The organism is Streptomyces sp. NBC_00083, from assembly GCF_026343295.1.
Classification (GTDB): domain Bacteria; phylum Actinomycetota; class Actinomycetes; order Streptomycetales; family Streptomycetaceae; genus Streptomyces.
The window spans coordinates 397787-455457 of the sequence record NZ_JAPELY010000003.1 but is presented as its reverse complement, the minus strand read 5'-3'; the positions used below and the strand labels follow the sequence as shown (position 1 = coordinate 455457).

General features: G+C 71.7%; 50 protein-coding genes (1 of these 50 cut by a window edge). 23 read left to right on the top strand and 27 right to left on the bottom strand.

Going from position 1 to position 57671, the window contains the following annotated elements; genetic code table 11:
* The 3 genes from OOJ98_RS25925 to OOJ98_RS25915 all read right to left on the bottom strand — a co-directional run.
* Positions 1-29: the 5' end (the start) of a WhiB family transcriptional regulator gene (locus tag OOJ98_RS25925; RefSeq protein WP_267057435.1), read on the bottom strand. 223 nt of this gene lie to the left of the window's left edge; 29 of the gene's 252 nt are visible here — the first part of the coding sequence; the start codon lies at positions 27-29; its stop codon lies off the left edge, out of view.
* Between the two features lie 133 nt (positions 30-162).
* On the bottom strand, positions 163-954 hold the full coding sequence (locus OOJ98_RS25920; RefSeq protein WP_267057434.1) for a VOC family protein: 792 nt from the start codon (positions 952-954) through the stop codon (positions 163-165).
* A gap of 156 nt (positions 955-1110) precedes the next feature.
* Complete coding sequence (locus OOJ98_RS25915; protein ID WP_267057433.1) at positions 1111-1878, bottom strand: GntR family transcriptional regulator; 768 nt, start codon at positions 1876-1878, stop codon at positions 1111-1113.
* Positions 1879-2132: 254 nt separating this feature from the next.
* On the opposite strand from OOJ98_RS25915, the gene OOJ98_RS25910 reads away from it, so the two are divergent.
* Both OOJ98_RS25910 and OOJ98_RS25905 read left to right on the top strand, forming a co-directional pair.
* Positions 2133-3473: a PTS transporter subunit EIIC gene (locus tag OOJ98_RS25910; protein WP_267057432.1), complete on the top strand. Its 1341-nt coding sequence runs from the start codon at positions 2133-2135 to the stop codon at positions 3471-3473.
* A 56-nt stretch (positions 3474-3529) separates the two neighbouring features.
* Positions 3530-4582 (top strand): SIS domain-containing protein, encoded by a 1053-nt coding sequence (locus OOJ98_RS25905; protein ID WP_267057431.1) that lies wholly within the window; start codon positions 3530-3532, stop codon positions 4580-4582.
* Between the two features lie 46 nt (positions 4583-4628).
* On the opposite strand, the gene ligD is transcribed toward OOJ98_RS25905, so the two are convergent.
* Positions 4629-5642 carry a non-homologous end-joining DNA ligase gene (ligD, locus tag OOJ98_RS25900; RefSeq protein WP_267057430.1) on the bottom strand — a complete coding sequence of 338 codons (1014 nt, stop codon included), beginning with the start codon at positions 5640-5642 and terminating at the stop codon, positions 4629-4631.
* Positions 5643-5697: 55 nt separating this feature from the next.
* Between ligD and OOJ98_RS25895 the strand changes: the two genes are divergently transcribed.
* Entirely contained in the window at positions 5698-6774 is a 1077-nt protein-coding gene (locus OOJ98_RS25895; RefSeq protein WP_267057429.1) for an ATP-dependent DNA ligase, read from the top strand.
* Positions 6775-6778: 4 nt separating this feature from the next.
* Here OOJ98_RS25895 and OOJ98_RS25890 read toward each other — a convergent pair whose 3' ends face one another.
* The 14 genes from OOJ98_RS25890 to OOJ98_RS25825 all read right to left on the bottom strand — a co-directional run bounded on the left by OOJ98_RS25890 (position 6779) and on the right by OOJ98_RS25825 (position 20470).
* Positions 6779-8029, bottom strand: a complete 1251-nt coding sequence (locus OOJ98_RS25890; RefSeq protein ID WP_267057428.1) for a lytic transglycosylase domain-containing protein — start codon at positions 8027-8029, stop codon at positions 6779-6781.
* On the bottom strand, positions 8026-8874 hold the full coding sequence (locus OOJ98_RS25885) for a hypothetical protein (RefSeq protein WP_267057427.1): 849 nt from the start codon (positions 8872-8874) through the stop codon (positions 8026-8028). Before OOJ98_RS25885 ends, OOJ98_RS25890 begins: the two co-directional genes overlap by 4 nt.
* A 29-nt stretch (positions 8875-8903) precedes the next feature.
* Positions 8904-9431 (bottom strand): nuclear transport factor 2 family protein, encoded by a 528-nt coding sequence (locus tag OOJ98_RS25880; protein ID WP_267057426.1) that lies wholly within the window; start codon positions 9429-9431, stop codon positions 8904-8906.
* Positions 9432-9483: 52 nt separating this feature from the next.
* Positions 9484-10314: a hypothetical protein gene (locus OOJ98_RS25875; protein ID WP_267057425.1), complete on the bottom strand. Its 831-nt coding sequence runs from the start codon at positions 10312-10314 to the stop codon at positions 9484-9486.
* 25 nt (positions 10315-10339) lie between these two features.
* Positions 10340-10846: a hypothetical protein gene (locus OOJ98_RS25870; protein ID WP_267057424.1), complete on the bottom strand. Its 507-nt coding sequence runs from the start codon at positions 10844-10846 to the stop codon at positions 10340-10342.
* Entirely contained in the window at positions 10843-12162 is a 1320-nt protein-coding gene (locus OOJ98_RS25865; RefSeq protein ID WP_267057423.1) for an MCE family protein, read from the bottom strand. Before OOJ98_RS25865 ends, OOJ98_RS25870 begins: the two co-directional genes overlap by 4 nt.
* Positions 12162-13328 carry an MCE family protein gene (locus tag OOJ98_RS25860; protein ID WP_267057422.1) on the bottom strand — a complete coding sequence of 389 codons (1167 nt, stop codon included), beginning with the start codon at positions 13326-13328 and terminating at the stop codon, positions 12162-12164. Before OOJ98_RS25860 ends, OOJ98_RS25865 begins: the two co-directional genes overlap by 1 nt.
* A complete protein-coding gene (locus OOJ98_RS25855) occupies positions 13325-14491 on the bottom strand; it encodes an MCE family protein (protein ID WP_267057421.1) in 1167 nt (388 codons plus the stop codon). The genes OOJ98_RS25860 and OOJ98_RS25855 overlap by 4 nt, the downstream gene beginning before the upstream one ends.
* A complete protein-coding gene (locus tag OOJ98_RS25850) occupies positions 14488-15492 on the bottom strand; it encodes an MCE family protein (protein WP_267058245.1) in 1005 nt (334 codons plus the stop codon). The genes OOJ98_RS25855 and OOJ98_RS25850 overlap by 4 nt, the downstream gene beginning before the upstream one ends.
* 74 nt (positions 15493-15566) lie before the next feature.
* On the bottom strand, positions 15567-16598 hold the full coding sequence (locus OOJ98_RS25845; RefSeq protein ID WP_267057420.1) for an MCE family protein: 1032 nt from the start codon (positions 16596-16598) through the stop codon (positions 15567-15569).
* Positions 16595-17848, bottom strand: a complete 1254-nt coding sequence (locus tag OOJ98_RS25840; RefSeq protein WP_267057419.1) for an MCE family protein — start codon at positions 17846-17848, stop codon at positions 16595-16597. The genes OOJ98_RS25845 and OOJ98_RS25840 overlap by 4 nt, the downstream gene beginning before the upstream one ends.
* Positions 17845-18648 (bottom strand): ABC transporter permease, encoded by an 804-nt coding sequence (locus OOJ98_RS25835; RefSeq protein WP_267057418.1) that lies wholly within the window; start codon positions 18646-18648, stop codon positions 17845-17847. The genes OOJ98_RS25840 and OOJ98_RS25835 overlap by 4 nt, the downstream gene beginning before the upstream one ends.
* A 2-nt stretch (positions 18649-18650) precedes the next feature.
* The gene (locus tag OOJ98_RS25830) at positions 18651-19484 is read right to left on the bottom strand and encodes an ABC transporter permease (protein ID WP_267058244.1); all 834 of its coding nucleotides are present in this window, start codon (positions 19482-19484) and stop codon (positions 18651-18653) included.
* 2 nt (positions 19485-19486) lie between these two features.
* The gene (locus tag OOJ98_RS25825; RefSeq protein WP_267057417.1) at positions 19487-20470 is read right to left on the bottom strand and encodes an ABC transporter ATP-binding protein; all 984 of its coding nucleotides are present in this window, start codon (positions 20468-20470) and stop codon (positions 19487-19489) included.
* 782 nt (positions 20471-21252) lie between these two features.
* Between OOJ98_RS25825 and OOJ98_RS25820 the strand changes: the two genes are divergently transcribed.
* The 8 genes from OOJ98_RS25820 to OOJ98_RS25785 all read left to right on the top strand — a co-directional run bounded on the left by OOJ98_RS25820 (position 21253) and on the right by OOJ98_RS25785 (position 35469).
* Complete coding sequence (locus tag OOJ98_RS25820; protein ID WP_267057416.1) at positions 21253-21882, top strand: hypothetical protein; 630 nt, start codon at positions 21253-21255, stop codon at positions 21880-21882.
* Positions 21883-22012: 130 nt separating this feature from the next.
* Positions 22013-23542: a DUF6801 domain-containing protein gene (locus OOJ98_RS25815; protein WP_267057415.1), complete on the top strand. Its 1530-nt coding sequence runs from the start codon at positions 22013-22015 to the stop codon at positions 23540-23542.
* A 296-nt stretch (positions 23543-23838) separates the two neighbouring features.
* On the top strand, positions 23839-24786 hold the full coding sequence (locus OOJ98_RS25810) for a hypothetical protein (RefSeq protein ID WP_267057414.1): 948 nt from the start codon (positions 23839-23841) through the stop codon (positions 24784-24786).
* A 226-nt stretch (positions 24787-25012) separates the two neighbouring features.
* On the top strand, positions 25013-26221 hold the full coding sequence (locus OOJ98_RS25805) for a helix-turn-helix domain-containing protein (protein WP_267057413.1): 1209 nt from the start codon (positions 25013-25015) through the stop codon (positions 26219-26221).
* Between the two features lie 165 nt (positions 26222-26386).
* Positions 26387-30331: a Pls/PosA family non-ribosomal peptide synthetase gene (locus OOJ98_RS25800; protein ID WP_267057412.1), complete on the top strand. Its 3945-nt coding sequence runs from the start codon at positions 26387-26389 to the stop codon at positions 30329-30331.
* Positions 30328-31749, top strand: coding sequence for a M1 family metallopeptidase (locus OOJ98_RS25795; protein WP_267057411.1), 1422 nt, complete (start codon positions 30328-30330; stop codon positions 31747-31749). Before OOJ98_RS25800 ends, OOJ98_RS25795 begins: the two co-directional genes overlap by 4 nt.
* 235 nt (positions 31750-31984) lie before the next feature.
* Positions 31985-32983: an urea transporter gene (locus tag OOJ98_RS25790; RefSeq protein ID WP_267058243.1), complete on the top strand. Its 999-nt coding sequence runs from the start codon at positions 31985-31987 to the stop codon at positions 32981-32983.
* A gap of 413 nt (positions 32984-33396) precedes the next feature.
* A complete protein-coding gene (locus tag OOJ98_RS25785) occupies positions 33397-35469 on the top strand; it encodes an MDR family MFS transporter (protein ID WP_267057410.1) in 2073 nt (690 codons plus the stop codon).
* 151 nt (positions 35470-35620) lie between these two features.
* Here the strand turns inward: OOJ98_RS25785 and OOJ98_RS25780 are convergent, their stop codons facing one another.
* A complete protein-coding gene (locus OOJ98_RS25780) occupies positions 35621-36031 on the bottom strand; it encodes a YchJ family protein (protein ID WP_267057409.1) in 411 nt (136 codons plus the stop codon).
* Between the two features lie 467 nt (positions 36032-36498).
* Here OOJ98_RS25780 and OOJ98_RS25775 point away from each other — a divergent pair, with 467 nt between their 5' ends.
* Together OOJ98_RS25775 and OOJ98_RS25770 are read left to right on the top strand one after the other, a co-directional pair.
* The gene (locus tag OOJ98_RS25775; RefSeq protein ID WP_267057408.1) at positions 36499-37107 is read left to right on the top strand and encodes a GPP34 family phosphoprotein; all 609 of its coding nucleotides are present in this window, start codon (positions 36499-36501) and stop codon (positions 37105-37107) included.
* A 153-nt stretch (positions 37108-37260) separates the two neighbouring features.
* Positions 37261-37920 carry a hypothetical protein gene (locus OOJ98_RS25770; RefSeq protein ID WP_267057407.1) on the top strand — a complete coding sequence of 220 codons (660 nt, stop codon included), beginning with the start codon at positions 37261-37263 and terminating at the stop codon, positions 37918-37920.
* 151 nt (positions 37921-38071) lie between these two features.
* Here the strand turns inward: OOJ98_RS25770 and OOJ98_RS25765 are convergent, their stop codons facing one another.
* From OOJ98_RS25765 to OOJ98_RS25755, 3 genes are all read right to left on the bottom strand, one after another.
* Complete coding sequence (locus OOJ98_RS25765; RefSeq protein ID WP_267057406.1) at positions 38072-38878, bottom strand: SAM-dependent methyltransferase; 807 nt, start codon at positions 38876-38878, stop codon at positions 38072-38074.
* Between the two features lie 92 nt (positions 38879-38970).
* Entirely contained in the window at positions 38971-39237 is a 267-nt protein-coding gene (locus OOJ98_RS25760) for a DUF397 domain-containing protein (protein WP_267057405.1), read from the bottom strand.
* Positions 39238-40098, bottom strand: coding sequence for a helix-turn-helix transcriptional regulator (locus OOJ98_RS25755; RefSeq protein WP_267057404.1), 861 nt, complete (start codon positions 40096-40098; stop codon positions 39238-39240).
* Between the two features lie 206 nt (positions 40099-40304).
* Here OOJ98_RS25755 and OOJ98_RS25750 point away from each other — a divergent pair, with 206 nt between their 5' ends.
* Both OOJ98_RS25750 and OOJ98_RS25745 read left to right on the top strand, forming a co-directional pair.
* Positions 40305-40778, top strand: coding sequence for an ATP-binding protein (locus tag OOJ98_RS25750; protein ID WP_267057403.1), 474 nt, complete (start codon positions 40305-40307; stop codon positions 40776-40778).
* A gap of 149 nt (positions 40779-40927) precedes the next feature.
* The gene (locus OOJ98_RS25745; RefSeq protein WP_267058242.1) at positions 40928-41254 is read left to right on the top strand and encodes a hypothetical protein; all 327 of its coding nucleotides are present in this window, start codon (positions 40928-40930) and stop codon (positions 41252-41254) included.
* A gap of 31 nt (positions 41255-41285) precedes the next feature.
* Here OOJ98_RS25745 and OOJ98_RS25740 read toward each other — a convergent pair whose 3' ends face one another.
* From OOJ98_RS25740 to OOJ98_RS25725, 4 genes are all read right to left on the bottom strand, one after another.
* Positions 41286-42200, bottom strand: coding sequence for a LysR family transcriptional regulator (locus tag OOJ98_RS25740; RefSeq protein WP_267057402.1), 915 nt, complete (start codon positions 42198-42200; stop codon positions 41286-41288).
* A 56-nt stretch (positions 42201-42256) separates the two neighbouring features.
* The gene (locus OOJ98_RS25735) at positions 42257-43438 is read right to left on the bottom strand and encodes a glycine C-acetyltransferase (protein WP_267057401.1); all 1182 of its coding nucleotides are present in this window, start codon (positions 43436-43438) and stop codon (positions 42257-42259) included.
* 113 nt (positions 43439-43551) lie between these two features.
* The gene (gene tdh, locus OOJ98_RS25730) at positions 43552-44580 is read right to left on the bottom strand and encodes an L-threonine 3-dehydrogenase (protein WP_267057400.1); all 1029 of its coding nucleotides are present in this window, start codon (positions 44578-44580) and stop codon (positions 43552-43554) included.
* A 310-nt stretch (positions 44581-44890) separates the two neighbouring features.
* Positions 44891-45658 (bottom strand): hypothetical protein, encoded by a 768-nt coding sequence (locus OOJ98_RS25725; protein ID WP_267057399.1) that lies wholly within the window; start codon positions 45656-45658, stop codon positions 44891-44893.
* A gap of 262 nt (positions 45659-45920) precedes the next feature.
* Here OOJ98_RS25725 and OOJ98_RS25720 point away from each other — a divergent pair, with 262 nt between their 5' ends.
* The 8 genes from OOJ98_RS25720 to metG all read left to right on the top strand — a co-directional run bounded on the left by OOJ98_RS25720 (position 45921) and on the right by metG (position 55356).
* The gene (locus OOJ98_RS25720; RefSeq protein ID WP_267057398.1) at positions 45921-46586 is read left to right on the top strand and encodes a helix-turn-helix transcriptional regulator; all 666 of its coding nucleotides are present in this window, start codon (positions 45921-45923) and stop codon (positions 46584-46586) included.
* Positions 46587-46817: 231 nt separating this feature from the next.
* On the top strand, positions 46818-47345 hold the full coding sequence (locus OOJ98_RS25715; protein WP_267058241.1) for a toxin-antitoxin system, toxin component: 528 nt from the start codon (positions 46818-46820) through the stop codon (positions 47343-47345).
* A gap of 3 nt (positions 47346-47348) precedes the next feature.
* Positions 47349-48536, top strand: a complete 1188-nt coding sequence (locus OOJ98_RS25710) for an MAB_1171c family putative transporter (RefSeq protein WP_267057397.1) — start codon at positions 47349-47351, stop codon at positions 48534-48536.
* Positions 48533-49954 (top strand): FAD-dependent monooxygenase, encoded by a 1422-nt coding sequence (locus OOJ98_RS25705; RefSeq protein ID WP_267057396.1) that lies wholly within the window; start codon positions 48533-48535, stop codon positions 49952-49954. The genes OOJ98_RS25710 and OOJ98_RS25705 overlap by 4 nt, the downstream gene beginning before the upstream one ends.
* 71 nt (positions 49955-50025) lie before the next feature.
* Entirely contained in the window at positions 50026-51312 is a 1287-nt protein-coding gene (locus OOJ98_RS25700) for a VWA domain-containing protein (RefSeq protein WP_267057395.1), read from the top strand.
* 35 nt (positions 51313-51347) lie between these two features.
* Complete coding sequence (locus tag OOJ98_RS25695; protein WP_267057394.1) at positions 51348-52136, top strand: hypothetical protein; 789 nt, start codon at positions 51348-51350, stop codon at positions 52134-52136.
* A gap of 364 nt (positions 52137-52500) precedes the next feature.
* Positions 52501-53382 carry an NAD(P)-dependent oxidoreductase gene (locus tag OOJ98_RS25690; RefSeq protein WP_267057393.1) on the top strand — a complete coding sequence of 294 codons (882 nt, stop codon included), beginning with the start codon at positions 52501-52503 and terminating at the stop codon, positions 53380-53382.
* A gap of 249 nt (positions 53383-53631) precedes the next feature.
* Complete coding sequence (gene metG / locus OOJ98_RS25685; protein ID WP_267057392.1) at positions 53632-55356, top strand: methionine--tRNA ligase; 1725 nt, start codon at positions 53632-53634, stop codon at positions 55354-55356.
* An 84-nt stretch (positions 55357-55440) separates the two neighbouring features.
* Here metG and OOJ98_RS25680 read toward each other — a convergent pair whose 3' ends face one another.
* Complete coding sequence (locus OOJ98_RS25680) at positions 55441-57504, bottom strand: phosphocholine-specific phospholipase C (protein ID WP_267057391.1); 2064 nt, start codon at positions 57502-57504, stop codon at positions 55441-55443.
* Positions 57505-57671 lie beyond the last annotated feature (167 nt).

Here is a 57671-nt window from a genome sequence, read left to right as displayed (position 1 = left end):
GCCCCACTGCTGATGGTGTTGTTCATCATGCCGTCAACGCTGCCGGGCGCTGATCAACGTCCCATCAACGAATCGTGAACGCCGACGTTGATCACGCCCGCGGGGCCCTCCTCCGCCGTACCTCCGAGGCCCGCGGCGGCCTGCGCGGCCTGCGCGGCTCGATTAGGACCCATCCATCGCGCTCGTGATGATGGCGATCCGCCCGCCGAACGGGTCGGCGATCCGGCCCAGGCGGCCCACGCCCTCCACGTCCATGGGCGCCATCCGGACCGTGCCGCCCAGCTCCCGCGCCCTGGCGGCCGTCGCGTCGGCGTCGGCCACCTCGATGTACGGCATCCAGTAGGGGCCTGCCTCGGCCTCCAGTGCGTCGCCGTCGATCGGGACGATGCCGCCGAACATCCCGTCGGGCCCGGCGGTGGCGGGGTTGACGGTCGTGTAGGTGCCGCCGGGGAAGGGCACGTCGGTGCTCTCCCATCCGAACACCGCGTGGTAGAAGCCGATGGCCGCCTTGACGTCCGGGGTGTAGAGCTCGACCCAGGCCAGCGTGTCCCGCTCACCGGCCGCTTCCATGCCGGCCATCTGCTGGGGCTGCCAGCCCGAGAAGCCGACGCCGGCCGTGTCCTGAAGGACGGCGCTGCGGCCCAGCTCCATGACGTCCATCGGCGGCATGACGACCTTGCCGCCCGCCTGCTCGACGGAGCGCGCCGTGGCTTCGATGTCCGGGGTCTGGAAGTACAGGTTCCATCCGGGCCGGCCCTGCTCGGGGGTGATCGCCATGCCGCCGGCGATGGTCTTGCCCGCGGCCTGGAACGTGCCGTATCCGCCGACCTCCGGCCCGCCGGGCTGATAGGTCCAGCCGAAGACGCCGGTGTAGAAGGCCGCCGCCGCGTCCATGTCCGGCGTGCCGAGATCGAACCAACTGGGAGAGCCCGTGACGTACCGGGTGCTGAGCATGGTGAACTCCTTGGTCGTACCCCGAGTCGTGCCCCGTCGTCCTGCTCCTCCGAGTCTTCCACCAGCCACTGACAATGCCGACCCGAGCGCCGGGCCGGGGGACGAACGGCCCCCGCTCTCCTATCCAACGCCCGCGGTCCGGGGCCGCGGCACCTGTCAGCGTGGTTGGAGTGTGGTGCGCAGGCGGTAGCGGTCCCCGCTGTATTCGACGGTCGACAGGAGCACCGGGCGCTGGTCCCGTGCGTAGATCGTCTGATCGAGGGCGAGCACGGGAGCGCCGGGTTCGATGCCGAGGTGTCCTGCGAGGGCCGCGTCCGCGCCGCGCGCCTCGATGGTGGTCTCGGAGCGGTCCAGCTCGACGCCGCGTGCGTGCAGTTCCTCGAAGAGCGAGGCACCGGTGAAGTCCACCGCGTCGAGGCCGGGCGCGAAGGAGGCCACCAGCAGGGTCCGGTCGACGGCGATGCGTACGTCATTGAGCAGCCGCACGCGCTCCAGGCGCAGCAGGGGCGCGCCGGCCGGTACGTCGAGGCGGTCGGCGTCGTCGAGGGTGGCGGGACGCACCTCCTGGTGCAGCACCAGCGAACTCGGCCGCATGTGCTTGCGGCGCGCCGTCGTCGTGAACGATTCCAGGTCGTTGGGCCATTCGCGGGGGGCGACCGGCTCCGCGACGAACCAGCCGCGGCCGTGCGAGGCCGTCACGAGGCCCTGCTCCACCAGGTGCGCCAGGGCTTTGCGCAGGGTCACCCGGGAGATGTCGAGGCGTTCGCCGAGTTCGCGCTCGGGGGGCAGCCGGGCGCCGGCGGTCAGTCCGCGGCGCTGGATCTCGTCCTGGATGAGATCGGCGGTCTGGGCCCACAGCGGGGCGGGGCCGCCGCCGCGTTCGGTGAAGCGCAGGGGGCGGGCGGGGGTGGCGTCGGCGCTCATCGGAAACCTCCAGCGGGATCCTCGGAGCGTACCACCGCATACCACTCACCCCTGGGCCGGACTCCGCGCAGGCCAGGGCCGATCGCCCCGGGCCCTTGGTCGGGTGGACGAGAAAATGAGCAGACCACTATTGACCACTCGAATACCACTGCATACCTTTGGGGTGCGGCACCCGGCAGGTCCGGCGGCCGACCGGTCCGACGGCCACCGCCCCCGGATGGCCACGGGACCGCTCGCGTGATGGAGGAAGACGGATGAGTACGGGCCCATCGAAGGCCGCCGCCAAGAAGAGCGGCGGCAGTGGCGTCATGGCGGTCATGCAGCGCATCGGGCGCAGCCTCATGCTCCCGGTCGCGACGCTGCCCGCGGCGGCGCTCCTGGTCCGCCTCGGCGGCACGGACCTGCTCGGCCGGGAGAACTTCCCCGAGCTGATCCGCAAGCTCGGCATGGTCCTGTCGGCCGGCGGCCAGACCGTCTTCGACAACCTGCCGCTGCTCTTCGCCATCGGCGTGGCCATCGGCTTCGCCAGGAAGTCGGACGGCTCGACCGCGCTCGCCGCCGCGGTCGGCTACCTCGTCTTCAAGGCGGTCCTGGCCAGCGACGCCTTCCCGAAGGGCGTCGACGGCAAGCCGCTGGACGCCAAGGTGCTCGGCGGCATCGTGATGGGTCTGGTGGCCGCGCTGCTCTATCAGCGCTTCAGCCGGACCAAACTCCCCGAATGGCTGGGCTTCTTCGGCGGCCGCAGGCTGGTGCCGATCCTCAGCGCCTTCGCGGGCGTCGGCATGGGCATCGTGTTCGGTGTCGTCTGGCCGACGGTCGGCGGCTGGTTCTACCACTTCGGCGAGTGGCTGGTGGGCACCGGCGCCTGGGGCGCGGGCATCTTCGGCGTGGTGGTGCGCGCGCTCATCCCGATCGGAATGCACCACTTCTTCACGTTCTTCCCCTGGTTCGACGCCGGTACGTTCGTCAACCCGCACACCGGCGCCGAGGTCCACGGCGACATCGCGCGCTTCCTTGCGGGCGACCCGAGCGCGGGCCAGTTCATGACCGGCGGCTTCCCGATCTACATGTTCGCGTTGCCGGCCGCGGCCATGGCCATCGCGCACACCGCGCGGCCCGAGAACCGCAAGATGGTCAAGGGCATGATGATCTCGGTCGCGCTCACCGCGTTCGTCACGGGTGTCACCGAGCCCATCGAGTTCAGCTTCATGTTCGTGGCGCCCCTTCTGTACGCCGTCCACGCGGTGCTCTTCGGCGTCTCGATGGCGGTCTGCTACGCCCTGGGCATCCGCGACGGCTTCGGCTTCTCCTCCGGCGCCATCGACTACGTCGTCAACTACGGCATCGCCACCAAGCCCTGGCTGCTGATCCCCATCGGCCTCGCGTTCGCCGCGCTCTACTACGTGATCTTCCGGTTCGCGATCGTGCGCTTCAACCTGCCGACACCCGGCCGGGAACCCGTGGAGGGCGACCCCGCCGAGGGCGAACCGGCCGACCCCGAACCCACCGACGCACCGGCGGACACACCCGTGCGCTCCCCGGACGCCATTCCCCCGGGCGCCGCCCTGGAGGACGATCCGGCCTCCAAGGCCTGACGCTCCACCCCCGCTCGCGCCGTCCGCATGCGGCGCAGCCCACGAAAGGAACCTTCATGCCCGGATCGCGTATCACCTTCCTCGACGGCCAGGCCGGCCAGCCGCAGGCGCTTGAGCGCGTGATCACCCATGTACGGCAGCAGCTCGACGGCCCCGACCTCGCCCGGCTGCGCGAGGCCCGCCGCCCGCTCCTGGCCGGGATCGGCGCCTCGTACGCGGCGCTCGCCGTCCCCGTCGAAGTGCTCCGCGGGCACGGCGTCCCGGCCCAGCGGGTGCTCTCCAGCGAGATCGAGGACGGCCTCCACGGCTTCGACACGGATCTGCTGATCGGCGTCTCGCAGGGCGGCCGCAGCTCGGAGACGATCGCGGCGTTCAAGGCGGCCGAGGGGCCCGCGACGCTCGCCGTGCTCAATGTGACCCCCTCCCCGCTCGGCGAACTCGCCGCGTTCACGGTCGACTTGGGCAATGAGCCCGACTCCTACGCCTCGACCGTCGGCTTCACCGCCACGGTCGTGGCCCTCGACCTGATCGCGGGTGCCATCGCCGGCCGCGCGGGCGACCCGTGGGCGGACATCGCCGAGCGGGCCGCGACGGTCCGTGCCCGCGCGGCCGAGGTGGTCTCCTGTCTGCGCTCCCGAGCGGCCCTGTGCGTGGCGGCTGACTGCGTCGCCTCCGGCGCCTCCCGGGTCAGCGCCGAAGAGGCGGCGCTGCTGCTGCGCGAGGTGCCCCGCATGCCGGCCGCGGCCTCCGTCACCCGCAACTACCTGCACGGCGAGATGGAGTCGGCGGGCAACACCCTGCACCTCGTCTTCGGCGACGGCCGCGAGGTGGAACTCGCCCGCTCCCTGTCGGCGGCCGGCCACCTCACGCTCCTGATCACCACGCAGGACGTCGACCCGGCGGACAGTCTCGGTGTCGTACGCCTGCCTGAGAGCGCTCCCAGCGCCCGGGTGGTCCTGGAGACCGTCGTGGTGCAGGAGCTGGTCGCGGCGCTCAGCGAGGAACGCGAGGTGCCCATCGAGTCGTTCGTGTTCGCCAACGACGACACCAAGGAGGGCGGCGTCGACGCGGCCGACTTCGAGCTGGCGTCGCCGGTCGCGGCGGCCTGACCCACGGCGCCGCCGACCGTCGCGGCGGCGCCGGACGCCCGCCCGGCTACTTCTGCTTGGCGCGGCTCGGCTGTACCCGCTTGGGCTCCCCCGGCATCTTGGGGTAGTCCGGCGGGTACGGCATGTCGCCGAGCGCGTGGTCGCGCTCGTCCCGCTCGGCGAGTTCGAGGAGCGGCTCGAGGCCGAAGGCGTGGTCGTCCATGTCCGCGTGCAGATCGCCGAGTTCGGCGTAGCGGGCGGGCATGGTCCGCAGGTCGAAGTCCTTGGGGTGGACGTCGTCGAGCTCGTCCCAGCGCAGCGGCGCCGAGACCGGGGCGTGCGGCTTGGGGCGCACCGAGTAGGCGGAGGCGATGGTGCGGTCGCGGGCGGTCTGGTTGTAGTCGACGAAGATGCGCTCGCCGCGCTCCTCCTTCCACCAGGCGGTGGTGACCTTGCCCGCCATGCGGCGCTCCAGCTCGCGGCCGATGGCGATGGCGCAGCGCCGCACCTCGGTGAACGTCCAGCGGGGCTCGATCGGGATGAAGACGTGGATGCCCCGGCCCCCCGACGTCTTGGGCCAGCCGGTGATCCCCAACTCTCCCAGAAGCGCCCGGAGTTCGTGGGCCACGGGCACGGCGTCGTCGAAGTCGGTGCCGGGCTGCGGATCAAGGTCGATGCGCAGCTCGTCCGGGTGGTCGGTGGCGTCGCGCCGTACCGGCCACGGATGGAAGGTCAGACAGCCGAGCTGCGCCGCCCACAGCACGGCGGCCGGCTCGGTGGGGCAGATCTCGTCGGCGTGCCGGCCGCTCGGGAACTCGATCCTCGCGGTCGGGATCCACTCCGGGACGTTCTTCGGGGCCCGCTTCTGGAAGAACGACTCGCCCTCGACGCCGTCGGGGTAGCGCTCCAGGGTGGTGGGGCGGTCGCGCAGGGCGCGGGTGATGCCGTCGGCGACGGCCAGGTAGTACCGCGCCACGTCCAGCTTGGTGTAGCCGGGTTCGGGGAAGTACACCTTGCCCGGGTTCGAGAGCCGCACGGTGCGCCCGCCGGCCTCCAGCTCGATCGCCTCGCCCTTGCCCATGCACGCCACGGTAGGCGGAGGGCGCCCATGCCGCATATCGGTAAGAATCGGTTGTATGGATCTCCCGGTGATGCCGCCAGTGAAGCCGATGCTCGCCAAGTCCGTGGCGAAGATTCCGCCCGGCATGCAGTACGAGGCGAAGTGGGACGGGTTCCGGGCGATCGTGCACCGCGACGGCGCCGAGGTGGTCATCGGCAGCCGCAACGGCAAGCCCCTGACCCGCTACTTCCCCGAGCTGGCGGCCGCCCTCGCGGAGCGGCTGCCCGAGCGGTGCGTGGTGGACGGCGAGATCGTCATCGCTCATGAGGGCCGCCTCGACTTCGACCGGCTGAGCGAGCGCATCCACCCCGCCGCGTCCCGGGTGAAGCTGCTCGCCGAACAGACGCCGTCGAGCTTCGTCGCCTTCGACCTGCTGGCGCTCGGCGACACCGCGCTCCTGGACACCCCGCTCGCGGAGCGGCGCTCGCTGCTGGCCGAGGCCTTGAGAGCGGTTTCACCCCCGGTCCACCTGGCCCCCGCCACGACCGACATCGACGTGGCCCGGCGCTGGTTCGAGCAGTACGAGGGCGCCGGGCTCGACGGCATCGTCGCCAAGCCGCTCGACCTGCCCTACCGGCCCGACGCCCGCCTCATGTACAAGATCAAGCACGAGCGCACGGCGGATGTGGTGATCGCCGGGTACCGCCACCACAAGAGCGGTCCCGTGGTCGGCTCCCTGCTGCTCGGCCTGTTCGACGCGCAGGGCGCACTGCAACACGTCGGTGTGTGCGCGGCGTTCCCGATGAAACGCCGCGCCGAACTGATCGAGGAGTTGGCGCCGCTGCTCATGAGCGATCCGGTGGCCGAGGGACACCCTTGGGCCGCCTGGGCCGAGGAGGCGGCGCACGAGGGTGCCCGGCTGCCGGGTGCGGTCAGCCGCTGGACCGGCAAGAAGGACCTGTCGTGGGTGGCGGTGCGGCCCGAGCGGGTGCTGGAGGTGGCGTACGACCACATGGAGGGCGACCGGTTCCGGCACACCGCGCAGTTCCGGCGCTGGCGCCCCGACCGCGCCCCCTCCAGCTGCACCTACGCCCAGTTGGAGGAGCCGGTCGGCTACGACCTCGCGCAGGTCCTGTCGTCGAAGGACGGCTGAGCCTTCAGGGGGTCGGCGAGGGGCAGCCCGGCGCGGAGGGCGTCGCGCCGGGGTCCGGCGCCGTCGACGCGGAGGGTGATCCCCCGGGACACCCCGGCACACCCGGGCCGCCCGTCGGCGAGGGCCCGCTGGAAGCGCTCTCGGACGGCGAGGGGCTCGGCCCGCCGGGTGAGGACGACGGAGACGGCGGGGACGACGGGGAACCTGACGGCGAGGAGGACGGGGACGCGGAGTGACTGGGTCCCGGCCCCGAGGGGGTGCCGCCGGGCCGGCTCGGGGTCGGGCGCGAGGGCCGCACGGTCGGCTGGGGTCCGATCACGATGCCGCCGCCCTGCTGGTGGCCGTGGTCGGCGTCGATCTGTCCCGCGCTGCCTGCTCCGGGCGTACTGGGGAGCGCTCCCTGCCCGTCCGGCACCGCGTGGGTGCCCCGGCGGTAGAACTCGAGCCACGACAGGACCGTACGCAGATAGTCGTCGGAGTGGTTGTAGCTCAGCACGGCACGGTCCAGATCGGCCGGGACGGCGAGGTCGCGGGCGTCCGCGCACAGATACCCACCGGCGGCGAGCGCCGCGTCGAAGACGTTGTTGGGGTCCTTGCGCCCGTCGTCGTTGCCGTCCTGTGCCCAGGCCGCCCAGGTGGAGGGGATGAACTGCATGGGGCCCACCGCCCGGTCGTAGTGGGCGTCGCCGTCCAGCGTTCCGTGGTCGGTGTCGGGGATGCGGGCGAAGCCTGCCCCGTCGAGCACCGGTCCGAGGATCGGTGTGAGGGTCGTGCCGTGCGCGTCGACCCGGCCGCCGCCCGCGTGACCCGACTCCACTTTGCCGAGGGCGGCGAGGAGTTGCCAGGGCAGGCGGCAGCGCGGTTCGGTGTGCCGCAGTCGGCTCTCCGCCCGCTGGTACGCGGCGAGGACGGTGGCCGGGATGCCCTCCTGCGTCCACACCGGATCGATCACCGCCACGCCGGGCGCCGGAGCGACGGCGCCGGGTGCCTGCGGCGAGATCAGCGGCGGGAGTTCGGTGTGGTAGGAGTCGTCGGCGGGCGGAGCCTGGCTCACCATCGCGGGCGGCCCCGCGGCGGCGGGCTCCTCGTGGCGCTGCGGCGCGGGACGGATCAGGCCGGGGGCCTGCGACGCGGTGAGCGCGGCCATCGCGACGGCCGCGACCGCCGTGCCCGTGAAGCCGCGCCGCAACCGCCGGCCGCCGGGCAGCCGTAGCTCCCCGGGCCTCACGACCTCCCGCCACCGGGGGGCTTTCATGATCCCTGCCCGAAGGTGTCGATGCCGGAGACCTTCCAGGTGGCTCCGCTCCCCCGGACCACGTCGACGGCGAACATCGCCGCGGCGTAGGTCGTTTCGGGCTTCTTGCCCGCCGTCCGGGTGCTGCTCTGGTCGGCGTAGACCAGGACCCGGGCGCGGCTGCCGTCGATCATCTCCACGCCGCTCTCGGTCACCGTGGTCGTCAGTACGAGTTTCTGGTCCTTGCCCTGCGCGCGGACGGCGGCCAGCATGTCGTGGTGCTGCTGAACTGCCTTGCCGGTCAGCAGAGTTGACGCCGCCTTGTCGGCGGCGCCGGTGTCGGCGTAGTTGTACGAGAACAGCGAGGCGACGGCTCTGGCGGTCTGGCCCTTGACCTCACTGGTGCGGGCGGGATCGGTCAGAGCGGCGTTCCGGGCGGCCGGGTCCGAACGCAGGGTGTCGGCCCGGGTCGCCGCCAGCCCGGCGAACGCGCCGAGCAGGACGACGAGCACGCACAGGACGACCGGCGCGGGGACGGAACCGACGCGGCGCACGGCGGCCGCGGCCAGCGCGCCGGGTATCCGCAGCACGGCCGGCCCGCCGGGGGGTGTCACCTCCTCCGGGGCCTGTGAACTCGCCTCGCCGTCACGGGACTTGCCGATCCGCTCCCGGCGTGAGCCACGTGGCGGCTTCTTGCCCGCGATGCCGGGAGGCGCCTCGGCCGGGCGCTCTGTCCCGGCCGGACGCTCTGTCGCGGCCGGACGCCCCGAGGGCACGACGCGATCCGGCGCCGGCTCGGTGGCGCGAGCGGCCCCGGCGTGGGCCAGTCGGCGCTGACGGTTGACCAAGTGACGGGTCGTCGACATGTGCGGCTCCTGTCCGAAGGGTGAGGGGGTCAGTTGGCCGCGCTGTCGCCGACCGGCGCCTGGCCGAGGGCGCTCAGCTTCCACCCGCCCGGGGTGCGGGTGAGTTCGCCGAGCATCCGGCTGTCCTTCGCGGCGGGCTGCTGCTTGGGCGCCTGCACGGTGATCCTCAGCGCCACCATCACCCTGGCCCGGCCCGCCCGGTCGTCGAGCTCGGTGACCGCACCGTCGAGCACCTTGGCGGTGGTGACGGTCCCGGCCTGCTGCACCTGCTTCTCGAACTCGCCTCGCCCCGCTGCGAGTTGCTGATGGAGGTCACCGGTGGTGGAGTCCTGCCACACATCGAGACCGTGGGCCAGATCCTTGTGGTCGAGGGTGGAGAGGTTCTGGACGGCCTGCTCGCCCGCCGCGAGGACCTTGTCGCGGGAGCGGGCGTAGGCGGCGGAGTCGTCGTGCGCGGCCCCGTACCAGGACCAGCCGGCCCACACCGCGACACCGCCCGCGAGCAGGGTGAGAGCCAGCGCGACGGCGAGCAGGGGCTGGATCGTCATGCGTGCCATGTTCTTCGTGCTCCCTCTGCGCGGCGCCGACGACGGCGACGGCGGACGCGGCCTAGCGGGCCTGGATGTCGGTGATCTGCCAGTAGCCGTGGGTCAGTTGGGCCGTGACGGTCAGCTGGGCGGCGGCCGCGGTGGCGGGCTTGCCGTCCCGCTGGGCCCGTTGGTCGAGGAAGACGAGCAGCTCCGCACGGTCGCGGGTGAGCCGGACGACGCCGGCCCGCACCACATGCGTGGTCAGCGTGAGCTTCTGCTCGGCGACGCGTTGCTTCAACTCCCCGAAGAGCGCGGCATATTGCGTGGCCGCCCGGCCGCCCAGCAGATCCTTCGCCGCGTCCTCGGTGGCGCGGGTGTCCTGAGGCACGTACGAGAAGACCTTGCCGAGCGTGTTACTGACGTCCCCGATGACCTGCGTGGTCGCCCCGGCGTCGGTGAGCGCCCGATTGCTCACGGCGGGCGCGTGGGTCAACTGCCGTGCCTGGAGCAGCAGTCCGGCCCCCACGACAAGGAGCACCGCGGCGAGGAGGCCAGTCAGTATGCGGGTACGGGGGCGGGCGGGCGAGGGGGCGACGGGGTCGGGGGTGTCCGGGCCGGCATCGTCCGAGCTCGGGTCGTCCGGGCCGGGGCCGCGCGGGCCGATGTCGTCCGAGCTCGGGTGGTCCAGGCCGGGGCTGCCCGGGTCGGCGTCGTCCGGCTCGGGGCCGGACTCCTCGACGGTGTCGGCCCGCGCGACACCGGCGTCGGCACGCACGGCCGAGTCCCGGGCCGCCCGATCCCGGCCCACCGCATCGCGGCGGTCCGGCGCATCGCCGCGGCCGACCGCATCGCGGTGCGGCGCGGGGTCGTGGTCCGGGCCTCGGGCGGCCTTCGCCTCTGCTGTGCTCACGCTGTTTCTCCCTACCGGTCGGGGGTCAGGGTGCGGCGACCGGGACTGCGTTGAGTGCCTTCAACTTCCAGCCGGATCCGGTGCGTTCGAGCGCGGCTTCGAAGCGTTTGCGGTCGGTGGTGGCCGCGCCGCCCTTCGGGGTGAGCCGCACCCGGACCGTCGCGATCAGCTTCGCGCTGCCCGACCGGTCGTCGAGTTCGGTGACGGCGGCCTCGGTGACCTCGCCGCGCGCCGAGGTCGTCGGCTTTCCCGTGCCCGTCCGGCGCAGTTCGTCGTGGAGCGGCCCCGTGGAGGCGTCGAGCCAGCTGGTCAGCGTCGCACCGGGGTGGGCGGCGTCCAGCGTGGAGAGCGCGGCCACCTGAGTGCGGCCCGCCCTCAGCGCGGCGTCACGGGATGCGGCGTACGCCAGTGAGGAGTCGCTCCGCGCGTCCAGGTACACCCATCCTCCGAAGACGGCGAAGGCGGTTGAGAGCGCTATCACGGCCACGGCGAGGGAGCGGCGGCGCCGGGGGCCGCCCAGGAGCCGGTTCACGGCCGACCGTCCTTTCCTGCGGCTTCCCGGGTCAGGCCGAGCAGGCCCGCCAGGTCGTTCGGTCCGCCGGGCAGCGCGGGCAGAGCCAGGGCGCCGGGGAGCGCGGGCGCCCCGGTCTGCGGTGCGGCGGGCGGGTTCGCGGCCGGGGATCCCTGCGCCGTGGCGGTGGCGGGCAGGGAGCCCGGTTGGGCCGGGGCCGGGACCCCGCCGCCGGAGGGCGCGTGCGCCGAGCCGCGTACGTCGATGCCGCTGCTCGCCGGCGCGGCGCAGCGGGCCTTGGTGTTGAGCTTGGGTGTGTCGAGTGTTTCGAGGCCGTTGCGGTAGGTCGTTCCGCCGTAGCCGTCGGTGCACGGGAGCGGCGCGAAGAAGGTGACGGCCATGCCCAGGTTCGCTCCGTTCTTGTCGATGGCGGTGGCGCCCGCGGCGACCAACGGCGGTATTTTCACCAGGAGTTCCTCGATTCCGCGCTGCCTCGTCACGGCGACGTCCGCCGTCGTGAGGAGGTTGGCGAGGACCACGCTGATCGCCGGGTCGAGATCCCTGAGGAGCCCGCTGACCTGGCCCGCGGCGTCGGGCGCGGCAGCGATGAGACGGCGCAGGTCGCCGTCGGAGCTCTTCAGCGTGGCCGCGAGGGTCTGCGCGCCCGAGGCAAACGTCCTGATGGCCTGGCCCTCGTCGGCCTGGGTCCGCAGCACCGTCTCGCCGTCCGCGAGCAGCGTGGTCGTGCTCGGCAGCGCCCTGTCGGCGGCCCTGACGAAGTCGCTGCCGTTGTCGAGGAGCGCCTGGAGGTCGTCGCCGCGCCCCTCGAAGGCCTTGCCGAACTCGTCGACGACCGTACGCAGCGACTCCAGCGGAACCGATGCGGCGAGGTCGTTGACGCTGGTCAGTACGGTGGTGACGGGCGCCGGGGTGCGGGTGTCGGACTGCTCGATCACGGCGCCGTCGCCCAGGTAGGGGGCCCCGGCGGAGGTGGGCCGCAGGTCGATGTACTGCTCGCCCACGGCGGACAGGTTGGCCACCACCGCCTGGAGGGCGCTCGGGATGGGCGGAGCGGAGTTGTCGATGTGCAGTTCGGCCACGACACCGTCGTCACTGAGCCCGATGGGCCCAACGCGCCCCACCGAGACACCCCGGTAGGTGACGTTGGAGTGCGTGAAAAGGCCACCCGTTTCGGCGAGTTGGACCTTGACGGTGTAGTAGCTCCGGATGCCGATGTAGTGGCCGATGTCGGCGTACCGGAACCCGGTGTAGCCGAGCACCAGCACCCCGATGACGAGGAACGCCACGTTCTTGAGTCTGGTCGCCCGAGTCAGCATCAGCCCGTACCCTTCTGGCCGGCGATCGACGGCAGACCGAACGACGACGTCTCCGCCCCGCCCTTCGCAGCAGGCGCCTTCGCAGCAGGCGCCTTCGGCGTCGACTGCGCCGACGGCGTCGTGAGCGGCGGGATGATCTGCGTGCCGGGCGCGGCGGTCACATCGAGGTAGACGTTGAGGTAGTCGCCCTTGACGCCGCGCAGCACCTCGTCGGTGAACGGGTAGGTGAGCAGGACCTGGAGCGAGTCGGGCAGGTCCTTACCGGAGTCGGCCAGCGATGTGAGGATCGGCGCGAGCGCCTTGAGGTCGGCCACCATGTCGTCCTTGCTCTTGTTGACCGTCGAGACGGCGACCGTGGAGAGGGTGTCGAGCGACTTGAGCATCGTCAGGAGTGAACCCCGTTGGTCCTCAAGGACCTTGAGGCCCGGCGAGAGTCCGGTGAGGACCGTGCCGACCTGCTGTTTGCGGGTGGCGAGGGTCGCCGAGAGCCGGTTGACGCCGTCGAGGGCGTCGGTGATGTCGCCGCGGTGGCCGTCCAGATCGGTGACGAGGGTGTTGACGCGCTGCAGCATGGAGCGCACCTCCGGCTCGCGGCCCGCGATGGCCTTGTTGAGCTCGGTCGTGATCGTCTTGAGCTGGTTGACGCCGCCTCCGTTGAGCAGCATGGAGAGCGCTCCCAGGACTTCCTCGACCTCCGGATTGCGGTTGGTGCGCGCGATCGGGATGGCGGCGCCCGGTCCGAGACGGCCCTGGGCCGCCTCCTTCGTCTCCTTCGCCGGCGCGGAGAGCTGGACGAACTTCTCGCCGAGGAGGCTGGACTGTTCCAGCTGGGCGTAGGCGTTGGCCGGGAGGTTCACGTCGCCCCGGATCCGCATGGTCACCTCGGCCGACCAGCCGTCGGGGGCGAGCGAGACCTTGGTGACCCGGCCGACGGCGACGTCGTTGACCTTCACCGCGGCCTGCGGCACCAGGCTCAGCACATCGGCGAAGTCGGCGGTGATGTCGTAGGGATGGCTGCCGAGGTCGGCTCCGCCGGGCAGCGGGAACTGGTCGATCCCGGAGAACGACGGCACGGAGCAGCCGCCGAGGGTCAGGGCCAAGGCGACCACGACCGCGACACCGGCCCCAGCCGCGACCCCGGTGCGCCGGGTGATGCGTGGCCTCATCCCCGGCCTCCGCTCGTGGCGCCCTCGCCGGCGGACGGCGTCGCACCGGCGGTGGAGCCCTTCGCGGCGTCGGCCGCGGTGCCGTACACGGTGCCGACGGGAGGCAGCGGCAGCGCTGGGAGCGCTTTCAGGCGTTCCTCCGGTACGGGCACAAGTGCCGCGCTGCCCGCGACCGCCGGGTTGGGGGCGTGGACGAGGTCGCCGCCCATGCTGATCTCGTTGATGTCGCCACGGCCGTCCAGGGTGCGGTGCACCGGGTCGTAGGCGTTGAGAGCGTTTCCGGCCGCGAGTGGCGCGGTGTCTAGGGCTTCGGCGAGGGAGGCACGCTGGTCGACCAGGATCTGGGTGAGCGGTGCGAGCTTGTCGACCTCGGACTTGAGGCTGCCGCGGTTGTCCTGGATGAACGTCTTGACGTTGCCGAGCGCCGTGCCGAGTTCCTTGAGCGCGCCGGCGAGGTTGTCCTTGTTGTCGGCGAAGAACGAGGTCACGTCGGCGAGCTGGTTCTGTGCGTCGCGTACCGCGCCGTCCTTGTTCTTCAGCATGGTGGTGAAGGTCTGCAGGTAGGACAGGGTGGCGAAGAGGTGGTCGCTGCTGCCGTCGAGGGTCTTGGCGGCCTTGCCGAACTGCTCGATCGAGTCGCCGATGGCCGCGCCGTTGCCGTCGAGGTTCTTGGCCCCGGTGTCGAGCAGCCCTGAGAGCGCTCCCTTCGCGTTGGCGCCGGTGGGGCCGAGGGCTTTGCTGAGATCGGTCAGCGAGGCGTAGAGCTGGTCGACCTCGACGGGGGTGGCGTTGCGGGACGCGGGCAGTTCCGCGCGGTCGGCGATCTCGGGCCCGCCGGTGTAGGCGGGGGCGAGCTGGACGTACCGGTCGGCGACGACGCTGGGCGAGACGACGGCGGCCCGGACGTCCTTGGGCACCCGTATGCCACGGTCCAGGCTCACCACCACCTTGACCTGCTGCCCCCGCGGGGTCACCGAGTCGACCTCGCCGACCTTGACGCCGAGGATCCTCAGGTCGGAACCGGGGTAGATGCCGACGGCCTGGTTGAAGTACGCGGTGATGTGTTTGCCGCCGGGGCCCGCGAACACGCGCAGTCCGCCGGCCACGGTGACGGCGATGACCGCGAGGGCCAGGACGATGGTGAGAGCGCGTCGCCGGCTCATGGGTAGCCTCCGTTCTTCGGCGGCATGCAGCCGGTGCCCGGGAGCGACTTCGCCGGCAGGTAGTTCCTGGGGACGAGCCCGCAGATGTAGGTGTCGAACCAGCGGCCGTTGCCGACGGTGTTGCCGACGAGCCGGTAGTAGGGCCCGGCCAGGGCCAGGGTGCGGTCGAGGCCCTGCTGGTTCTTGACGAGGACGTCGGTGACGCGCCCCAACGCAGCGAGGGTGGGCTTCAGTTGGGCGGAGTTGTCCTTGACGAGGCCGGTGAGCTGGGTGCCGAGACCGCGCGTTCCGGTGAGCAGTGCCTGGATGGCGTCGCGGCGCTGTTTGAGTTCGCCGAGGAGCAGTCCGCCGTCGTCGATGAGGGTCTCGAAGCTGCTCTTCTTCCCGGCCAGCGTCTTGGTCAACTGCTCGCTGCCCTTGAGGAGTTGTGCCAGCTGGCTGTCGCGCTCGGACACGGTCTTGGACAGGGCGGAGAGGCCGGAGACCGCGGTGCGTACCTCGGGCGGCGAGTCCTTGAAGGTGTCGGAGATCGTCTCGAAGCTCTTGGCGAGCTGCGCGGTGTCGATGGCGCCGATCGTGTTGCTGAGCCCTTCGAAGGCCTGCGTCACGTCGTACGGTGAGGTCGTGCGGGCCAGCGGGATGCGGCTGTCCGGGTTCTGTTTCGCGCTGCCGAGCGGGTCGATCGCCAGGTATTTCTCGCCGAGCAGGGTCTTGATGGCGATGGCCGCGGTGGAGGCGTTCCCGATCCAGGCGTCCTTCACTGTGAAGCTGACCTTCACCTTGGCGCCGTCGAGGGAGACCGCGCTGACCTCGCCGACCTTGACCCCGGCGATCCGCACCTCGTCGCCGTCGCGCAGCCCGGCCGACTCGGAGAAGTCGGCGCTGTAGGTGGTGCCGCCGCCGATGAGCGGCAGCGAGTCCGCGTTGTACGCGGCGACGCCGATGAGGGCCAGGACCAGCAGGCCCACCAGGCTGACCGCGACGGGGTTGCGTTCCTTCATGGGCTTGAGGCGGGGGCGCCGCAGGTGCGGGCGGGGCAGCCGGACGCGCCGGGTGAACCGCGGTGCGGGGAGTCTCATCCCTGGCACCTCGATTCGCTGACCGGGATGCCGGTGGGCGGCGGGCTGCCGTCCTCGGTCTTGACGCCGGACACCTTCGCCTCGCAGAGGTAGAGGTTGAGCCAGGATCCGTACGACGCGATGCGGATGACGGCGCGCATCTTGTCGGGTGTCCTGCGCAGGAAGTCCTCGATCTGGGGAGCGCTCTCAGCGAGGTTCGAGGAGAGCCGGCCCAGCTGTTTGATGTCTTCCTTGAGGGGGGCTCTGCCGTCCTGGAACAGGCCGGCGGTGACGGTGGTGAGGTCGCCCATCGCCGCGATGGCCTCGCCGAGCGGCTTGCGGTCCCCGGCGAACCCGGAGACCAGGCGCTGGAGCGTGACCACCAGGTCGTTGAAGCCCGCTTCGCGGTCGTTGACGGTGGTCAGGACGGTGTTGAGGTTGGTGATGACCTCGCCGATCACCTTGTCCTTGGCGGCGACGGTCGTCGTCAGCGAGCCGATGTGCTGCAGGAGGCTCTCGACGGTGCCGCCCTCCCCTTGGAGGACTTGCACGATGGAGCCGGCGAGCTGGTTGACATCCTTGGGCGAGAGGCCTTCGAACAGGGGCTGGAAGCCGTTGAAGAGCTGGGTGAGATCGAGGGCCGGGGTGGTGCGTTCCAGCGGGATGGTGGCGCCGGGAGCGAGCGTCGCCCCGACCGTGCCGGTGCCCCGGCCCAGTTCGACGTACCGCTGGCCGACCATGTTGAGGTACTTGATCGACGCGGTGGTCGTGCCGGGCAGGGTCCTGTCGCGCTGTACGGAGAACGTGACCTGGGCCAGCCGGCGGTCGACGACCTCGACCCGGTCGACCTGGCCGACCTTCACCCCGGCGATGCGTACGCTGTCGCCCTCGATCAGCCCGGTCGTGTCGGTGAAGCGGGCCCGGTAGGTCTTGGTGTCGCCCACGCCGGTGTTGGCGATGGACAGGGCGAGCACGGTGGTGGCGAGCGCCGTCACCAGGACGAAGATCAGGGACTTGACCAGGGGGCCCGCGATGCTGCGGCGCTTCACTTGATGGTCACCTCCGTCCCTCGCAGGGCGGGGCCGACGAGCAGGCTGCTCCAGTCGGGCAGGGACTGCGGGGCCTCCTTCAGGGAGGGCGCGAGCAGCTCGTTCACGAGTTGGTTCTCCTGCGGCGAGTTCGGCAGGCCGAGCCCGGCGCCGGAGGCCGTGGCCGTGGTGGTGGGAGCGCTCTCGGTGGGGAGCGGGGCGCCGAGGTAGGGCACCGGATAGCAGTGGGGCCCGCCGCCGTCGGTGTAGGCGGGCGTGTCGCGGCCCGGCACGTACGCGCCGAGGGAGGGCACCGCCTTGACGGTGACGTGCAGTCCTGGCTGGTCGGTGCCCTTGCCGAGCGCCTTGTCCATCGCGGGCACGAAGCCGGTCAGGGTGCGCAGGGTGCACGGGAACGACGGCGCGTACCGGGCGAGGAGTTCGAGGGTCGGGCGGCTCACGTCGCTGAGCCGGATGATGTTGTCCTTGTTCTGCTGGAGGAAGGCCGTGAGGTCCTGGGCGGTCCTGGTCGTCTGGCCGTAGACACCGAGGAGTTGGGTCTGCTGGTCGACCAGGGTGCCGGTGGTGGTGGTCGCGTCCGTGAGCGCTCTCAGGATGTCGGGGGCGGCGTCGCTGTAGGTCTGGGTGACCTTCACGAGCTGCACCAGGTCGGCATTGAGCGCGGGCAGGTTCGGGTTGAACTTCTTCAGGTGCGCGTCCAGCGTGACGACGGTGTCGCCGAGCTGGGAGCCGCGTCCGCGCAGCGCCGTGGCGACGGCGGAGAGCGTCGCCGACAGCTTGTCCGGCTTGACCGCGGTGAGCATCGGCAGGACGTGGTCGAGGACCTGTTCCAGTTCGATGGCGTTGCTCGACCGGTCCTGCGGGATGGTCGCGTCGGCCGAGAGCGCTCTCGTCGACGGGTTAGGCGGCGGTACGAGCGCCACGAACCGTTCGCCGAACAGGGTGGTCGGCAGCATCTGGGCCCGTACGTCGGACGGGATGTGGCCGAGCCGGCCCGGCTGGAGGGCGAGGGTCAGCCTGGCCCCGCGGCCGTCGGCGCTGATCCCGCGGACCTCGCCCACGACGACGCCGCGCAGCTTGACCTCCGCTCCCCGGTGCATCTCGTTGCCGACGCTTCCCGTCAGCACGGTCACCGTGTCGGAGCGGGTGAAGTCCTTGTCGTACACGGCGATCGAGAGCCATATGAGGAGCGCCGGCACGAGGAGGAAGACCACCCCGGCGAGCCGCCTGCGTGCGGTCGGGGCGTTCATCCGGCCACCTTCACGGTGGTGGTGGCGCCCCAGATGGCCAGCGAGAGGAAGAAGTCGGTGACGGAGATCAGCACGATCGCGTTGCGGACCGAGCGGCCCACGGCGACGCCGACGCCCGCCGGGCCGCCGGTGGCGCGGAAGCCGTAGTAGCAGTGGGCGAGGATCACCATCACGCTGAAGATGAGCACCTTGAGCACGGAGAGCAGCACGTCGGTCGGCGAGAGGAACAGGTTGAAGTAGTGGTCGAAGGTGCCGCGTGACTGGCCCTTGAAGAAGACGGTGGTCAGCCGGGAGGCGAAGTAGGAGCTGAGCAGCCCGATCGCGTACAGCGGGATGATCGCGACGACGCCGGCGATGATCCTGGTGGTGACGAGGTAGGGAAGGCTGCGGATGCCCATGCCTTCGAGGGCGTCGATCTCCTCGTTGATGCGCATCGCGCCGAGCTGGGCGGTGAACCCCGCGCCGACGGTGGCGGAGAGCGCGAGGCCCGCGACGAGCGGCGCGATCTCGCGGGTGTTGAAGTAGGCGGAGACGAAGCCGGTGAAGGCGGCGGTGCCGATCTGGTTGAGGGCCGCGTACCCCTGGAGGCCGACGACGGTGCCGGTGAACAGGGTCATGGCGATCATCACGCCGATGGTTCCGCCGATGACTCCGAGTCCGCCGCTGCCGAACGCGACCTCGGCGAGCAGCCGCTGCACCTCGGTGAGGTAGCGCCGCAGGGTGCGGGGGATCCACAGCAATGCCCGTACGTAGAAAGCGAGTTGGTCGCCGGATCGGTCGAGGAGGCTGAGCAGGGACATGGTCAGCCGCCCTTCGGGGGGACGATCTGGAGGTAGATCCCGGTGATCACCATGTTCACGAAGAAGAGGAGCAGGAAGGTGATGACGACGGCCTGGTTGACGGCGTCACCGACACCTTTGGGACCGCCGCGCGGGTTGAGCCCCCGGTAGGCGGCGACGATCCCGGCGATGAAGCCGAAGATCAGCGCCTTGATCTCGCTGACGTACAGGTCGGGGAGCTGGGCCAGGGCGGAGAAGCTGGAGAGGTAGGCGCCGGGGGTCCCGCCCTGCATGATGACGTTGAAGAAGTAGCCGCCGAGGGTGCCGACGACGGAGACCATGCCGTTGAGGAGCAGGGCCACGAGCATGGTGGCCAACACCCTTGGCACGACGAGGCGTTGGACGGGCGAGACGCCCATGACCTCCATCGCGTCGAGCTCCTCGCGGATGGTGCGCGAGCCCAGGTCGGCGCAGATCGCGGAGCCGCCGGCGCCGGCGATGAGCAGGGCCACGATGAGTGGGCTGGCCTGCTGGATGACGGCGAGGACACTGGCGCCGCCGGTGAAGGACTGGGCGCCGAGCTGCTGGGTGAGCGAGCCGACCTGGAGCGCGATGACCGCGCCGAACGGGATGGACACGAGGGCCGCGGGCAGGATGGTGACGCTCGCGATGAACCAGAACTGCACGATGAATTCCCGTAGTTGGAAGGGCCGGCGGAAGACGGCCCGGACGACGGCGGCGGCGAGCGAGAAGAGCTGTCCGGTCTGGCGGAACGCGCCGAGTCCGGGCAGCGGTCCGCGGCGCGGCCGACGCGGCGGGGTCGCCGGCGCGGGCTGCGGGGGTTTCTCGGCCTCCATGGTCACGGCGTCGCCTCCCGGACCGGCGCCGGGCCGTTCTCGATGGCCCGGCGGGCCGCGGGCGGCAGCTGGTCGAGCATGGCCATCACGCGCAGCTTGCGGCGCAGCACCGCCTGGCGGGCCGGCAGGCCGGGCGAGGGTTCCAGCTGCGCGACGATGGGGCGCGGTGAAAGGCCGTACCCGGCGGGCGAGTTGAGCTGTTCCTTGGCGAGGGTGGCCGCGTCCTTCTCCTCGGACATGCCGATGGGACCTTCGCGGCGCCCGCTGAGGAACTGGGCGACGACGGGCTCCTCGCTCGTCAGGAGCACCTCGCGCGGGCCGAAGGTGACCAGGTTGCGGCAGAAGAGCATCCCCATGTTGTCGGGGACGGTCGCCGCGATGTCGAGGTTGTGGGTGACGATCAGCATCGTCGCGTCGATTTGGGCGTTCAGGTCGATCAGGAGCTGCGAGATGAAGGCGGTGCGTACGGGGTCGAGTCCGGAGTCCGGCTCGTCGCAGAGGATGATCTGGGGGTCGAGCACCAGAGCGCGGGCCAGCCCGGCGCGCTTGCGCATGCCGCCGGAGATCTCTCCGGGCAGCTTCTCCTCCGCGCCGAGGAGCCCGACCATGTCGACCCGTTCCATGACGATGCGGCGGATCTCGGACTCCGTCTTGCGGGTGTGCTCGCGCAGCGGGAAGGCGATGTTGTCGAAGAGCGACATCGATCCGAAGAGCGCGCCGTCCTGGAACATCAGGCCGAAGAGTTTCCGGGTCTCGTAGATCTCCCGTTCGGGGCTGCTCACCATGTCGACGCCATTGATGAGGACTCGGCCGCGCTCGGGTTTGAGCAGCCCGATGAGCGACTTGAGGAAGACCGTCTTTCCGGTGCCGGAGGGCCCCAGCATGACGCTTACTTCCCCGGCGGGCAGGGTGAGGGTGACGTCCTGCCAGATGTTCTGCTTGCCGAAGGACTTGGTCAGATCTTCGACCACGACTTCAATTCCCATCCCACCTCCAGCAGGCATGCACATGGTGACGCGAGGGCACCGAGGGGCGCACGGTAAGGTGCGCGGCGCCGCCGAAACAAGATCCCGGACGGCGGCATCGGTGAATTCCCTTTCCTTTGTCACTCGTTGACAAGTTCCGGTGTCGTCCGCAGGGACGACTGCGCAGCAATTGAGCAGTACGAGGAGCGTGCGGGGGCCGGGAGCGGTGCGTCCGGGGGGAGCTTGGGCGCACGGCTCCCGACCTCCAAAGAACCGCCCTGGCGAGAAAAAGACCAGGCCAGGGCCCTCACCCACGCCGATTCCCGGCCTTCGGGGGCGTGGCCGGGTACCTGGGCGCCGAGCAGTCCGCCGGTCGGCCGGACTGCCCCGACCTGCGGCACACCGGACGCTACGGCCGGGTAACCTCGCTCTGCAATACCGGTTCCAGAAGTTTCGGCAAGCCCGCCCGGGGCCGTCGGCAACTTGTCACCACCGGAGCGCTTTCCCCGGGGAAGTTGTCATTCCTTGAGCAGTTTCACCTGTCACCGCCCAAAGGGTCGCTCCTCATGGGGAGCCACCTGCGGTGTTCGGCTCGAACGGCCGGAGGGGCGCGCCCGAATTGCGCACCAACCGACAAGAAAAAGAACGCGGTTACTCATGCACGGCACAAGGAAGAGTCCCGCTCGACACAATCTTGTACGGCAGGATTGTGCGCCCATGTTTCTCGCAAGTAACGTCCGGGTCGTCACGGATCGTACGTGGCTGAATCCGTCCCCGTAGCTGGTGAAACCGGAGGCATTACTGTGCGAAACACCCTCGGAAAGCTCGCGCTGGTCTGTGGCGCGGCGACGGCCGCGTTCGCCCTGGCGACCGCCCCCGCGATGGCGGCGCCCACGAACTGGGTGGTCGGCCCCAACTCGCCGGAGAACTTCACGGCCAAATCCACCAACGTGGTCCTCTCCATCAACGGCATCGACATGACGTGCACCTACTCCGACGCCGCCGGCTCGCTGCACAGCGCGACCGGCAACCCGGCCGCCGTCGGCACCATCAACCCGGTGCACTTCGGCAAGACCAGCGAGCCGTGCACCAGCTTCCTCGGCACGGTGGACACGGTCGCGAACACCCCGTGGACGCTCAACGTGACCAACTACACCGCGGGCACCGGCGTCTCGCAGGGCTACATCTCGGGCGTCAACGCCCGTGTCACCGTGGCGACTTGTGCGTTCACGGTGACCGGCACCGCGCACGGCACGTACACCAACTCGACCGGTGACCTGAAGGTCGCCACCACCGCCACCGAACTGACGGTCTCGGCGCCGACGGCGGGCTGCTCCGGCGTCGTCTCCACGGGCGACCACCCCTCGTTCAACGGCGACTTCTACGCGGTGGTCACCGGCACCACCACGCACCCCACCATCGTCGGCTCGTAGCAGCGGCATGACACATCGCTACGTCCCCGGTCCGTCCGGCCCGACGTACGGCGGGCCGGACGGACCCCCAACGGCGGCGCACCTGCCGCCGGCCCTCCCCAGGAGCTGAGCCAGTGGAGCTGAACGCGACGTGAGCAGAACACCGGGACCGGCCGGCCGGTGGCGGAGCGTGCGCAGCCGGGGTGCGGTGGCGGCGGCCACCGTGGTCCTGGCCGCGATCGTGCCCGGCGCCGACGTGGCACTCGGAGACCAGCGCGCCGACGCCGAGCTCGCCTACACCTGCGCGTTCCCCGGCGGTCCGCATCCGGTGAAGGTCCAGGTGGCGGCCAGGTTCCCGGCCCGCGCCGCGACGGGCACCGCGATCCGGCCCGCCGAGGTGACGACCTCGGTGACGCTGCCCGACGCCGCGGTCGCCGAACTCACCCGGCTCCGTGCCGCCACGACCGGCGCCACCACCCGGCTCACCACCGAAGTGGCGCAGAACGGCGCGTCCGCCCAGGCGCTCTGGCTGGGCACCGCACCCGCCGTGCCGCTCACCCCGTCCGGCGGCGCCGTGTTCCGGGCTACGGGCGAGGTGCCCACCGTCACCGCCGGCAGCGCCGGCGACCTCACCGTCACGGCCGCCGGCCTCACCCTCGTCTTGCGCCCGGTCACCACCGAGGGCGGCGCCACCGACCCGGCCACGCTCTCCGTGCCCTGCACGCCCGATCCCGGCGCGAAGGGCCTGCTCGCCACCGTGCCCGTCGGCGCGGCCATCTCCTCGCCCTCCCCGACCCCCAGCACCTCCGCCACCGGTGACGCGGCCGGTGCGGAGCACCGCACCGATCCTGAGAGCGCTCCCAGGATCGCCGCGCCCAAGGCGCGGGCAGCCGCGGCCACCACAGCCCCCCGGTGCCAGGGCGACACCACCAACCCGCTGGCCCTGGCCGCCTACACCACCGGGTACTCCAACGTCACCAAGCTGGGCGGCGCCTCGCTCATCCCCGTCTTCTGCGCCAAGGTCGTCCAGGGCCCCAACCAGCTCAAGCGCATCGAGGTCAGACCGGGCGTCTTCGAACTGCATCTGCTCCAGAACTCGGTGGGCCGGCTCGACTACGAGGGCCGCGCCCAGACCCCGCCGGGACCGGCCACGTTCCTCACCTTCGGCTTCATGCCGACCACGGCCACGATGACCCTGGAGGCGAACGGGCCGCTGTCCATCGAATCGGACCTCAACAACACCGCGGGACACGGAGAGACGTACATCAGGGCCTCCCTCATGCTGCGCATCTCCGACGTCAAGGTCAACGGGACCCCGCTCGACGTCGGGCCCAACTGCCGCACCGCCGGACCGGTCTACTCGTCCGATCCCGACCCGGCGCGCAACACCAAGGACCACATGGTGCTGCTCGGGGAGCTGAAGAAGGGCACGGACACCGTCTGGCGCGGCTACTCGCTCTCCCGCGGCGGACCGCTCGACGGCACGGTGACCATTCCGCCCTTCACCGGCTGCGGAGTGGGCGAGGACCTGAGCCCGCTGTTCACCACCGCCGTGTCCGGACCCTCCAACACGGTCAAGCAGAACCAGGGTGCGCCGTGCGCCTCCGGCATCGAGGACGACCCGGCACAGCTCTGCACCGCCGACAAACAGCCGACGACCATTCCGACACCGCTGCGCTGAGCACCGTGCCGTCCGGCGCACCGACGCATTCGAGGGGCACGCGCCGCGTAGAGATCCGGCCAACTCGCCTGCGGCAGCACGCTGTTCGCGCACCCACCCGGCTCCGCACACCTCCGCACTCCTCCGCACCGCACGCACACCGCCGCGCACCACGTACACCGCGGCCCGCACACCGCCGCACCCCACGTACACCTCGGCCCGCACACCGCCGCTCACCACGTACACCTCCGCACGCACACCACGTACACCCACCTACAGGACGTCACCAGTCGAGACGTCCGAGAGGGGACGACCCGATGAGACCCGTATCCACTCGCCTGCGAGCCGGCCTGCTGGCGTCCTGCACGGCCCTGGCGGCCCTCGTGACGATCGGCCCGGCCTCGGCCGACGCCACCCCCGCCACCCAACTCGCCGGGGACTGGGCCCCGTTCAGCCGCTGCCCGGTGGACGACCCCGCCATGCTGGCGGCCGACGGGCGCACCGACATCGTGCAGTGCATCGCCTCCCACTCGGCGAGCGGCTCCATCAAGCTCGGCAGTACGGAGGTCATCACCGGCGCCAGCGACCTCCAGGTCGGCGTGGTGCAGCACACCGGCGGCACGAACAGCCTGGTCGCACCGGCCGGCGGCGCCCTGATCGCCGACTCCGCCGACATCCCGGGCGGGCTCCTCGGCCTCATGTGCCCGAGTGACATCCCCGTCATCAGCGGCATCTGCCGGCAGATCACCAACGGCACCCTCAACCGGGTCACCGCGACGGTCGAATCCGCCGGGACGCCCACGGACTTCAACCTCACCGCGGGCGCCACATCGGGGCAGCCGATCATCGCGATCCCGATCCGCATCCACCTCCAGAACCCGTTCCTCGGCGGCTCCTGCTACATCGGCTCCACCGCCCACCCGATCGTGCTGCGCCCGCAGAACGTCACGGCTCCCGCCCTCGGCATCCAGCGCTTCGACGGCAACGGAACGCCCAACACCGCCGGTGACATGAACCGGCTGAGCCTCCTCAACGCGAACCAGACCGACACCACGTTCGCGGTGCCGGGGGCAAGCGGTTGCGGCCTCGCCGGGCTGCTCGACTGGGCGGTGAACCTGAAGACCGGACTGCCCGCGGGGTCGGGCAAGAACAGCGTCGTACTCACCAGCGCGTCGACCTACCTCGCGGGCCTGCACGCCCCCGGAACGGTCGTCCCCGACAACGGCAAACTGCTGTCCCAGTACTGGCATTCGGCGGCTCAGTAACCCTCGGCGATCCCGCCGGCCGACGGCCCGCCCCGCACCGGGCGGGCCGGAGCAGATTCGGCCGACAACCGATGCACGCTGAATCGAACACTGCCTCAAGTGTTGTCCATGACGCGGGAGTTGTTCTAGGTTCAGCAGTCCGCGAAGGTACGCACCTGTCGGTCGGTGGGAGCGCTTTCTCCATCGGCCCTCCCCCACCGGAGTGCCGTAGTGCAAGGGGAGTGAGTTGCCCACAGCCGCGCAGTCATCGGACACCCAGGAGCCCTTGGGACCGCTCCCACAGGAATTCGCCGCGATCATGCGGCCCGAGTTACCCGGGCTGCTCAAGGAGATCGGCGTGGAGGTCACGCGCGCCTATCCCGAGTACGCCCGGCTCCTCGAAGGCCCCTACGGCGAGGCGATCCGGGTCGGGGTGGAGCAGAACCTCACCGTCTTCGTCGACCAGGTCGCGTCCCCCAGCGCGCCCTCCGCCCTGCGTGACGAGATGTGCCGGCGCTTCGGCAGGTTCGAGGCGTACGAGGGCCGCAGCCTGGAGACCCTCCAGGGGGCCTACCGGCTGGGCGCCCGGGTGGCGCTGCGCCGCGCCAAGAAGATCGGCCGGCGCTACAACCTCTCCCCCGCGCTGATGCTCAGCTTCGCGGACGCGCTCTTCACCTATGTCGAGGAGCTGGAAGCGCTCTCACGGGAGGGGTATCTGGAGGTCACGTCGTTCTCCGGAGAGCGCTCCGACGCCCTGCGAAGACGGCTGCTGCATCTGATCCTGGCCGGCTCCCCGGTCCCGCGCGCCGCGATCGCGGACCTCGCCGACCGGGCCCGCTGGCCGCTGCCGGAGCGGGTCACGCTGATCGCGCTCCGCTCCGGGGCGGGCCTGACCCGTGCGGCGTTGGACAACGATGTCCTCGTCGACGCGGGCGAACCGCTCCCGCACCTCCTGGTGCCGGGCCCGGTCGACGAGACGCGAAGACGGATGCTCGACGCCGCCCTCCTCGGTTCCTGGGCCGCGGTCGGCCTCGAAGTGCCCCTCGCCGATGCGTCCGATTCGCTGCGCTGGGCCCGCCAGGTCCTCGAACTCGCCGCCTCCGGCGTCATCGACGGCGAATCGGGCCGGCTGTACTGCGAGGACCATCTCGTCACCCTCTGGCTGCGCTCCGACCCGGCGCTGCTCGAACACCTCGGGCGGCGCGAGCTCGCACCCCTGGACGCGCTCACGCCCGGCCGGCGCGACCGGCTCATCGAAACCCTGCGGACCTGGCTCGCGACCCGGGGCACCGCCGCCCACATGGGCCAACTCCTCGCCGTGCACCCGCAGACCGTGCGCTACCGGATGCGCACCCTTGAGTCCATCTTCGGCGACCGGCTCACCGATCCCGAACACCGGTTCGCCACCGAACTAGTGCTACGCGCGAGGGACCTGGGCCACCGCGATCGGTCGTGAACTTGCCCCGGTCGGCGCCATAATCATCCGAATCACTTCGAAAACAACGGATAAATATCGTCAAGTACCAAGGCCGGAGCGAACCCGCCGCTCGATATGCCCGTCTGGATGGGCGGATGTCCGAAGGATGTCCGTACCACCCGCACTACGCCAGAGGCATACAGTATGTCTTCGCATCCGCCGGCCGTCTTCCGCGGCGCAGCCGCTCCGCACCCCCGCACCCTGCTCGACGTACTGGACGCGACGGCGGCCGCCCATCCCGGCGCGCCCGCACTCGACGCGGGCGGCGAGCGGCTCACCTACCAGGACCTGTGCGACCGGATCACCGAGCGCGCCGTGCGCCTCACCCGCCACGGCATCGGACCGGGCGACCGGGTCGGCGTCCGCGTTCCGTCCGGCACCTGCGACCTGTACCTCGCCATCCTCTCGGTCCTGTTGTGCGGCGCGGCGTACGTGCCGGTCGACGCCGACGACCCCGAGGAGCGCGCGGCGACCGTCTTCCGCGAGGCCGGAGTGTGCGCGGTCATCGAGGCCGGCGAGCGGATACTGCCGGGGTTCACCCCGCCGCTGGGTGCCCGCTGGCGCGCCGCGCGGCCCGAGGACGACGCCTGGATCATCTTCACGTCCGGCTCGACGGGGCTGCCCAAGGGCGTGGCGGTCAGCCACCGTTCGGCGGCCGCGTTCGTGGACGCTGAGGCCCAACTCTTCCTGGCCGCACAGCCGTTGGGGCCGGGCGACCGGGTACTGGCGGGCCTCTCCGTGGCGTTCGACGCGTCGTGCGAGGAGATGTGGCTGGCCTGGCGGCACGGCGGCTGTCTGGTCCCCGCGCCCCGGTCGCTGGTGCGGGCGGGGCACGAGCTCGGCCCCTGGCTCGTGGAGCGCGGCATCACGGTGGTCTCCACGGTGCCCACCCTCGCCGCGCTCTGGCCGGACGAGGCCCTGGAGGAGGTGCGCCTCCTGATCGTCGGCGGCGAGGCGTGCCCCGGGGCCCTGGCCGACCGGTTCGCGGTCAAGGGCCGCGAGATGTGGAACACCTACGGCCCCACCGAGACGACGGTGGTGGCGACAGCCGCCCGGATGCTGCCGGGTGAGCAGGTCCGCATCGGACTGCCGCTCGCCGGCTGGGAGTTGGCGGTACTCGACCCGGCCGGCGAGCCGGTTCCCTACGGAGCCGAGGGCGAGCTGGTCATCGCGGGCGCCGGCACCGCGCGCTACCTCGACGGCGCCAAGGACGCCGAACGGTTCGCTCCGCTCCCCCTCCTCGACACCGCGCGCGCCTACCGCACCGGAGATCTGGTACGCGCCGACGCGGCCGGACTCGTCCACCTCGGGCGGGCCGACGACCAGGTCAAGGTGGGCGGGCGACGCATCGAACTCGGCGAGATCGACGCCATGCTGAGAGCGCTTCCAGGGGTCCGTGCGGCGGCCGGAGCGGTGCGCGGCACCCCGGCCGGCGGTCAGATCCTCGTCGGCTACGTCGTCCCCGAGCAGGACGGCTTCCGTGCCGACCAGGCCCGCGGATTCCTCGCCGAACGGCTCCCCGCCGCCCTGGTGCCGATGCTCGTCGAGGTGCCGGGCCTGCCCACGCGCACCTCGGGCAAGGTCGACCGGGACGCCCTGCCCTGGCCCCTGCCCTCGCAGCGCGGCCCGGCCGCCGAGGCCGGGCAGGACGGGTCGACCGTGGCGCGTCTCGCCGGGGCGTGGGAGCGGATGCTGGGGGTGCGCCCCCAGCCGGACAGCGACTTCTTCGCCCTCGGCGGTTCCAGCCTGAGCGCCGCACGCCTGGCGTCGGAGCTGCGCGCGACCTACCCGGGCGTGTCCGTTGCCGACCTCTACCGCCGCCCGCTGCTGCGGGACATGGCCGAGCACCTCGAATCGCTGGAGGGCCCCGCGGCCGAGGCCTGTGCCGTCCAGCCGGTGCCGCGCGGCGCCGCGGCCGTCCAACTCCTGGTGACCACCGCCCTGTTCGGCGTTGCGGGACTGCGCGGCCTGGTCGCCCTCGCGACGCTCGACAACATCGTGGGGTGGCTCGCTCCGCAGGCCTGGGCGCCGCACACCTCGTGGTGGTTCGTCATCATCGCCACCGTGGTCCTGATGAGCGCTCCCGCCCGCTTCGCGATCGGCGCGGGGGCGGCGCGTCTGCTGACCCTGGGGGTGAGCGCGGGCGCCCATCCGCGGGGCGGCTCCGTCCACTTGCGGTTGTGGACCGCCGAGCGGATCGTCGCCGCGTTCGGTGTCCCCTCGCTGCTCGGCACGCCCTGGGCACGTCTGTACGCGCGTTCCCTCGGCTGCCGCCTCGGCCCGGACGTCGCCCTGCACGCCATGCCGCCGGTGACCGGATTCGCGACGATCGGCCGCGGCGCCAGCGTCGAGCCCGAGGCCGACATCAGCGGCTGGTGGCTGGACGGGGCGACCCTGCACATCGGCCCCGTACACATCGGCGACGGCGCCCGGGTGGGACACCGCAGCACCCTGCTGCCCGGCGCCGTCCTCGGCGCGGGCGCAGAACTGGAACCCGGAGCCTGCCTGAGCGGTCACATCCCGCCGGGCCGGCGCTGGCTCGGCTCCCCGGCCCGCCAGGGCGAGGCGTCCGAACGCGTCGCCGGCGCCGGCTGGCCCGCGCCGCGCCCGGAGCGCTCGCGCCGCTGGGCCGTCGCGTACGCGCTCTCACTCGTCGCGCTTCCGCTCCTGACGCTGCTCTCCACCGGCCCCGCGCTCGTCGGCGTCTACTTCCTGGTGCGTTCCTGCGACTCGCTCTCCGAGGTCGCCGTGCGCCTGCTCCTGTCGGCACCGCCCATCGCGCTCGCCACCACGCTGTCCTCCATGCTGACCCTCGCCGCCCTGGTGCGGATCCTCGGGCGCGGCATCGAGCCCGGCTTCCACCCGGTGTGCGGCGGCGTCGCCTGGCGCGCCTGGCTGGTGACCCGGCTCGTGGGCGGCGCCCGCGGCAGCCTCTTCCCGCTGTACGCGAGCCTCGCGACCCCGGTGTGGCTGCGGCTGCTCGGGGCGCGCGTGGGACGGCGCGCCGAGATCTCGACGGTGCTGCCGCTGCCCTCGCTCCTGACGGTCGAGGACGGGGCGTTCCTCGCCGACGACACGCTGGTCGCGCCGTACGAAATCCGGGGCGGCTGGCTCAGGTTGGGGACCGCGAGCGTCGGCCGGCGGGCCTTCGTCGGGAACTCGGGCATCGTCGGGCCGGACCGCCGGGTGCCCGACGGGGCACTGATCGGCGTGTTGTGCGACGCGCCCGCGCAGAGCGAGCCGGGCAGCTCGTGGCTGGGGCGGCCGGCGCTTCCGCTGCCGAGGGTGGCGGCCACGGCCGACCCCGGCCGCACCTTCGACCCGCCGCGCCGGCTCGTCCTCGCCCGAGCCGGTGTCGAACTGTGCAGGGTGGCGCCGCTGATGTGCTCGGTGCTGCTGGCCGAAGCCGTACTCATCGGAGAGCAGAGCGCTCTCAACCGGGGCGGGCTCCTGCTCGCCGCCCTCGCCGGGGTGGTGCTCCTGCTGGCCGCCGCCATCGTGGCGGGCCTGACGGCCACCGCCGCGAAGTGGCTCCTGGTCGGACGTTTCGAGGCGGGCGAGCATCCGCTGTGGTCGTCGTTCGTGTGGCGCAACGAGCTGTACGACACGTTCGTGGAGTCCCTCGCGGTGCCGTGGATGGCCGGCTCGTTCACCGGGACACCGGTCCTCAACTGGTGGCTGCGCAGCCTGGGGGCGCGCATCGGGCGCGGGGTGTGGCTGGAGACGTACTGGCTGCCGGAGACCGATCTGATCACCCTCGGGGACGGGGTGAGCGTGAACCGCGGATGTGTGCTCCAGACCCATCTCTTCCACGACCGGATCATGCGGCTCGACACCGTGCGGCTCGGCGAGGGCGCTTCGCTCGGCCCGCACAGCATCGCGCTGCCCGGCACCGACATCGGAGCGCGGGCCTCGGTGGGCGCCGCGTCCCTGGTGATGCGCGGCGAGAGCGTGCCGCCGGACACCCGCTGGGCGGGCAACCCCATCGCCGGCGAGCAGTCCTCGCCCGCCCGCGATGAACGTGCCGTCGCCGACATGATGGTGACGGTCCATCAGGGCATCGCGTCGCGGGAAGGGAGCTCCGCGTGACCCGGCACAGCCGGCGCTCCCTGGTGCGGGTCGCCGCCCTGTCCACGCTCGGCGCGCTCTCCGTGGCGGACGAGGACACCGCCGCCGTCCGCCGCGACCGCTACTTCCCTCAGCACGGCTCGTACGGGCACGACACGCTCTCCTACGACCTGCGGATCGCCTACGACTCCGCGAGCGGCCGCCTCGCCGGCACGGCGCTCATCCAGGCCGTGGCGCTGCGACCGCTCGAACGGGTCGAGCTCGACCTGTCCCGCCTCGGCGCGCACGCGGCGCACGTCGACGGCAAGGCGGCGCGCGTCCGCCAGCGACAGGGCAAGCTGTACCTGACGCCCCATCAACCAGTGTCCGCGGGAGCCCTGTTCACCGCCACGGTGCGGTACGGAGGGCGGCCGGGGCCCGTCCGCTCGCCGTTCGGGGCCATCGGCTGGGACCGTACCGGTGACAGCCATGACGGCACCCTGGTCGCCTCCCAGCCGCTCGGGGCGCCGTCCTGGTTCCCCTGCAACGACCGGCCCGACGACAAGGCCGCGTACACCTTCCGGGTCACCGTGCCGCGCGACCGGCAGGCGCTCGCCAACGGGACACTCACCGAGTGCCGCAGCGAGGGCGCCACCGATGTGTGGACCTACCACCACCCCGGACCCATGGCCACCTATCTGGCCGCGCTCTACACCGGCCGTTTCCAGCACGACAGCGCGCTCGCCCCCGCACTGCCGGACGGCGGGTCGGTCCCGGTGCACAACGCCTACCCGTCCCGGCTCGCCGAGGCGGCCCGGCACGACCTGGGCCGCCAGCCCGAGATGCTGCGGCTCTTCTCGCGGCTGTTCGGTCCCTACCCGTTCGAGGCGTACGGAGCGGTGGTGGTCGACGCGGACCTCGACGCGCCGGTCGAGAACCAGACCCGCTCGGTGTTCGGCCGCAACCACATCGACGGCCGGCGCGGCTGGGAGACGCTGGTGGCCCACGAGTTGGCACACCAGTGGTTCGGCAACAGTGTGGGCATCCGCGAGTGGCGGCACATCTGGCTCAACGAGGGGTTCGCGACGTATGCCGAATGGGTGTGGTCGGAGCACATCGGCGGAGCCTGCGCCGACGAGATCGCCCGCCGCGAGTGGCGCGGCCTGGCGCGGCGGGGCCAGAACCTGCGGCTCGCCGAGCCGGGGCCGCGCCGCATCTTCGACGACCGCCTCTACAGCCGCGGCGCCTGCACCCTGCACGCGCTGCGGCTGACCCTCGGCGACGACGCGTTCTTCGCGGTGCTGCGGGGATGGCACGAGGCGCGGCGCGGGCGGGTCGGCGACACAGCCGCGTTCATCGCGCACGCCGAGGCCCTGGCGGGGGACGCGGTGCGCCCGCTGCTCCAGGCGTGGCTCTACGAGAAGAAGCTCCCCGAGCTGCCGGTGCCGGTGGCCGACTGACGACGAGGCGGCCCGGAGCGGGCGCACCCGGCCGGCGCCCCTCGTGTCATCCTCTGGAAGCGCTCTCACCTCGCTGTCGTCGTATACAAACCTTCCCGGCCGCATGGACTCTGGACGGATTCATGCCGGTTTGTGGGCACATATGACCCTTGCTAAGTCCTCTATGCCACCCCTTACAGTGCGCTTGGCTGTTACCGGCCGATTTCATGGTTCTTAGGGGGAGGCTCACGTGCGAATGCCGCGCACCGCACAACGGGGGCTGTTCGCGGTGCACGTGCTGCGGGGCCAGGCCCAGGTGCATTTCATGCCGAGCGCGGTGACCGGGGCCATCTTCACGGTCGCGCTGTTCACCGCCGGCTGGCAGTACGGCCTGTACGGACTGCTCGGCACCGCCCTGGGCACCGGCACCGCGCAGCTGCTCGGTGTGGACCGGAGCCGGGTCTCCGCCGGCCTGGAGGGGTTCAACGCGTGCCTCGTCGCGGTCGGGTTCGCCGTGTTCCTCGGCCCTCAGTACCCCTCCACGATGGCCCTCGCGGCGGGCGGCTGTGCGATCGTCACCGTGGTGACGGCGGCGGCCACGACCCTGTTGCGCGGCTGGGGGCTGCCCACCCTGACACTGCCGTTCTGCCTGATGGCGAGCGCGATGACCATCGCGGCGCCCGGCTTCGAGCGGGCGTGGCACCACGGCCCGGGGACGGCCGGGCTGAGCCGCGCGGCCGAGGGCTCGGTCGCCCTCGCCGTCGATGACGTCGGGCGCGCGTTCTTCGCCAACATCGCGCAGATCTTCCTCATGCCGCAGTGGCACGTCGGCCTGATCCTCCTCGTGGGCATCTTCGCGGCCAGCCGGACGGCGGGGGCGATGGCCTGCGTCGGCAGCGCCGTCGGCCTGGTGACCGCGTGGGCGCTCGGCGCCCCCACCGCCCGGATCGTGGACGGAACCATGGGCTACAACGCGGTGCTCGTGGCGATGGCGCTGTGCGGGGTGCTGCTCGCCGCGGACCGCTGGAGCCTCGGTTTCGCGGTGGCCGGCGCGGCGGCGGCCACCGTGCTCGGACCCGCGGTGAACGCGCTCTTCGCGCCGGCCGGCGGGCACGCCTTCACCTGGCCGTTCGTCCTCACCACTCTGGTCTTCCTCGCCTCCGTACCGGCACTGCCGAGGCTGCACCGCACCGGGCCTTCCGTGCGGACCCTGACCGAGCCGGCGGCCGGTTCCGACGTGGTGCTGGGCGCCTGACCCCACGTCCCGCCCCGCCGATGCCGAGCGGGGAGCGGAGCGCTCATGTCTACGGGTAACTACCGCCCGCGGCACGCGCACACCGGGCGGATCGGCCCAACGTCGGCTCGGATGAGCCGAGTCGGTCCGGACCCATTCGAGGAGCCGTCGAGCTACGGGGGCATGTGACGGCCCGATCTCCGTCGTCTGCGGCCGAGCGGACACGCCGACGGGGTGCGCCGGAGGGAGCGGGACTTCCGGCGCCGGCTGCCGGCGCACCCGGGCGTCCGGTCATCGCCCACCCGGCACCCGCCGGCCCCGGCGGCGGCCCCGTTCCGGTGGTCGGGGCGCTTCATCCGCGCGGTGGTCGGGGCGCTTCATCCGCGCGGCCCACACCGCGTGCGCGTCACCTGCGGTGGTGTGACGCTGCCGGTGTGACCACCGCCAGCGATGCCGCGCCCGTGTCCGCGCCACCCGTGCTCGATGTCCGGCAGCGCAACATCGTCTTCGGAACGATCATGCTCGGCATGCTGCTGGCCGCGCTCGACCAGACCATCGTCGGGACCGCTCTCCCCACCATCGTCTCGGACCTCGGCGGCGCCGACCACATGTCGTGGGTGGTCACCTCCTACCTTCTGGCGGAGACCGTCTCCACCGCGCTGGTGGGCAAGTTCGGTGACCTGTTCGGCCGCAAGCTCGTCTTCCAGATCTCCGCGATCGTCTTCATCACCGGATCGTTCCTGTGCGGACTCGCGACGAACATGTCCCTGCTCATCGGCTGGCGGGGGCTGCAGGGCATCGGCGCCGGCGGCCTGATGGTGACCTCGATGGCGTTGATCGCCGACGTGATCCCGCTGCGCGAACGCGGCAAGTACCAGGGCGCGATCGGCGCCGTGTTCGGCGTGGCGACCGTCATCGGACCACTGCTCGGCGGATTGTTCACCGACCATCTGACCTGGCGCTGGGCGTTCTACGTGAACGTCCCCATCGCCATCCTCGTGGTGATCGCGGCGGCCCGGAACATTCCGTCGATCCGCTCGGCGGCCAAGCCGGTCATCGACTACCTCGGCATCGGCCTGGTCGCCGTCGGGGCCAGCGCCCTGATCCTGGGGACGAGTTGGGGCGGCAACCAGTACGCGTGGGGCTCGCCGACCATCATCGCCCTGTTCGCGGGCGGAGTGATCGCGCTCTCACTGTTCTGCTGGGCGGAGACCCGGGCCGTGGAGCCGATGCTGCCGATGCGGCTGTTCGGCAATCCCGTCTTCACCGTCTGCTCGGTCCTCAGCTTCATCGTGGGGTTCGCGATGCTGGGCGCGATGACCTTCCTGCCCACCTACCTGCAGTACGTCGACGGTGACTCGGCCACGATCTCCGGTGTGCGCACCCTGCCCATGGTCGTCGGGCTGCTGATCGCGTCGGTCTTCAGCGGCAACGTGGTCAGCAAGACCGGCCATTACCGGGTCTTCCCCATCGTCGGCTCCCTGGTGATGGGGGTGGGCCTCTACCTGCTCTCGCTGATGGGACCCGGTGTCGGCGTCTGGCTGGAATCGCTCTACATGTTCGTGCTCGGCCTGGGGATCGGGCTGTGCATGCAGGTCCTCACCATCGCCGTGCAGAACACCGTCGACTACGCGGACCTGGGCACGGCGACGTCCGGGGTCACCTTCTTCCGGACGCTCGGCAGCTCGTTCGGCACCGCCGTCTTCGGCACCATCTACGCCAACACCCTCAAAACCAACCTCCAGAACGGGGTGGCCGCGGCGGCGCGGGCCGGCGGTACGGATCCCGCGCAGCTCGCCAAGGCCTCGCAGTCGCCGGAGGGTCTGCACCAGCTGCCGCCCGCGACGGCCGCGCCGATCGTGCAGGCCTACTCCGACAGCCTCCACACCGTGTTCCTGTGGACGGTGCCGGTCGCTGTGGTGGGTTTCCTGGTGGCGCTCCTCCTCAAGCAGGTGAAGCTGCGCGACAGCGCGCGCTCGGCCTCCACCGACATGGGCGAGGGCTTCGCGCGGCCGACCACCGGGGACTCCGCCAAGGTGCTCGAACTCGCCGTGGGCAAGATCGTGCGCGGGGCGGACATGACCACGGCACGCCGCATCGTGGCGGCCTCCGACACCCGGCTCGACGTGGCCGGAGCCTGGGCGGTCATGCAGGTCGAGCAGTACACGCGCATGGTCGGCCACGCGAGCCTCGGCCTGATCGCCTCCCGCCGCCATGTGCCGCCGGAGGTACTGGTGCCGGTGTTCCAGCGGATGACCGACGAGGGGTTCCTCAGCCGCGAGGGCAGCTACTTCTCCCACACCCCGGCCGGGGAGCGCGAGGTCGAGGCCATCACCGCGTCCTGGGCGGCCTGGCTCAACGCGGAGCTGGAGAAGGACCGGGGCCGGCCGCGCAGCGCGGAACTCCGCGCCGCCGCGGACGCGATCGCCAAGCGCCTCATGGCCGAGGACCTCGCCAACGGGCTGCCCCCGGCCCGCGCGACACCGGTCGCGGCGACCCGCGCGTGAGAGCGCTTTCAGAAACGCCCTCGGGAGCGCTTGCAGCGAAGTGGCGGGGCAGCGTCTCTCGTCCGGCCGCTCTGGCCGCTCGTCGGGCGGCTCTCGCCGCTCGTCGGGCCGCTCGCCAGCCCGCTCGTCACCCGGTGGGCTCGCTCGTGGCCTACACCGCGTCCACGTAGACCCAGGCTCCGTCGACGCGCGAGAACCGGCTCTGCTCGTGCATCGAGCCGGTCTCCGGGCCGTGGGTGTAGTGAGCGCGGAAGGTGACGGTCCCGGTCGCGTGGAAAGCGCTCCCGTCGGCGGTGTCCAGGATCTCCAGCCGCGTCCAGCGCATGCCGGGGTCGAAGTCGATGCTCGCGGGCCGGGTGTCGGGGTGCCAGGTGCGCAGCAGGTACGGGCCGTCCTGAACGGCGAAGGCGCTGAACCGCGAACGCATCAGCGCTTCCGCGGTGGGCGCCGCTGCCGCCCCCGAGTGAAACCGCCCGCAGCACTCGGCGTAGGCGGCGGACAGCCCGCAGGGGCAGGACGTCGGGGCGGCGGGGCGTGCGGGGCGCTGGGTACGACGAGACATGGCTCCATCTGATCACAGGCGTACGGGCGTCCACGCCCGCGATCCCCTGGTACCGCGGGGGCGGACGGGCGCGAACCCCGCGGTTCCCATCCGCTCGCCCCACCGGGCACCCGCCCCGCTTGAGAGCGCGCCCACGGGCACGCGCACGCCTCGTACCGCACCCCGTACCAACACCTGATCGCGCTCTCACAGGCCTACTGCCGCAGCCCCTTCGGTCTCACTACGATGCGGTCATGGCCCTACGCCCCACGGGTGCCGCCCGTCCCCAGGGCTCCCGGCGCCCCGTCCGAGCGTCGCTGCCGGCCGGCCCCGCTGTCCGGCCGCCGTCACCGCCGCCGCCCCACCAGCCCCGCCAGGGCGCCCCGTGAGTTCCCTGCCGCCGCCGCCCCGCCCCCGCCCCACCTGCGTCCGACCCCCACTTCTCTGCCCCACCTCACTTCACTTCGACATTCGACAGAGGACACCACATGACCACAGCACGGGACCTGCTGATCGTCAGCATGGACGTGCCCGCCGCCGACCGTCCCGTCGAGCAGGGCGATCTCTCACTGGCCCTCGCCGGGGCCGAGCTGCTCGATCTGGCCGCCGCCGAGGTGCTCGACGTGGAGGACGACCGCATCGTCCCGGGCCCGCCCCGCGACCTGGATGACACCCTGTTGAGGGCAGCGGCGGCGGCGCTCGTGCGGCAGGAACCGTACGAGTCCGTCGAGGACTGGCTGTGGCGCCGGGGGCGCGGGCTGCGCGCCGTCTACCTCGCCACGTTGGAGGCCGAGGGCCGGTTGGTCCGGCAGCGGCGCCGGTTCCATCCCCTCGGCACCGGCCGCACCACGGTGGCCGATTCACCGGACCGGCGCCGGGCGGCAGAGCGCTGGGCATCGGGCGAGCCCGTGCTCGGCGCGCTCGCGGCGGCGGCCAGGATCCAGGACGCGGCGGCCGACGAGCTGGCCCGCCTCACCTCGGACACCGTCGTGACCGTGCTGGCCGCCGTCGACGAGGCGGTGACGGAGCTGGCCGGTGAACGGCAGCGGCGCACCATCGAGGATGCCGCGTTCGACAACATCTGGCGGGGCCAGTAACGGCCGGCGCTCTCCCCCGCCCCTGTCCGCCATACGTGGCAGTACCTGCCCGTACGGGGTGATATCGCGGACAACTTCGCGCTTCGGACCCTACGGTGATCACGGTGCGTCAACGCGTACCGCAAGACGAGTCACCCGAGAGGGAGTTGAGGCATGAAGCAGAGGTTGCGCGTCCTGGCGGCGGTCGGGGTCCTGACCCTGGGTGCGGCGGTGACGGAGAGCGCTCCCGCCGCCGCGGCGGGGCACGGGTGTCCCACGGCGCAGATCTTCGCCACCGACAACACCGCGGTCATCACCGACCCGGCCGACCCGCGCCTCCGGACCCGTCTGCTCCGCTTCGACCATGAAGTGCGCGGCATCATCCACGCCAACGGCGCGCAGCCGGGTCCCTCGACGCTCCTCAACGGGGTCTTCTGGTCGGGCGAGTTGAAGGAGGCGACCTACGAACGCTCACGGGAGTTCGACGTCGAGGAGGTCGGCCGGGACGGGCTGCACCACATCGCCGGGGTCGTCGCCAAGCGCTACCACCAGGAGTCGGTGCTGACCTTCCGCTGCCTGCCGCGCGACTCGCCGGGGGCCGACGCGGTCGAGATCCAGGCTCCGGGCGTCTCGGTGGGAGCGCTCCACGACGCGCTGGTCGCCGATCCCCGGGCCCGCGACGAGCTCGGCGGCGGCTCGGTCACCCTCGACGGCCGGCTGATCCTCATCACCCCACGCGCCGAGCTGCCGCTGGCCCGGGAGTTCACCCGGACCCTCGGCGTCGACTGGTCCACGGCTCACGTGCGGTACGGGGACCGGGAGTTCGTCGAATAGCGCCGCACGAACCGCGCCACGCCCCCGGCAGCCCTCACCATTCCCCCGCGGCCGCACCGCGTCGTGCCCCCCGGCGGCCCTCACCCCTCCCGCGGCCCGCGCGGCGGCCCGCACCGCTTCGTGCCCGCCGCGCGACCCGCGCCCTGCTCCGTCACACCTTCCGCGCCACGCCCGCGTACACCGGAATCGTCTCGTCCCCGGCGAGAGCGCTCTCACCGAGCTCCGGGTGCCAGGCGGCGGCGAGGCCCACGCCCGGGGCGGCCAGTTCACGGCCGTGGAAGAAGCGGGTGACCTCCGCCTTGGTACGGGGACGCAGCGTCACGCCGCCGCTCTTGTAGAGCTCCACGGCGCCGGCCGCGGTCTCCGGGTCGAAGTCGCCGGTGATCTGGGAGAGGACGAGGTAGCTGCCCGGCGCGAAGACGTCGAGGAGGCGGTTGACGATGCCGTACACATCGTCGTCGTCCCCGATGAAGTGGGTCAGGGCGATCAGCGACACCGCCACGGGGCGCTCGAAGTCCAGGGTGTGGCGGGCGAGTTCGAGGATGCGCTCGGGTTCGCGGGCGTCGGCCTGGATGTACTCGGTGACGCCTTCGGGCGTGGAGCGCAGCAGCGCCTCGGCGTGGCGCAGCACGATCGGGTCGTTGTCGGCGTACACGATGCGCGCGTCGGGTGCGGTGCGCTGGGCGACCTGGTGCAGGTTGGGCTCGGTCGGTATGCCGGTGCCGATGTCCAGGAACTGGCGCACGCCCTGTTCGGCGAGCCAGCGCGTGGCACGGTGCATGAAGGCGCGGTTGACCCGCGCGATGTCCCGGCCGCGCGAGTCGAGCGCGAGCAGTTGCTCGGCGAGCACCTCGTCGACCGGGTAGTTGTCCTTGCCGCCGAGGAACCAGTCGTACACACGGGCCGGATGGGGCTTGCTGGTGTCGATCTGGACGACGGTGCGGTCTTGCCCGGTCATGTGCGCTCCATGGGGATGAAGGTCAGCGAACAGGGGTGCGGAACACGGCAGTTGCGGCTCGAACGGCCAGGAACTCGGACGGAACGGGTGGATCAGGTCAGCAGGAAGTCGGCCTTGCCCGACTTCGCGCCCTGGATGAAGGCGGCGATCTCGCCGGGGGTGTAGATCAGCGCGGGGCCTTCGGGATCGGCGGACTGACGCACCGCGACCCTGCCGTCGGCCAGCTTCATGGCCTCGAAACAGTTGCCGCCGTTGCCGCCGCTCCAGGGCTTGTGCCAGCCCTCGGCGCCGAGTTCGGCGGCGGGCATGCCGTTGTAGATGCGCCCGGCCGCCGGCCCGCCGTCGTATATGTGATCCATTCACAGCTCCTTGCGGAGACCCTTGAGGATCTCCTTCGTGCGTTGTGCAGTCGCGGCCTGAGCCGCCATGCGGTCCATGACCTCCAGGTGGGTGGCCACCTCGGGGCGCGCGTCGAGGTAGACGGCGCCGGTCAGGTACTCGCTGTAGACCATGTCCGGCAGTTCGGGCACGGCGAAGCGGAAGAGGACGAAGGGGCCGTACGTTCCCGGGTGGTGGCCGGAGGAGAACTCGGCGACCTGCACGGTGACGTTGGGCAGCGTCGAGGCTTCCAGGAGGCGGTCGATCTGGTCCCGCATCACCTGGGGCGTGCCGACCGGGCGGCGCAGCACCGTCTCGTCCAGGACGACCCACAGCCGGGGGGCGTCCTCCCGGGTGAGCAGCGACTGGCGCTCCATGCGCAGCGCCACATGGCGGTCTATGTCGGCGTCGCTGGTCGCGCCGAGGGCGCCGCTGCGCATGACGTGGCGGGCGTACTCCTCGGTCTGGAGCAGTCCGGGCACGAAGTGCGGCTCGTACGACCGGATCAGCGAGGCCGCGCCCTCCAGGCTGACGTACATGCTGAACCAGTCCGGCAGGATGTCGTGGAAGCGCTGCCACCAGCCGGGCTTGTTGGCCTCTTCGGCGAGGGCGACGAAACCTTCCGCCTCGCCGTCGGCGATCCCGTACGCCTTCAGGAGCAGGACGACGTAGGGGATCTTGAGAGAGACCTCGGCCATCTCCATGCGCCGGACGGTGGCCGGGGCCACCCGCAGCACCTTGGCCGCTTCCTCGCGCCGGAGGCCGGCCCGCTCGCGCAGGTCCTGAAGGCGTCTGCCCAGCACGACCTGGCCCACGGTCGGGGCGGACCGGGGTTCACTCACGTCAGACCTCCCCACACGCTGATGCGAGCAGTGTGCCACGTCGTTGCAGATAGGAGAACGGCACTCTGCATTTTTCACAGTGCCTCTTGCCAAGTGTCCGCCGCGGGTACAAGGTGGGTCGGTGAACCAGTTCACACGCGGTCGTCAGGTGCAGCCTTGGGGGAGGCCGCACGGGGCACCGCTTCCCCACTGTGAGGATTCCGGTCGTGGCTCCTGGTAACGCGCTCATCCCCCAGCTGACTGGCGCATGCTCCGGGACCGCCGTCCGGCGGTACGCCTTCGACGTGCCGGCCCGTACCGATTCGGTCTCGGTCGCGCGTCGCCGCAGCAGGGAGAAGCTGACCGGCTGGGGGCACCACGAGGAACTGCACGAGACCGCCTCCCTGGTGATCTCGGAACTCGTCACCAACGCCGTCATCCACACCGCCGGCGCCCACATACTGTGCGAACTCACCGATCTGCGGCGGGCGTTGCGGATAGCGGTCAGGGACCTGGGCTGCGGCCCGGCCGGGCCGCGCCTGTGCCACTCCGGTGAGGAGGAGGAACGCGGACGCGGGCTGCTGCTCGTCGACGCGGTGAGCAGCGCGTGGGGCTCGCACGACGCCCCGTACGGACTCGGCAGGATCGTCTGGGCCGAGCTCGCGCACGAGGGGCCGGGCAAGGCGGTCCTTGAGTGCTGAGAGAGATTCTTCCCTGGGGACCCCGGGGCGGGCGACAGGGCCCGCACCCCGATGGGTCCGGAACCGCCGGGCCCCGTGGCCCCGTGCGCAGTGGGGGTGCGCATGGCGTGCTCGGGCCCGGCGGCTCCGCCGCTCGATCCGGCGGCGGGGTGCTCCTGCCGTCGATCCGGCCCGCGACTCTGGGCCGGGACGCGGTGGGTGTGCCCGCCGCACACGGCTTCCGGTTGCTGTCCCGGCTTCCCACGTCGGGCTGTGTGTTCGCCTCGGCCGACTGGTGGTGGTGGATCGTGCCCGCCGGATCCGACCACGAGCTGCCCTGGCCCCGTCCGGTGCGGTACGCGCCGGGCGCCGTGGTCCCGGACACCGGCGGTCCGCGCCTGATCCACTTCCCCGAGGGCCCCACGCCCTACACCCCGCCGATCCCGCTGTACCTGGTGGTGTGCCAGCAGACCGGCACCGCCCCGGCCTGGGCCTGAGGCGGTACGCGCCGGGCCCGCCCGGCGCGCGTCACTCCGTGGGCAGCCCGTCGGCCGCCTCGGCGAGGGCTTCGAGGACCGGCCGGAACAGCGGGTGCCGCTCCGCTCCCCTGCGTACCGCAGCGAACACCCTGCGGGTCGCGGCCGGGCCCTGCACCGGGCGGACCACCGTGTCCTTCTGCTCCATGCCGCGCAGCGCCGACCGCGGCACGAGCGCCACGCCCGCGCCCGCGCCCGCCAGCGCCACCACTGCCCGGAAGTCGTCGGACGAGTGCACCAACTCGGGCTGGAATCCCGCGAGTTCACAGGCGAGCAGCATGACGTCGTGGCAGGGGTTGCCCGGGTAGGGGCCGATCCAGTCGTCGTCGGCGAGCGCGGAGAGCGGCACCTGCGCATGCTGCGCGAGGGGGTGCGCCGCGTGCAGGACTGCGTCGAAGGGCTCCGCGTACAGCGGGACGCGCGCGAGCCGGCTGTCGTCCTCGCGGGGCGCGCCCCGGTACTCCACGGCGAGCGCCAGGTCCGCCGCGCCGTCCAGGACCAGCGGCAGGGCCTCGTCGCCCTCGGCGTCGCGTACGCGGACCCGGATCGCGGGGTGGCTCGCGCGCAGCCGCACGATCGCGGGGGCGAGCACCTCGGCGATGCCCGTCGCGAAGGCGGCCACGGTGACCTCTCCCGCGGCGCCGCCCGCGTAGGCGGCCAGCTCCGCCTCGGCCCGCTCCAGCTGGGCCAGGACCGCGTTGGCGTGCTCCAGGAGGATCTCGCCCGCGGCCGTGAGCCGTACGCCCTTGCCACTGCGGGTGAGCAGGGTGTGCCCGGTCTCCTGTTCCAGGGCGGCGAGCTGCTGGGAGACGGCGGAGGGCGTCAGATACAGCGCTGCTGCCGCGGCGGTCACCGTGCGGTGGTCCGCCGCGGCACGCAGGATGCGGAGCCGGCGGGGGTCGATCACGCAGCCATTGTCGCGCGCGTGAGGGACCCGCGACGACGTGCCTGCCCCGGGGGCCCTCAGCCCTTCATCGACTCCCGGGCGTCGACGAACGCCGCCACGGTCTTCTCGATGTCCTCGGTGGAGTGGGCGGCCGAGAGCTGGACGCGGATGCGGGCCGCGCCCATCGGGACCACCGGGTAGGAGAAGCCGATCACGTACACACCGCGCTCCAGGAGCAGCTCGGCCATGCGGCCCGCCTCGGCGGCGTCGCCGATCATGACGGGCGCGATGGGGTGCTCGCCGGGCAGGATCTCGAAGCCCTCCTCGGTCATCCGTGTACGGAAGAGCGTGGTGTTGGCGGCGAGCTTGTCGCGCAGGTCGCCCGCCGACTCCAGGAGGTCGAGGACCTTGAGGGACGCGGCCGCGATGACCGGGGCGAGGGAGTTGGAGAACAGGTACGGGCGGGAGCGCTGGCGCAGCAGGGCGACGATCTCGGCGCGGGCCGCGACGTAGCCGCCGGACGCGCCGCCGAGCGCCTTGCCGAGGGTGCCGGTGATGATGTCGACGCGGTCGCTCACGCCGTGCAGGGCCGGGGTGCCGGCGCCACCGGGGCCGGTGAAGCCGACGGCGTGCGAGTCGTCGACCATGACCATCGCGTCGTACCGGTCGGCGAGGTCGCAGATCTCCTGGAGGGGCGCGATGTAGCCGTCCATGGAGAACACGCCGTCGGTGACGATCAGGCGGCGGCGCGCGCCGGACGCCTCCTTGAGCTTGGCCTCCAGGTCCGCCATGTCGCGGTTGGCGTAGCGGAAGCGGGCCGCCTTGGACAGGCGGATGCCGTCGATGATCGAGGCGTGGTTGAGGGCGTCGGAGATGACCGCGTCCTCGGCGTCGAGCAGGGTCTCGAAGACGCCGCCGTTGGCGTCGAAGCAGGAGGAGTACAGGATCGTGTCCTCCTGGCCGAGGAACGCGGACAGGCGGCCCTCCAGCTCCTTGTGGACGTCCTGCGTGCCGCAGATGAAGCGGACCGAGGCCATGCCGTAGCCCCAGCGGTCCAGGGCGTCCTTGGCCGCGGCGACGACCTCGGGGTGGTCGGCGAGGCCGAGGTAGTTGTTGGCGCAGAAGTTGAGCACGTCGCCGGAGGGAACGGAGACCGAGGCGCTCTGCGGGGTGGAGATCACGCGCTCGGGCTTGAAGAGGCCGGCTTCCTTGATCTCGTCAAGGGTCTTCTGGAGGCCGTCGCGGACGTTCGCGTACATGCGGGTTCAGCTCCTAGGGCGGGCGAGCGGTGGGGCGGGGAGGGCGGCCCGGTCGGGCTCGGGGGTCGGCCGGTTCCCGGGGCGGGCGGGTCCAGCTGCCCCGGGTGGGCGGCTCAGACGGTCCAGTCGAGGATGATCTTGCCGCTGCGCGCGGTGGCCGCCTCGTCGAAGGCGGCGTCGAAGTCCTGGTAGCCGTACTTGCCGGTGATCACGGGGCTGAGGTCGAGCCCGCCTTCGAGCAGCACGGTCATGGCGTACCAGGTCTCGAACATCTCGCGCCCGTAGATGCCCTTGATGGTGATCATCGAGGTGACGATCTTCGCCCAGTCCACGGCGAATTCCTGGGCCGGCAGGCCGAGCATGGCGATGCGGCCGCCGTGCGTCATGTTGGCGACCATGTCGCGCATGGCCTCGGGGCGGCCCGACATCTCCAGGCCGATGTCGAAGCCCTCCTTGAGGCCGAGCGTGGCCTGGGCGTGGGCGATGTCGTGCTCGGCGACGTTGAGCGCGAGGGTGGCGCCGGCCTTGCGGGCGATGTCGAGACGGGACTCGCTGACGTCGGTGATGACGACGTTGCGGGCGCCGGCGTGCTTGGCGACCGCCGCGGCCATGATGCCGATCGGACCCGCGCCGGTGATCAGCACGTCCTCGCCGACCAGCGGGAACGAGAGGGCGGTGTGCACGGCGTTGCCGAACGGGTCGAAGATCGCGGCGATGTCGAGGTCGACCTTGGTGCGGTGCACCCACACATTGGAGGCGGGCAGCGCCACGTACTCGGCGAACGCTCCGTCGCGCCCGACGCCGAGGCCGATGGTGGCGCGGCACAGGTGGCGGCGTCCGGCCAGACAGTTGCGGCACTTTCCGCAGACCAGGTGGCCCTCGCCGCTGACCAGGTCGCCGACCGCGATGTCCTGGACGTCCGTGCCGACCGCGGCGACCTCGCCGACGAACTCGTGGCCGAGGATCAGCGGCGTCCTGACGGCGCCCTGCGCCCAGCCGTCCCAGGAGCGGATGTGGAGGTCGGTGCCGCAGATGCCGGTGCGAAGGACCTTGATCAGCACATCGCCGGGCCCGGTCTCCGGCTCGGGTACGTCCATGAGCCACAGTCCGGGTTCGGCGTGCTGCTTGACAAGTGCCTTCATGGGCGGTGCTCCCGGCGTACGGAGAGGGCGGCCGGCTACGGAGAGGTGGCCGGACGTGGAGGCTGGTCGGAGGTTCCGACTGATCACCAATCTGCCGAGCCCCGGCCCCGGAGTCCATCGAGGATTTCTTAAGCGGGGCAACAGCCAGGCTTCACGCGCGGCACTCAGGCCCCGTACGCCCCGTGGGTTTCGCCGCTCCCGCACGCCTCACGGGGCCCGCCCGGGGGCCCGCTCCGGGGAACGAACATTCCCGCTTTTGGCCGAAACTCTCCGCCGCCGGCGCCGGGGCGGGAGGCCCGCGGGGCGCCGGCTAGCGGCTCGGCACCACGCTGAGATGGGCGCGGCCACGCCGTGCGGCGGCCGGCTCGCTCTCGCGCAGGACCAGGGTCAGCCGCCGCAGCCCGAACTTCCGCAGGGTGCGCGGCGATTCGACCACCAGGCGGCAACTGGTGCGGCCCCGCTCGGGGTCGGGGTGGCGCACCTGGCGGACCGCGCCGTCGTGGTGCACCGCGGCCTCCCCGACCGACCTGACCCAGTGCGGAAGGCCGAGGCGGAAGGCGGCGTCCATGATGGGGTCGTCGGCGATCTCGCGCCGGATGTCCCGCAGCCCGGGAGCGCTCTCGTCGTCGGCGAACGCCTCGGCGAACTGGGCCAGCAGCGGCAGGCACCAGCCTGTCTCGTGCTCGGCGAGCACGCTGGCGGCCTCCGGGTGGAACAGCACGAAGCGCAGGAAGTTGTGGTCGGGCATCGCGGTGGGGTGCGGTCCGACGCCGCCGAAGAGGGCGTCGTACGCCGGGTTGGCGTGCGCCACGCCCCAGCCCGGATCGAGCACCACGGACGGGAAGGGAAGGGCGTCCGTCATCGCGAAGTAGTCGTGGACATAGGCCCTGAGCTCGGGGTCGTCCGGGAGCCCTGGGGTGTCGTTCGTTGCTGCCGTCGTGTCGTCGGCGGCGCGCTCCCCCGCGGCCGTCTGCTGTCCGGGCCGCTCCGGGACCAGGGCGAACGGGCGCCCCACCACCGGGACGTGCGCCGCCGGAACCTTGGTCACCGAATCCTTCGCCACCGATTCTTCCGCCATCGAGTACGCGACTCCTCTTGCTGGCCCGCGAGTGCGGCGGCCGGCCTTCGGGCCCGCCCGGGGCTCGGAGGGCGATCTTCACACCGCGTGGCGATCCTGATACCGCCGCCTCAATGATGTCAAGCATCGTGGCATTCCGGCCCCCCGAAGCTTTGATTGCGCCACAACTGTGGCAAGTTCTGGTTGTTGTTGCCGGGACCCGCTAGCCTCCGGAGCATCCACTGTTGTGCCCACCGACTCGCATGATCTAGGAGAACTACTGGTGACGGACGGCTTCTTGGTTCCGGGACCGGCAGCCACGGGCCCCCTCGCGGCCGTCATCGCCCGTGTGGCCGAGCTCGCCGGAAAGCTCGGAATGGATCATGCGGACGTCTTCGACGTCCACCGGCTCTCCGAGGCCTCGGGCGTTCCCGCCGACGTGGTGGGCGCGCTGCTCGACGGCCGCCCGGCCGGCGAACCCGATCTGCAGGCGCGCTTCCTGCAGCGGTTCGGCCTGCTGCGCAGCACCCGGCGCAAACCCAACGGCCGCCCGCACACCCAGCAGGAGATCGCCGACGGCGCGGGCATGTCGCGCCAGCAGGCGGGCGCCCTGATCAACGGCGACCGGCGCCCGACCATGGAGCACTGCGACGCGATCCAGCGGTTCTTCGGCGTCCACGCCGGATTCCTGACCGCCGACGACACCGACGCGCTCGGCGGCGCCCTGCTCCGCACCGAGCAGGAGCTGCTCCAGCAGCTCGCGGGCCGCGAGCGCGAGGGGGCGGCGCTCGGCGCCCCGGGCGGCGACGCGCTGGAGCGCCTGCTCCAGGACCACGGCGTGCGCGGCATCGCCTGGCGGGCCGCCCAACTCCCCACGGACAAGCACCGCGACAAGGTCACCGAATGGCTGGACATGCTCCTGGAGAGCGTCAAGCGGTCGGAGTCCTGACATGCTCCGCACCACCCGGCCCCTGCGGTCCGCCGTGCCCGTCGGCCTGCCCGGACAACGGTGTCCGTCCATTTCAGGCCTCACGGTGATGCCGAGTTCAACGAACTCCGGCTCAATGTTGACTGGATCAATCGCGCACGGCTCGGCAGAGTGCTGGACAGTGACGGGTTGCTCGACGAAGTGCTGCTCGATGAACGGCTTGCGGGGAGAACGGTGGGCATAGGCAAGGAGATGCGCCGGCTGTGCGGCGAGCTGGTCGCGGGGATCACCATCCCCGCCCCCGCGGAGCCGACCGCGCTGTACGCCGCCCTGTGCGAGGGCATGAGCCGGCGCCGGGGCCGCCCCGTCGAGTTCCGCATGGCGGCCTTCCCACCGGGCACCGCGAGCGGCCTCTGGCTCGACATGGCCGACCGCGACCTGGTGGTGGTGGAGGAGCGTACCGCTCCTGACCATCAACTGGTCATTCTGGGGCATGAGTTGTGGCATATGGATGCCGGGCACAGTAGTCATCACCTGGAGGGCGCCACCGTCGCGGCACGTCTGCTGCGCTCGGAGGGCGACCTCGGCGCGGCCGTACGCAAGGTGGCCGCCCGCACCCGCTCCCACCTCGCGGAGGAGACCGACGCCGAGAGCTTCGGGCTGCTCCTGGGGAGCAAGTGCAGGCCCTGGCTGGAGGCTTCCGGCGGGCGGGGACCCGACCGCGAGCTGCTCGCCGGCCGCATCGAGGCCGCCCTGGGCTATCGCTGGCCACAGGGCTGATGCGTGAGGGACCCCGAGTTCTATCTGCCCGCCATCCTGCTGGTCACGGCCTTCGCCTGCCGACTGCCCGGCATGCGGCAGACCTGGCGCGATCCATTGCTGCGAACGGTCAACGCCCTGCTCGCCGTGGCGAGTTCGGTGTTCTTCTTCGCCGCCCCGACCACCATCGCGCAGATCAACAGGCTCACCGGGGTGGCCAACTTCTCGGCACCGTTGGTGTATTCGATCCTCACCGCCTTCAGCGCCTCCTGTCTGGTGCTCATCATCAACTGGCGCGGCGGCCCTCCGGACGCCGCCCGCCGGGCGACTCTGCGGTGCGTCACCGCGTACTCGCTGGTGATCGTCGCCCTGTTCACCCTGTTCGCACTCGCCGACGCCCCGGTCGAGCGGCTGCGGGACCTCGACACGTACTACGCCAACACCCCGTACATGCGCGAGATGATCGTCCTGTATCTCGTGGCGCACACCGTCGCGGCGCTGGTCACCACCTGGCTGTGCTGGGGGTGGTCCGTGAAGGTGCACGGCTGGCTGCGGGCCGGGCTCGTCCTCATCGTCACGGGCTACCTGCTCAACCTGGTCTTCGACGCGGTCAAGTACGTGTCGGTGGTCGCCCGTTGGCTGGGCCATGACCTCGACTACCTGAGCACGGGGGCGGCGCCGCCCGTAGCGTCGATGTCCGCGCTGCTCATCGGCTCGGGGTTCATCATCCCGCTCGTGGGACCCAGGATCTCGGAGACCTGGGAATCGTGGTCCGCCTACCGCAAGCTCGGTCCGCTGTGGCGTGCGCTGCACGAGGAACCGGCGCCGCCGAGCGCCACGGTCAAGATGGCCTGGTGGTCGCCGGCGCAACTGCGTCTGACCCAGCGCGAGTCCGGCATCCTCGACGGCTTCCTCACCCTTGCACCGTACTTCGACCGCGCACTGCACGGCGATGCCCTCAGCGCCGCGATCCGTTCGGGTGCCGAGCGGAAGCAGGCCGAGGCTGTCGCGGACGCGGCTATGATCGCCGCCGCGCTCACCGCCAGGGCAAGGGACCCCGAGGGCACGTCCCTGGGGGCCGTCGATCCGGACGCCGCCCCCACCATCGGGCGCGCCCGCGATCTGATCGGCGTCTCCCAGGCGTACCGCCGTTCAGCCATTGTCGAAGCAGTCCGCGGCAACGCGGCACGGTCGGAGAGCACGCAGCCATGAGCACATCGGACGTCCCGTCGGCACCCTCCCACAGACACAGGGCGGTGGTCGTCGGCGGAGGGCTCGCCGGCATGCTGGCCGCCGCCGCCCTCAGCGACTCGGTCGACGAGGTCACCGTGATCGAGCGGGACGTCCTGCCGTCCGGCCCCGAGCCCCGCAGCCATCTGCCACAGGCCCGGCACGCCCACATCCTGTGGTCGGGCGGCGCGGAGGCGATGGAACGGCTCCTGCCGGGTGTGAGTCAGGCGTGGCTCGCCGCGGGAGCGCGGCGGGTCCCGCTCACCTCCCAGATGGTCGCGCTCTCACCGCAGGGCTGGTACCGCCGCTGGCGCGAATCCCACTACCTGATCTCCTGCGGCCGGGACCTCCTGGACGCCACGGTGCGCGACCGGGTCCTCGCCCTGCCGAACGTGACGGTGCTGGACGCGACCCGGGTACTCGGGCTCGTGGGCGACGCGCACCGGGTCACGGGTGTACGGGTTCGAAGGCGCGACGGCACCGAGGAGCTGCTCGGGGCCGGACTCACGGTGGACGCTAGCGGCCGCGGCACGCACACCCCGCGCTGGCTCGACGCCCTCGGCGTCCCCGCCGCGCGGGAGGAGGTCGTCGACCCGGGCGTGGTCTACGCCAGCCGCCTCTATCGTTCACCGGCAGGTGACCAGAGCTTTCCCGTGGTCAACGTGCAGGCGAACGCCCGCGCGGCCGAGCCCGGCCGAACCGCCGTCATCCTCCCCGTCGAGGACGGCCGGTGGCTGGTCACGCTCTCGGGTACGCGCGGCGCCCGGCCCACCTCCGACCCCGAGGCCTTCGGGCCCTTCGCTCTCGCCGCCCGCCATCCGATCGTCGGCCGCCTCATCGCAGGGGCCGAGCCCCTCAGCGAGGTGTCCACGTTCGCGCACACCGCCGGCCGCCGGCACTTCTTCGAGAAGGTCAAGGGCTGGCCGGAGGGATATGTGGCACTGGGCGACGCCGTCGCGGTGTACAACCCGGTGTACGGACACGGCATGTCCGTTGCGGCGCAGGGCGCGCTCGCGCTGCGCGAGGCGCTGGCCGCTCACGGCGTGACCGCCCCGCGGCTCGCCCGGCGGGTCCAGCGCGCGGTGGCCGGCCCGGTGGGCACCGCCTGGCTGCTGGCGGGCCAGGACATCTTCTATCCCGGGGCAACTGCCCGTCGGCCGCGCATGATCGAGCGGATCCTGGGGCGTTGCGTCGACCGCCTCATGCGCACCTCGACCGGCAACTACACGGTCGCCACGGCGCTGACGGATGTCATGACCCTCACCGCGCCCGTCACCAGCCTCCTGCGCCCCGCCGTGCTGCTGGCCGCCTTCCGCGGTCCCGGCCGCCCGCAACTGACGGAGCCTCCGCTGACGGATCGTGAACTCGCCCTAGTACAAAGCCCGCAGAAGACCCCATAGGCAGAAAGGGCGTGCGGGGAACGCGCCCCGTCGATTTGGGGCGCGCAACCGAACTTCCATAGGATCCGGCGATGATCACCAGAAAACGTCTGGCGGCCGGAGTGTGCGCGCTGGCCGCCACTTTCGCCACCGGCATCCTCCCGGCCGCGGACACGGCCTCCGCGGCCCCCGGGCCCGACGGACAGACCGCGCAGGCCGCGCCCAAGGTCGACCTGGTCCTCGACGTGTCGGGATCGATGCGGACCGCGGACATCGACGGCAAGTCCCGGATGGCCGCCGCGAAGCAGGCGTTCAACGAGGTACTCGACGCCGTCCCGCAGGAAGTGCAGCTCGGCATACGGACGCTGGGCGCCAACTACCCCGGCGAGGACCGCAAGGTGGGCTGCAAGGACACTCGCGCGCTCTACCCGGTCGGCCCGCTGAACCGCACCGAGGCGAAGACGGCCGTGGCCACCCTCGCACCCACCGGCTGGACCCCGATCGGGCCGGCACTCCAGGGCGCGGCGGCCGACCTCAAGGGCGGTGACGCCACCCGCCGCATCGTCCTCATCACCGACGGCGAGGACACCTGCCAGCCGCTCGACCCGTGCGAGGTGGCCCGTGACATCGCGGCGCAGGGCATCCACCTCACCATCGACACCCTCGGCCTGATCCCGGATGCCAAGACGCGCGAGCAGCTCACCTGCATCGCCGAGGCCACCGGCGGCACCTACACCTCGGTGCAGCACACCGATCAGCTCTCCGGCAAGGTCAAGCAGTTGGTGGACCGGGCGGCCGACCCGGTCGTCGTGCCCGTCGCCACCAGCGGCACCGCGAGCTGTGAGAGCGCTCCCGAGCTGAAGCCCGGCCTCTACACGGACCGCGAGAAGTTCGCCGAGCACCGCTCCTACAAGGTGAACGTGCTGCCGGGGCAGGAACTGCGCGCCTCCGCCAGTATCGGCATGGACCGCCAGACCAACCCCGACTACGGCATCCTGCTGCGGGCCGTCACCGCGCACGGCCGTGAGATCGTACGCGGCTCCGAAGCGGGCGACGGCCGGACCGATCTGATCTCCACGGGGCTCCGCTACCCCAAGGCCCCCGCCGACGACTCGGACGACAAGTCGACTCCGGAGTCGGTCTGCCTCCAGGTGTCCAACTCCTTCTCGGCCGGGCCCGGCGTCAAGACCGACCCCGGGCTGCCGGTCGAGCTCGCCATCGACGTGGTGGACGGCCCCGGCCACGCCTCCGACGTGGCCTCCTTCGGCCTCGGCCGGGGCTGGTGGCTGCTGGGCGCCCTCGTGCTGACCGGACTCGTCGCGGGCTTGGTGTGGGGCTGGATCTCGCGCTGGCGCATCGCGGTCTGGCGGACCAACTGATGCCGAACCACACCTATCGCCCCGGGGGCCGACTGATGCGTACCGTAGGGAAGTTGACGGCCACCGCACTGGCGGGTGCCGCGCTGACGGGCGCGGCGCTCCTGGGCGTCGGAGCCGGGACCGCGCTCGCCGACTCGCCCTCGCCGAGCCCCACCGCGTCGAAGGGCGACGCGGCGCCCACGGAGGCGGGGACGGCGTTCCGCACGGCGGTCGCGGTGCACCAGGGCCAGCAGGCCACGGCGTCCGGGTCCAGCGGCGACTACCTGTACTGGATGTTCCCCGCCGACGCCGGGCAGCGCCCCACCGTCACGGCGAAGGTCACGCTCCCCGACGCGGCCTCGCGGCACGGCGCCTCCACATGGCGCGTCGACGTGTACGACGGTCTGCGCCGGCGCCAGCCCTGCATGTACGGCATGCAGTCCAGGTCCGCGGCGCAGGACGCGGCCACCGTCGAGCTGTCCTGCACCCTGCGGCCGACGGTCGCCTGGGCCGACACCTGGTCCACCGATCCGCTGCCCGGCACGTACTACATCCGGCTGACGGCGGTCTCGCTGCCGGAGACCGACCGGGGCCTGCCGTTCAAGGCGGAGGTCGAGCCGACCGTCCTGGACACCGGTGGCGCCCACGCCGTGGACGGCACGCTGTCGACGCCGCTCGGCGCGAAGTCCGCGGTCGAGCCGGACGGCGGCTGGGCCTCGGGCTGGTGGACCGACCGCTGGCTGTGGACGGCAGCGGGTGGACTCCTTGCCGCGCTCGCCGGCATCGGCGGCTACAACCTGACCCGCGGCCGCGGCCGCCCTTCGCGGGTGCCGCACGGGTCATGAGAACCGGCCGAGCCTGAGAGCGCTCCGGGCCCGCGCGGGGTTCCGCGGGGCCCGGGAGTCGGCACAGGGCTGAGAGCGCTCCCGCCCCGCGCGGGTCCTGCGGGGAGCACGGGAGCCGGCACGGCCTGTGCGGCCTGAGAGCGCTCCCGCCCCGCGCGGGACCTTCCAGGCCATGCGGCCGGCCCGGCCCGAGAGCGCTCCCGGCCGCCTTCTCGCCTCTCCCTGCCCGCCCTCCCCGCCCCGGGGACGGCGGGCAGGCCCCTTTCCGGCGGCGCCGCATCGGCGCCGTACGCCGCCGGGCCGAGTCATCCGTACGAGACTCTGGGGTACGCGACCGAGCACCGCCTCCCCCAAGGAGTTCACCGTGTCCTCAGCTTCGACCACGCCCACCGTCGCCGTACTCGGCACCGGCATCATGGGGTCCGGCATGGCCCGCAGTCTGCTGCGGGCCGGGCTGTCCGTGCGGGTCTGGAACCGCACCCCGGACAGGGCCGGGCCGCTGGCCGACGACGGGGCCACGGTGCTCGCGGACCCCGCCGAGGCGGTGCGCGGTGCGGATGTCGTGCTGACGGCGCTGAACGACGGGCCGGCCGTGTCCGCCACCCTCGAAGCCGCCGCCGACGGCCTGCACTCCGGCCAGCCGTGGCTCCAGACCTCGACCGTAGGACCGGACGCGACGGTCCAACTCGCCGCACGCGCGGCCGAGTTGGGTGTGGCGTACTACGACGCCCCCGTCCTCGGCACCAAGGCGCCCGCCGAGGAGGGCAAGCTGACCGTGTTCGTGTCGGGGGCTCCCGAGGGGCGGGAGCGTCTCGCGCCGGTGCTCGACGCGATCGGGCAGCGGACGGTCTGGGTGAGCCACGAGCCGGGCGGTGCCTCGCGGCTGAAGCTGGTCGCCAACACGTGGGTGATCAACCTGGTCGGCGCGGTCGCCGAGTGCCTCGGGCTGGCGGAGAGCCTCCACGTGGACCCGCGCCTCTTCCTGGACGCGGTCGCCGGCGGCCCGCTGGACACCGGCTATCTGCACGCGAAGTCCGCCGCCCTCCTCACCGGCGACCTCACGCCGAGTTTCGCCCTGACCACCGCTCTCAAGGACACCCGGCTGATCCTGGAGGCGGCCGAACAGGCAGGCGTACGGCTCGACTTGACCGAGGCGTCGGCGGAGCGCTTCGCGCGGGCCGAGGCGGCCGGACACGGCGCCGAGGACATGATCGCCACGTACTACGCGGGCCGCGTCCAGGACTGACCCGGCACGGGCGCGAGCGCGAGGGCCGGGGCGGTCGCCGGGACCGCGCCGGTCCGGACGCCGTGCGCGCCCGCCCGCGCCGTCCACCACCCGAAACTCCGGCGAGAAGGTCCCGGCCGGTTCGATAGCATGGCTCTGCCCATCGGGCGGGGGCGTCACCTGGTGTGAGCCCCCGGGTGGGCCTCCCTACCTGGGTTCGCCGCGGCCTCGCCGCGGTGCCGCACGTACGAACATAAGGAGCATCCGAGGATGTCTCGACACCTGATCACCAGCGCGCTGCCGTACATCAACGGGATCAAGCACCTGGGCAACATGGTCGGGTCGATGCTCCCCGCGGACGTGTACTCCCGCTACCTGCGCCAGCGCGGCCACGACGTCCTGTACATCTGCGCCACCGACGAGCACGGCACCCCCGCGGAGCTGGCCGCCAAGGAGGCGGGCCTTTCCGTCGCCGAGTTCTGCGCGCAGGCGCACGACACCCAGAAGGCGATCTACGACGGCTTCCAGCTGGCGTTCGACTACTTCGGCCGCAGCTCCTCGCAGCAGAACGTCGAGATCACGCAGCACTTCGCGCGGAAGCTGAAGGAGAACGGGTTCATCGAGGAGCGGGCGATCCGCCAGGTCTTCTCGGTCGCCGACGACCGCTTCCTGCCGGACCGCTACATCGTGGGCACCTGTCCGCACTGCGGCTACGACAAGGCGCGCGGCGACCAGTGCGAGAACTGCACCCGCGTCCTGGACCCGACCGACCTCCTGGAAGCGCGTTCAGCGATCAGCGGCAGCAGCGACCTGGAGGTCCGCGAGACGCGGCACCTCTTCCTGCTCCAGTCCAAGCTCCAGGGCGAGGTCGAGGAGTGGATCGACCGGGTCGGCGGCGAGTGGCCGCAGCTCGCGTCGTCCATCGCCCGCAAGTGGCTGACCGAGGGCCTGCACGACCGCGCGATCACCCGCGACCTGGAGTGGGGCGTGCCGGTTCCGGCCGACACCTGGCCGGAGCTGGCGGCCGAGGGCAAGGTCTTCTACGTGTGGTTCGACGCCCCGATCGAGTACATCGGCGCGACGAAGGAGTGGGCGGACCTCGACCCGGCGAACCGTGACTGGAAGTCGTGGTGGTACGAGCCGGAGGGCGCGGCCGACGTCCGGTACACCGAGTTCATGGGCAAGGACAACGTGCCATTCCACACGGTGATGTTCCCGGCGACCGAGCTGGGTGTGCGCGAGCCGTGGAAGAAGGTCGACTACGTCAAGGCCTTCAACTGGCTCAACTACTACGGCGGCAAGTTCTCGACTTCGCAGCGCCGCGGCGTCTTCACGCACGACGCTTTGGAGATCCTCCCCGCCGACTACTGGCGCTACTTCATGATGGCGAACGCCCCGGAGTCCGACGACACGTCGTTCACCTGGGAGCACTTCACGGCGACGGTCAACAAGGACCTCGCGGACACGCTGGGCAACTTCGTGAACCGCGTCCTGTCGTTCTCGCGCAAGCGGTTCGGCGACGACGTTCCGGCGGGCGCCGAGGCCGGTGCGGCGGAGGAGAAGCTGGGCGAGGAGATCGCCGGGCTTCTGGCCGAGTACGAGGGCCACATGGAGACGCTCCAGTTCCGCAAGGCGTCCGCCTCGCTGCGGGCGCTGTGGTCGGCGGGCAACTCCTATCTGGAGGAGAAGGCGCCCTGGCTCGAGATCAAGACCGATCCGGAGGCCGCCGCGCTGACGCTGCGCACGGCGATGAACCTGATCCACCTGTACTCGGTGGTGTCGGAGCCCTTCATTCCCACGTCGGCGAAGGCGATGCGCTCCGCGTTCGCGCTGGCCGACGACACGGCCGACTGGGTCACTCCCGAGCAGGCCAGGGCCCTGGACACGGTTCCGGCCGGCACGGCCTTCACCGTGCCGCCCGTGCTGTTCGCGAAGATCACGGAGGAGGACCTGGAGTCCTACCGTGAGCGCTTCGGCGGCGCCGACGAGGCGTGAAGCAGGCCCGAGGGGTCCCCGTCCGCTGCGGACGGGGACCCCTCGGCGGTGTGCGAGGTACGCGTACGGGACAGGGTGTACGGGTCAGGCGGTGAGGAGCGCCGGGTCGCTGAGGCCGGACGCGCCGGTCTCGACGTGTCCGGCGAAGCGGCGCAGGAAGGTGGAGTCACCGTCGGAGGTGACCGACACGTCGTACCAGTTCCTGCTGGAGCGCAGATTCACGGTGTAGTGGACGGTGGCACCGGCGGCCACCGTGACGGTGTAGGTGGCGCCCCCATAGGCCGCCGCGCTGGCGACCGTGAGGTGGACCGTGCTCGTGCCCGCGTTGGTCAGGGTGAGGTCGAGGTTCCCGGTGCCCGCGTTGTGGCGGGCGGTGACCTCGGGTCCCGCGGCCTTGCCCGGGTTCTGGAAGGCTCGCAGGAATCCGTTGGGCCCGTAGACGCTGAGGTTGGTGGCGCCGCCGGAGTAGGCCGTGTTCCATGTGTCGGAGATCGTCTTGCCCGCCTCCGTGGTGTAGGTCCAGGGGCCGTCCGTACGGTTCGGCGAGGTGACGAGGAACTGCGCGCCGGCCGACGCGCCGCCGCCGAAGGTGAGCGTGAACTTGCCCGTGCTCACGTTGGCGGATCCGTCGACGAGGGGCGCGTAGCGCAGCGGACGGGTGGGGCGGGAACCTCGCTCCTGCTTGGGCAGGGTGCCGGTCGCGGGTGGCACCGGCACATAGTCGGGGTGCCTGTTGTGGTCCGGCGGGATGTACGCGTCCGTGGAGGGCAGCGACGGCGCCGAGGAGGACGTGCGGCTGAAGTCGAAGGCCGAGGTCAGGTCGCCGCAGATCGCGCGCCGCCAGGGCGAGATGTTCGGCTCGTGCACACCGAAGCGGCGCTCCATGAACCGGATGATCGAGGTGTGGTCGAACGTCTCGGAGCAGGTGTAGCCGCCGGTGCTCCACGGCGAGACCACGAGCATCGGCACCCGCTGGCCGAGCCCGTACGGTCCTGCCGCGTAGCTCGCGTTGCCCGCGAAGTGGTCGAGTGCGGTCGCCACGGTGGACAGGCCCTGGTTGGCGTCGGCCGGCACATACGGCGGGACGACGTGGTCGAAGAAGCCGTCGTTCTCGTCGTAGGTGATGAACAGCGCCGTCTTCGCCCACACGTCCGGGTTGGACGTGAGCGCGTCGAGGACCTGCGAGATGTACCAAGCCCCGTAGTTGGACGGCCAGTTGGGGTGCTCGGTGAAGGCTTCGGGGGCGGCGACCCAGGACACCTCGGGCAGCGTCCCGGCCTCGACGTCGGCCCTGAGGATGTCGAAGAAGCCGTCGCCGTTCTTGGCGTCGGTGCCGGTGCGCGCCTTGTCGTAGAGCGGGTTCCCGGCCGCGGCGTTGCGGTAGCTGTTGAAGTACAGCAGGGAGTTGTCGCCGTAGTTGCCCCGGTAGGCGTCGTTGATCCAGCCCCAGCCGCCGGCCGCGTTCAGGCCGTCGCCGACGTCCTGGTAGATCTTCCAGGAGATGCCCGCCTGCTCCAGGCGCTCGGGGTATGTGGTCCAGCCATACCCCTTCTCGTCGTTGCCGAGGACGGGTCCGCCGCCCGTGGCGTCATTGCCCGTGTGGCCCGACCACATGTAGTAGCGGTTGGGGTCGGTGGAGCCGATGAACGAACAGTGGTAGGCGTCGCAGATGGTGAACGAGTCGGCGAGCGCGTAGTGGAACGGGATGTCCTCGCGCGTCATGTACGCCATCGTGGTGGCCGTCTTGGCGGGGATCCACTGGTCGTACTTGCCGTTGTTGAACGCCTTGTGGCTGCCGTTCCAGTCGTGGTTCAGGTCCTGGATGAACTGCAGGCCCAGCTTGTCCGCCTTGGGCCGGAACGGCAGCACCTCCTTGCCCGCGCCGACCTGGTGGAACACGGGCTTCCCGCTGGGCAGGGTGACGGGCCGAGGGTCACCGAAGCCCCGGACGCCCTTCAGGGAACCGAAGTAGTGGTCGAACGAACGGTTCTCCTGCATCAGGACGACGACGTGCTCGACGTCCTGGATGGTGCCGGTGCTGCCCGCGGCCGGGATGGCGGCGGCCCGCGCGATGCTCTGTGACAGCGCGGCGAAGGCGGCGGTACCGCCCGCGAGCTGCATGAACCGGCGCCGGTTGAGTTCAGCCATGAGTGGGGGCCTCTGCAAGCGTGAGGGAACAGGGGGGCGAGAGGGGTGTATCAAGAACACCCAGGGCCGCGAAAGCCCCCATGTCGTCACTGTGACACTCAGCAGTACGTCAAACGAACAGGAACCGCATGTGGCAGCGGGCACCGCACGTTGTGGAGTTTCTGTGG

Bases quoted from the DNA above. Each gene is read 5' to 3' on its own strand.
- OOJ98_RS25895 (WP_267057429.1), top strand. From the start codon at position 5,698: ATGGATCTCCCGGTGATGCCGCCAGTGAAGCCGATGCTCGCCAAGTCC.
- OOJ98_RS25915 (WP_267057433.1), bottom strand. From the start codon at position 1,878: ATGAGCGCCGACGCCACCCCCGCCCGCCCCCTGCGCTTCACCGAACGC.
- OOJ98_RS25700 (WP_267057395.1), top strand. From the start codon at position 50,026: ATGATCACCAGAAAACGTCTGGCGGCCGGAGTGTGCGCGCTGGCCGCC.
- OOJ98_RS25840 (WP_267057419.1), bottom strand. From the start codon at position 17,848: ATGAACGCCCCGACCGCACGCAGGCGGCTCGCCGGGGTGGTCTTCCTC.
- OOJ98_RS25860 (WP_267057422.1), bottom strand. From the start codon at position 13,328: ATGAGGCCACGCATCACCCGGCGCACCGGGGTCGCGGCTGGGGCCGGT.
- OOJ98_RS25760 (WP_267057405.1), bottom strand. From the start codon at position 39,237: ATGGATCACATATACGACGGCGGGCCGGCGGCCGGGCGCATCTACAAC.
- metG (WP_267057392.1), top strand. From the start codon at position 53,632: ATGTCTCGACACCTGATCACCAGCGCGCTGCCGTACATCAACGGGATC.
- OOJ98_RS25825 (WP_267057417.1), bottom strand. From the start codon at position 20,470: ATGGGAATTGAAGTCGTGGTCGAAGATCTGACCAAGTCCTTCGGCAAG.
- OOJ98_RS25810 (WP_267057414.1), top strand. From the start codon at position 23,839: ATGAGACCCGTATCCACTCGCCTGCGAGCCGGCCTGCTGGCGTCCTGC.
- ligD (WP_267057430.1), bottom strand. From the start codon at position 5,642: ATGGGCAAGGGCGAGGCGATCGAGCTGGAGGCCGGCGGGCGCACCGTG.
- OOJ98_RS25715 (WP_267058241.1), top strand. From the start codon at position 46,818: ATGCGCCGGCTGTGCGGCGAGCTGGTCGCGGGGATCACCATCCCCGCC.
- OOJ98_RS25850 (WP_267058245.1), bottom strand. From the start codon at position 15,492: ATGAAGGAACGCAACCCCGTCGCGGTCAGCCTGGTGGGCCTGCTGGTC.
- OOJ98_RS25865 (WP_267057423.1), bottom strand. From the start codon at position 12,162: ATGCTGACTCGGGCGACCAGACTCAAGAACGTGGCGTTCCTCGTCATC.
- OOJ98_RS25880 (WP_267057426.1), bottom strand. From the start codon at position 9,431: ATGGCACGCATGACGATCCAGCCCCTGCTCGCCGTCGCGCTGGCTCTC.
- OOJ98_RS25765 (WP_267057406.1), bottom strand. From the start codon at position 38,878: ATGACCGGGCAAGACCGCACCGTCGTCCAGATCGACACCAGCAAGCCC.
- OOJ98_RS25680 (WP_267057391.1), bottom strand. From the start codon at position 57,504: ATGGCTGAACTCAACCGGCGCCGGTTCATGCAGCTCGCGGGCGGTACC.
- OOJ98_RS25705 (WP_267057396.1), top strand. From the start codon at position 48,533: ATGAGCACATCGGACGTCCCGTCGGCACCCTCCCACAGACACAGGGCG.
- OOJ98_RS25695 (WP_267057394.1), top strand. From the start codon at position 51,348: ATGCGTACCGTAGGGAAGTTGACGGCCACCGCACTGGCGGGTGCCGCG.
- OOJ98_RS25725 (WP_267057399.1), bottom strand. From the start codon at position 45,658: ATGGCGGAAGAATCGGTGGCGAAGGATTCGGTGACCAAGGTTCCGGCG.
- OOJ98_RS25735 (WP_267057401.1), bottom strand. From the start codon at position 43,438: ATGTACGCGAACGTCCGCGACGGCCTCCAGAAGACCCTTGACGAGATC.
- OOJ98_RS25780 (WP_267057409.1), bottom strand. From the start codon at position 36,031: ATGTCTCGTCGTACCCAGCGCCCCGCACGCCCCGCCGCCCCGACGTCC.
- OOJ98_RS25775 (WP_267057408.1), top strand. From the start codon at position 36,499: ATGACCACAGCACGGGACCTGCTGATCGTCAGCATGGACGTGCCCGCC.
- OOJ98_RS25920 (WP_267057434.1), bottom strand. From the start codon at position 954: ATGCTCAGCACCCGGTACGTCACGGGCTCTCCCAGTTGGTTCGATCTC.
- OOJ98_RS25770 (WP_267057407.1), top strand. From the start codon at position 37,261: ATGAAGCAGAGGTTGCGCGTCCTGGCGGCGGTCGGGGTCCTGACCCTG.
- OOJ98_RS25910 (WP_267057432.1), top strand. From the start codon at position 2,133: ATGAGTACGGGCCCATCGAAGGCCGCCGCCAAGAAGAGCGGCGGCAGT.
- OOJ98_RS25905 (WP_267057431.1), top strand. From the start codon at position 3,530: ATGCCCGGATCGCGTATCACCTTCCTCGACGGCCAGGCCGGCCAGCCG.
- OOJ98_RS25790 (WP_267058243.1), top strand. From the start codon at position 31,985: ATGCCGCGCACCGCACAACGGGGGCTGTTCGCGGTGCACGTGCTGCGG.
- OOJ98_RS25885 (WP_267057427.1), bottom strand. From the start codon at position 8,874: ATGTCGACGACCCGTCACTTGGTCAACCGTCAGCGCCGACTGGCCCAC.
- OOJ98_RS25800 (WP_267057412.1), top strand. From the start codon at position 26,387: ATGTCTTCGCATCCGCCGGCCGTCTTCCGCGGCGCAGCCGCTCCGCAC.
- tdh (WP_267057400.1), bottom strand. From the start codon at position 44,580: ATGAAGGCACTTGTCAAGCAGCACGCCGAACCCGGACTGTGGCTCATG.
- OOJ98_RS25855 (WP_267057421.1), bottom strand. From the start codon at position 14,491: ATGAGCCGGCGACGCGCTCTCACCATCGTCCTGGCCCTCGCGGTCATC.
- OOJ98_RS25890 (WP_267057428.1), bottom strand. From the start codon at position 8,029: ATGAAAGCCCCCCGGTGGCGGGAGGTCGTGAGGCCCGGGGAGCTACGG.
- OOJ98_RS25830 (WP_267058244.1), bottom strand. From the start codon at position 19,484: ATGGAGGCCGAGAAACCCCCGCAGCCCGCGCCGGCGACCCCGCCGCGT.
- OOJ98_RS25835 (WP_267057418.1), bottom strand. From the start codon at position 18,648: ATGTCCCTGCTCAGCCTCCTCGACCGATCCGGCGACCAACTCGCTTTC.